General features: G+C 62.8%; 64 protein-coding genes (2 of these 64 cut by a window edge). 44 read left to right on the forward strand and 20 right to left on the reverse strand.

Annotation, left to right across the window (positions count from 1 at the left end):
- Positions 1-1,215, reverse strand: partial view of an ABC transporter ATP-binding protein gene (locus ATY76_RS04410; protein ID WP_088673518.1) — the 5' portion only. It extends 576 nt beyond the left edge of the window; the window shows 1,215 of its 1,791 coding nt (coding positions 1-1,215); it begins with the start codon at positions 1,213-1,215; the stop codon falls past the left edge of the window.
- Positions 1,216-1,611: 396 nt separating this feature from the next.
- On the opposite strand from ATY76_RS04410, the gene ATY76_RS04415 reads away from it, so the two are divergent.
- The 3 genes from ATY76_RS04415 to ATY76_RS04425 all read left to right on the forward strand — a co-directional run bounded on the left by ATY76_RS04415 (position 1,612) and on the right by ATY76_RS04425 (position 3,391).
- A complete protein-coding gene (locus ATY76_RS04415; RefSeq protein WP_088673519.1) occupies positions 1,612-2,112 on the forward strand; it encodes a GFA family protein in 501 nt (166 codons plus the stop codon).
- A gap of 55 nt (positions 2,113-2,167) precedes the next feature.
- Positions 2,168-2,680 carry a hypothetical protein gene (locus tag ATY76_RS04420; protein WP_190233582.1) on the forward strand — a complete coding sequence of 171 codons (513 nt, stop codon included), beginning with the start codon at positions 2,168-2,170 and terminating at the stop codon, positions 2,678-2,680.
- Positions 2,681-2,860: 180 nt separating this feature from the next.
- Positions 2,861-3,391, forward strand: a complete 531-nt coding sequence (locus ATY76_RS04425; RefSeq protein ID WP_088673520.1) for a dihydrofolate reductase family protein — start codon at positions 2,861-2,863, stop codon at positions 3,389-3,391.
- Between the two features lie 66 nt (positions 3,392-3,457).
- Here the strand turns inward: ATY76_RS04425 and ATY76_RS04430 are convergent, their stop codons facing one another.
- Complete coding sequence (locus ATY76_RS04430; RefSeq protein ID WP_088673521.1) at positions 3,458-3,841, reverse strand: VOC family protein; 384 nt, start codon at positions 3,839-3,841, stop codon at positions 3,458-3,460.
- 136 nt (positions 3,842-3,977) lie between these two features.
- Here ATY76_RS04430 and ATY76_RS04435 point away from each other — a divergent pair, with 136 nt between their 5' ends.
- On the forward strand, positions 3,978-4,169 hold the full coding sequence (locus ATY76_RS04435; protein ID WP_088673522.1) for a hypothetical protein: 192 nt from the start codon (positions 3,978-3,980) through the stop codon (positions 4,167-4,169).
- A 16-nt stretch (positions 4,170-4,185) separates the two neighbouring features.
- Here ATY76_RS04435 and ATY76_RS04440 read toward each other — a convergent pair whose 3' ends face one another.
- Positions 4,186-4,725, reverse strand: a complete 540-nt coding sequence (locus ATY76_RS04440) for a DUF2087 domain-containing protein (RefSeq protein ID WP_088673523.1) — start codon at positions 4,723-4,725, stop codon at positions 4,186-4,188.
- 397 nt (positions 4,726-5,122) lie between these two features.
- Between ATY76_RS04440 and ATY76_RS04445 the strand changes: the two genes are divergently transcribed.
- Together ATY76_RS04445 and ATY76_RS04450 are read left to right on the forward strand one after the other, a co-directional pair.
- Positions 5,123-5,584, forward strand: a complete 462-nt coding sequence (locus ATY76_RS04445) for a DUF2231 domain-containing protein (RefSeq protein WP_088673524.1) — start codon at positions 5,123-5,125, stop codon at positions 5,582-5,584.
- Positions 5,584-6,099 carry a DUF488 domain-containing protein gene (locus tag ATY76_RS04450; RefSeq protein WP_088673525.1) on the forward strand — a complete coding sequence of 172 codons (516 nt, stop codon included), beginning with the start codon at positions 5,584-5,586 and terminating at the stop codon, positions 6,097-6,099. Before ATY76_RS04445 ends, ATY76_RS04450 begins: the two co-directional genes overlap by 1 nt.
- 57 nt (positions 6,100-6,156) lie before the next feature.
- Here the strand turns inward: ATY76_RS04450 and ATY76_RS04455 are convergent, their stop codons facing one another.
- Positions 6,157-6,933: a phosphodiester glycosidase family protein gene (locus tag ATY76_RS04455; RefSeq protein ID WP_088673526.1), complete on the reverse strand. Its 777-nt coding sequence runs from the start codon at positions 6,931-6,933 to the stop codon at positions 6,157-6,159.
- Between the two features lie 343 nt (positions 6,934-7,276).
- Here ATY76_RS04455 and ATY76_RS04460 point away from each other — a divergent pair, with 343 nt between their 5' ends.
- Positions 7,277-7,660: a VOC family protein gene (locus ATY76_RS04460; protein WP_088673527.1), complete on the forward strand. Its 384-nt coding sequence runs from the start codon at positions 7,277-7,279 to the stop codon at positions 7,658-7,660.
- Between the two features lie 36 nt (positions 7,661-7,696).
- Here the strand turns inward: ATY76_RS04460 and ATY76_RS04465 are convergent, their stop codons facing one another.
- On the reverse strand, positions 7,697-8,011 hold the full coding sequence (locus ATY76_RS04465) for a hypothetical protein (RefSeq protein ID WP_245309680.1): 315 nt from the start codon (positions 8,009-8,011) through the stop codon (positions 7,697-7,699).
- Positions 8,012-8,200: 189 nt separating this feature from the next.
- Positions 8,201-9,376: an MFS transporter gene (locus ATY76_RS04470; protein ID WP_088673529.1), complete on the reverse strand. Its 1,176-nt coding sequence runs from the start codon at positions 9,374-9,376 to the stop codon at positions 8,201-8,203.
- 190 nt (positions 9,377-9,566) lie between these two features.
- Here ATY76_RS04470 and ATY76_RS04475 point away from each other — a divergent pair, with 190 nt between their 5' ends.
- The 4 genes from ATY76_RS04475 (at position 9,567) to ATY76_RS04485 (ending at position 12,094) form a co-directional block, all read left to right on the forward strand.
- On the forward strand, positions 9,567-9,950 hold the full coding sequence (locus tag ATY76_RS04475) for a hypothetical protein (protein ID WP_088673530.1): 384 nt from the start codon (positions 9,567-9,569) through the stop codon (positions 9,948-9,950).
- 27 nt (positions 9,951-9,977) lie between these two features.
- A complete protein-coding gene (locus tag ATY76_RS04480) occupies positions 9,978-10,388 on the forward strand; it encodes a hypothetical protein (protein ID WP_245309681.1) in 411 nt (136 codons plus the stop codon).
- Between the two features lie 8 nt (positions 10,389-10,396).
- Positions 10,397-10,573, forward strand: coding sequence for a hypothetical protein (locus ATY76_RS34050; protein WP_245309682.1), 177 nt, complete (start codon positions 10,397-10,399; stop codon positions 10,571-10,573).
- A 144-nt stretch (positions 10,574-10,717) separates the two neighbouring features.
- Positions 10,718-12,094, forward strand: coding sequence for a TIGR02594 family protein (locus ATY76_RS04485; protein ID WP_088673531.1), 1,377 nt, complete (start codon positions 10,718-10,720; stop codon positions 12,092-12,094).
- An 85-nt stretch (positions 12,095-12,179) separates the two neighbouring features.
- On the opposite strand, the gene ATY76_RS33605 is transcribed toward ATY76_RS04485, so the two are convergent.
- Together ATY76_RS33605 and ATY76_RS04490 are read right to left on the reverse strand one after the other, a co-directional pair.
- Positions 12,180-12,353, reverse strand: coding sequence for a hypothetical protein (locus ATY76_RS33605; protein ID WP_190233583.1), 174 nt, complete (start codon positions 12,351-12,353; stop codon positions 12,180-12,182).
- A gap of 251 nt (positions 12,354-12,604) precedes the next feature.
- A complete protein-coding gene (locus ATY76_RS04490) occupies positions 12,605-13,090 on the reverse strand; it encodes an Lrp/AsnC family transcriptional regulator (protein WP_088673532.1) in 486 nt (161 codons plus the stop codon).
- A gap of 105 nt (positions 13,091-13,195) precedes the next feature.
- Between ATY76_RS04490 and ATY76_RS04495 the strand changes: the two genes are divergently transcribed.
- The gene (locus tag ATY76_RS04495) at positions 13,196-13,723 is read left to right on the forward strand and encodes an alpha/beta hydrolase (protein ID WP_088673533.1); all 528 of its coding nucleotides are present in this window, start codon (positions 13,196-13,198) and stop codon (positions 13,721-13,723) included.
- Positions 13,724-13,793: 70 nt separating this feature from the next.
- Complete coding sequence (locus tag ATY76_RS04500; RefSeq protein ID WP_245309683.1) at positions 13,794-14,180, forward strand: 2'-5' RNA ligase family protein; 387 nt, start codon at positions 13,794-13,796, stop codon at positions 14,178-14,180.
- 345 nt (positions 14,181-14,525) lie between these two features.
- On the opposite strand, the gene ATY76_RS04505 is transcribed toward ATY76_RS04500, so the two are convergent.
- Complete coding sequence (locus ATY76_RS04505; RefSeq protein WP_088673534.1) at positions 14,526-15,059, reverse strand: AAA family ATPase; 534 nt, start codon at positions 15,057-15,059, stop codon at positions 14,526-14,528.
- Positions 15,060-15,230: 171 nt separating this feature from the next.
- On the opposite strand from ATY76_RS04505, the gene ATY76_RS04510 reads away from it, so the two are divergent.
- The gene (locus tag ATY76_RS04510) at positions 15,231-15,482 is read left to right on the forward strand and encodes a hypothetical protein (protein WP_088673535.1); all 252 of its coding nucleotides are present in this window, start codon (positions 15,231-15,233) and stop codon (positions 15,480-15,482) included.
- A 303-nt stretch (positions 15,483-15,785) separates the two neighbouring features.
- Here the strand turns inward: ATY76_RS04510 and ATY76_RS04515 are convergent, their stop codons facing one another.
- Positions 15,786-16,625, reverse strand: a complete 840-nt coding sequence (locus tag ATY76_RS04515; RefSeq protein WP_088673536.1) for an SDR family oxidoreductase — start codon at positions 16,623-16,625, stop codon at positions 15,786-15,788.
- A gap of 153 nt (positions 16,626-16,778) precedes the next feature.
- Here ATY76_RS04515 and ATY76_RS04520 point away from each other — a divergent pair, with 153 nt between their 5' ends.
- The gene (locus ATY76_RS04520) at positions 16,779-17,156 is read left to right on the forward strand and encodes a helix-turn-helix domain-containing protein (RefSeq protein WP_088673537.1); all 378 of its coding nucleotides are present in this window, start codon (positions 16,779-16,781) and stop codon (positions 17,154-17,156) included.
- Between the two features lie 49 nt (positions 17,157-17,205).
- Here ATY76_RS04520 and ATY76_RS04525 read toward each other — a convergent pair whose 3' ends face one another.
- Positions 17,206-18,066, reverse strand: a complete 861-nt coding sequence (locus tag ATY76_RS04525; RefSeq protein ID WP_088673538.1) for an NAD(P)H-binding protein — start codon at positions 18,064-18,066, stop codon at positions 17,206-17,208.
- A 91-nt stretch (positions 18,067-18,157) separates the two neighbouring features.
- On the opposite strand from ATY76_RS04525, the gene ATY76_RS04530 reads away from it, so the two are divergent.
- Entirely contained in the window at positions 18,158-18,490 is a 333-nt protein-coding gene (locus ATY76_RS04530; protein WP_088673539.1) for a helix-turn-helix domain-containing protein, read from the forward strand.
- A gap of 36 nt (positions 18,491-18,526) precedes the next feature.
- Here the strand turns inward: ATY76_RS04530 and ATY76_RS04535 are convergent, their stop codons facing one another.
- The 3 genes from ATY76_RS04535 to ATY76_RS04545 form a co-directional block, all read right to left on the reverse strand.
- Positions 18,527-19,339 (reverse strand): hypothetical protein, encoded by an 813-nt coding sequence (locus tag ATY76_RS04535; protein WP_088673540.1) that lies wholly within the window; start codon positions 19,337-19,339, stop codon positions 18,527-18,529.
- Positions 19,340-20,093: 754 nt separating this feature from the next.
- The gene (locus tag ATY76_RS04540) at positions 20,094-20,297 is read right to left on the reverse strand and encodes a hypothetical protein (protein ID WP_088673767.1); all 204 of its coding nucleotides are present in this window, start codon (positions 20,295-20,297) and stop codon (positions 20,094-20,096) included.
- A gap of 186 nt (positions 20,298-20,483) precedes the next feature.
- Positions 20,484-21,125 (reverse strand): dihydrofolate reductase family protein, encoded by a 642-nt coding sequence (locus ATY76_RS04545; RefSeq protein WP_088673541.1) that lies wholly within the window; start codon positions 21,123-21,125, stop codon positions 20,484-20,486.
- 89 nt (positions 21,126-21,214) lie between these two features.
- Here ATY76_RS04545 and ATY76_RS04550 point away from each other — a divergent pair, with 89 nt between their 5' ends.
- The 4 genes from ATY76_RS04550 (at position 21,215) to ATY76_RS04570 (ending at position 25,269) form a co-directional block, all read left to right on the forward strand.
- Positions 21,215-21,736 carry a helix-turn-helix domain-containing protein gene (locus tag ATY76_RS04550; protein ID WP_088673542.1) on the forward strand — a complete coding sequence of 174 codons (522 nt, stop codon included), beginning with the start codon at positions 21,215-21,217 and terminating at the stop codon, positions 21,734-21,736.
- Between the two features lie 540 nt (positions 21,737-22,276).
- A complete protein-coding gene (locus ATY76_RS04560; RefSeq protein ID WP_088673544.1) occupies positions 22,277-22,948 on the forward strand; it encodes a response regulator transcription factor in 672 nt (223 codons plus the stop codon).
- On the forward strand, positions 22,948-24,294 hold the full coding sequence (locus ATY76_RS04565; protein WP_088673545.1) for a HAMP domain-containing sensor histidine kinase: 1,347 nt from the start codon (positions 22,948-22,950) through the stop codon (positions 24,292-24,294). The genes ATY76_RS04560 and ATY76_RS04565 overlap by 1 nt, the downstream gene beginning before the upstream one ends.
- A gap of 105 nt (positions 24,295-24,399) precedes the next feature.
- Positions 24,400-25,269 (forward strand): DUF3313 domain-containing protein, encoded by an 870-nt coding sequence (locus tag ATY76_RS04570; protein ID WP_088673546.1) that lies wholly within the window; start codon positions 24,400-24,402, stop codon positions 25,267-25,269.
- A 156-nt stretch (positions 25,270-25,425) separates the two neighbouring features.
- Here ATY76_RS04570 and ATY76_RS04575 read toward each other — a convergent pair whose 3' ends face one another.
- Entirely contained in the window at positions 25,426-25,923 is a 498-nt protein-coding gene (locus tag ATY76_RS04575) for a BA14K family protein (protein ID WP_088673547.1), read from the reverse strand.
- A gap of 207 nt (positions 25,924-26,130) precedes the next feature.
- Here ATY76_RS04575 and ATY76_RS33610 point away from each other — a divergent pair, with 207 nt between their 5' ends.
- Together ATY76_RS33610 and ATY76_RS04590 are read left to right on the forward strand one after the other, a co-directional pair.
- Positions 26,131-27,087, forward strand: a complete 957-nt coding sequence (locus tag ATY76_RS33610; protein WP_190233584.1) for a hypothetical protein — start codon at positions 26,131-26,133, stop codon at positions 27,085-27,087.
- A 159-nt stretch (positions 27,088-27,246) separates the two neighbouring features.
- Positions 27,247-28,305 (forward strand): calcium-binding protein, encoded by a 1,059-nt coding sequence (locus ATY76_RS04590; protein ID WP_088673550.1) that lies wholly within the window; start codon positions 27,247-27,249, stop codon positions 28,303-28,305.
- A 40-nt stretch (positions 28,306-28,345) separates the two neighbouring features.
- Here the strand turns inward: ATY76_RS04590 and ATY76_RS04595 are convergent, their stop codons facing one another.
- Positions 28,346-29,479, reverse strand: a complete 1,134-nt coding sequence (locus ATY76_RS04595; RefSeq protein WP_088673768.1) for an acyltransferase — start codon at positions 29,477-29,479, stop codon at positions 28,346-28,348.
- A gap of 172 nt (positions 29,480-29,651) precedes the next feature.
- Between ATY76_RS04595 and ATY76_RS04600 the strand changes: the two genes are divergently transcribed.
- Together ATY76_RS04600 and ATY76_RS04605 are read left to right on the forward strand one after the other, a co-directional pair.
- Positions 29,652-30,185: a terminase small subunit gene (locus tag ATY76_RS04600; RefSeq protein ID WP_088673551.1), complete on the forward strand. Its 534-nt coding sequence runs from the start codon at positions 29,652-29,654 to the stop codon at positions 30,183-30,185.
- 234 nt (positions 30,186-30,419) lie between these two features.
- Complete coding sequence (locus ATY76_RS04605) at positions 30,420-31,676, forward strand: terminase (RefSeq protein ID WP_245309685.1); 1,257 nt, start codon at positions 30,420-30,422, stop codon at positions 31,674-31,676.
- An 83-nt stretch (positions 31,677-31,759) separates the two neighbouring features.
- Here ATY76_RS04605 and ATY76_RS04610 read toward each other — a convergent pair whose 3' ends face one another.
- The gene (locus ATY76_RS04610; RefSeq protein ID WP_141104984.1) at positions 31,760-33,172 is read right to left on the reverse strand and encodes an RDD family protein; all 1,413 of its coding nucleotides are present in this window, start codon (positions 33,170-33,172) and stop codon (positions 31,760-31,762) included.
- 469 nt (positions 33,173-33,641) lie between these two features.
- Between ATY76_RS04610 and ATY76_RS04615 the strand changes: the two genes are divergently transcribed.
- The 8 genes from ATY76_RS04615 (at position 33,642) to ATY76_RS04650 (ending at position 40,911) form a co-directional block, all read left to right on the forward strand.
- Positions 33,642-33,854: a hypothetical protein gene (locus ATY76_RS04615; protein WP_088673553.1), complete on the forward strand. Its 213-nt coding sequence runs from the start codon at positions 33,642-33,644 to the stop codon at positions 33,852-33,854.
- Positions 33,855-34,170: 316 nt separating this feature from the next.
- A complete protein-coding gene (locus ATY76_RS04620) occupies positions 34,171-35,859 on the forward strand; it encodes a portal protein (protein ID WP_088673554.1) in 1,689 nt (562 codons plus the stop codon).
- Positions 35,859-36,200: a hypothetical protein gene (locus ATY76_RS04625; RefSeq protein WP_088673555.1), complete on the forward strand. Its 342-nt coding sequence runs from the start codon at positions 35,859-35,861 to the stop codon at positions 36,198-36,200. The genes ATY76_RS04620 and ATY76_RS04625 overlap by 1 nt, the downstream gene beginning before the upstream one ends.
- Positions 36,184-36,897: a hypothetical protein gene (locus ATY76_RS04630; protein WP_245309687.1), complete on the forward strand. Its 714-nt coding sequence runs from the start codon at positions 36,184-36,186 to the stop codon at positions 36,895-36,897. Before ATY76_RS04625 ends, ATY76_RS04630 begins: the two co-directional genes overlap by 17 nt.
- A gap of 6 nt (positions 36,898-36,903) precedes the next feature.
- The gene (locus ATY76_RS04635; RefSeq protein ID WP_088673557.1) at positions 36,904-37,923 is read left to right on the forward strand and encodes a major capsid protein; all 1,020 of its coding nucleotides are present in this window, start codon (positions 36,904-36,906) and stop codon (positions 37,921-37,923) included.
- Positions 37,924-38,004: 81 nt separating this feature from the next.
- On the forward strand, positions 38,005-38,409 hold the full coding sequence (locus ATY76_RS04640) for a Bbp16 family capsid cement protein (protein ID WP_088673558.1): 405 nt from the start codon (positions 38,005-38,007) through the stop codon (positions 38,407-38,409).
- A 6-nt stretch (positions 38,410-38,415) separates the two neighbouring features.
- Entirely contained in the window at positions 38,416-38,850 is a 435-nt protein-coding gene (locus ATY76_RS04645) for a hypothetical protein (RefSeq protein WP_088673559.1), read from the forward strand.
- Between the two features lie 441 nt (positions 38,851-39,291).
- Entirely contained in the window at positions 39,292-40,911 is a 1,620-nt protein-coding gene (locus ATY76_RS04650; protein ID WP_088673769.1) for a hypothetical protein, read from the forward strand.
- 118 nt (positions 40,912-41,029) lie between these two features.
- On the opposite strand, the gene ATY76_RS04655 is transcribed toward ATY76_RS04650, so the two are convergent.
- The 3 genes from ATY76_RS04655 to ATY76_RS04665 form a co-directional block, all read right to left on the reverse strand.
- A complete protein-coding gene (locus ATY76_RS04655; RefSeq protein ID WP_088673560.1) occupies positions 41,030-41,245 on the reverse strand; it encodes a hypothetical protein in 216 nt (71 codons plus the stop codon).
- Positions 41,246-41,431: 186 nt separating this feature from the next.
- Positions 41,432-41,608, reverse strand: coding sequence for a hypothetical protein (locus ATY76_RS04660; RefSeq protein ID WP_190233585.1), 177 nt, complete (start codon positions 41,606-41,608; stop codon positions 41,432-41,434).
- A 159-nt stretch (positions 41,609-41,767) separates the two neighbouring features.
- A complete protein-coding gene (locus ATY76_RS04665; protein ID WP_088673562.1) occupies positions 41,768-42,604 on the reverse strand; it encodes an alpha/beta hydrolase in 837 nt (278 codons plus the stop codon).
- Positions 42,605-43,026: 422 nt separating this feature from the next.
- On the opposite strand from ATY76_RS04665, the gene ATY76_RS04670 reads away from it, so the two are divergent.
- The 12 genes from ATY76_RS04670 to ATY76_RS04715 form a co-directional block, all read left to right on the forward strand.
- Complete coding sequence (locus tag ATY76_RS04670; protein WP_245309691.1) at positions 43,027-43,431, forward strand: hypothetical protein; 405 nt, start codon at positions 43,027-43,029, stop codon at positions 43,429-43,431.
- A 68-nt stretch (positions 43,432-43,499) separates the two neighbouring features.
- Positions 43,500-43,649 carry a hypothetical protein gene (locus ATY76_RS34055; protein WP_245309699.1) on the forward strand — a complete coding sequence of 50 codons (150 nt, stop codon included), beginning with the start codon at positions 43,500-43,502 and terminating at the stop codon, positions 43,647-43,649.
- On the forward strand, positions 43,642-45,720 hold the full coding sequence (locus ATY76_RS04675) for a hypothetical protein (RefSeq protein WP_088673563.1): 2,079 nt from the start codon (positions 43,642-43,644) through the stop codon (positions 45,718-45,720). Before ATY76_RS34055 ends, ATY76_RS04675 begins: the two co-directional genes overlap by 8 nt.
- A complete protein-coding gene (locus ATY76_RS04680) occupies positions 45,710-46,177 on the forward strand; it encodes a hypothetical protein (RefSeq protein ID WP_088673564.1) in 468 nt (155 codons plus the stop codon). The genes ATY76_RS04675 and ATY76_RS04680 overlap by 11 nt, the downstream gene beginning before the upstream one ends.
- A complete protein-coding gene (locus ATY76_RS04685; protein WP_088673565.1) occupies positions 46,170-46,697 on the forward strand; it encodes a hypothetical protein in 528 nt (175 codons plus the stop codon). The genes ATY76_RS04680 and ATY76_RS04685 overlap by 8 nt, the downstream gene beginning before the upstream one ends.
- Positions 46,698-46,706: 9 nt before the next feature.
- Positions 46,707-48,944: a hypothetical protein gene (locus ATY76_RS04690; RefSeq protein WP_088673566.1), complete on the forward strand. Its 2,238-nt coding sequence runs from the start codon at positions 46,707-46,709 to the stop codon at positions 48,942-48,944.
- A gap of 54 nt (positions 48,945-48,998) precedes the next feature.
- Positions 48,999-51,272, forward strand: coding sequence for a hypothetical protein (locus ATY76_RS04695; RefSeq protein WP_088673567.1), 2,274 nt, complete (start codon positions 48,999-49,001; stop codon positions 51,270-51,272).
- Positions 51,273-51,354: 82 nt separating this feature from the next.
- Positions 51,355-51,522, forward strand: a complete 168-nt coding sequence (locus ATY76_RS33615) for a hypothetical protein (RefSeq protein WP_190233586.1) — start codon at positions 51,355-51,357, stop codon at positions 51,520-51,522.
- Between the two features lie 6 nt (positions 51,523-51,528).
- The gene (locus ATY76_RS04700) at positions 51,529-52,980 is read left to right on the forward strand and encodes a hypothetical protein (RefSeq protein WP_088673568.1); all 1,452 of its coding nucleotides are present in this window, start codon (positions 51,529-51,531) and stop codon (positions 52,978-52,980) included.
- A gap of 214 nt (positions 52,981-53,194) precedes the next feature.
- Positions 53,195-53,449, forward strand: a complete 255-nt coding sequence (locus ATY76_RS04705) for a hypothetical protein (protein ID WP_088673569.1) — start codon at positions 53,195-53,197, stop codon at positions 53,447-53,449.
- 41 nt (positions 53,450-53,490) lie between these two features.
- Positions 53,491-53,694, forward strand: coding sequence for a hypothetical protein (locus ATY76_RS04710; protein WP_088673570.1), 204 nt, complete (start codon positions 53,491-53,493; stop codon positions 53,692-53,694).
- A protein-coding gene (locus ATY76_RS04715) for a hypothetical protein (RefSeq protein ID WP_088673770.1) crosses the window boundary here: on the forward strand, positions 53,691-53,852 show its 5' end (the start). It continues 234 nt past the right edge of the window; the window shows 162 of its 396 coding nt (coding positions 1-162); its start codon is at positions 53,691-53,693; its stop codon lies beyond the right edge, outside the window. Before ATY76_RS04710 ends, ATY76_RS04715 begins: the two co-directional genes overlap by 4 nt.

Raw genomic sequence — 53,852 nt, forward strand, 5'->3', positions numbered from 1 at the left:
GCCCGCGTTCACGTCGTAGAGGCGCTGGATGAGCTTGACGAAGGTCGTCTTGCCCGAGCCCGAATGGCCGACGAGGCCGACGCGCTCGCCCGGCTTGATGATGACCGAGAAGTCCTCATAAAGCGGCGTGGGATGTGCGCCATACTGGAAGGTGACGCGATCGAAGACGATCTCGCCGGCGCCGATCTCGATCGGCATGGCGTTCGGCCTGTCCTCGATGCCGAGCGGCATCCTGTCGAGCAGCACCAGCTCTTCCATGTCGTTGACGGCGCGCTGCAGGTTGCGGATGTCCTGGCCGACATTGCGCAGATAGCCCTGCAGCACGAAGAACATCGCCAGCACGAAGGTGATGTCGCCTGGCGTCGCCAGGCCCTGCCGCCACATGACGAGGCCGGTTCCGAGAATGCCTGCCTGCATCGACACCATCATGAAGCCCTGGATGGTGCCGCTCGTCGTGCCGCGCTTCCATGTGCGGCGCGTGCGGCTGTCCCATTTGGAAAGCACGTGATTGAGTCTCGTCTCCTCGCGCTTCTCGGCGCCGAAGGCCTTGACCACGGAATTGCAGCTGATGGCATCGGCGAGCGCGCCGCCGAGCTTGGTGTCCCAGGCATTGGCAAGCCGTGCGGCCGGCGACACGAAGCCCATGGAGAGCGCCACCGTCACGCCGATATAGACCAGCGATCCCAGGGCCACGAACAGGCCCATGACAGGCCAGTAGCTGCCGAGCACGATGCTGGCGCCGACCAGCATGACGACGGACGGCAGGAGCGCGACCAGCAGCAGGTCGTTCAGCGAATCCAGCGCCCACATGCCGCGGGTGATCTTGCGCACCGTGGAGCCGGCAAAGCTGTTGGCGTGCCAGTCGGTCGAGAAGCGCTGCACCTTGTGGAAGCCGTTATTGACCACATCGGCCATGATGCGCAGCGTCAGCCGGATGATGCCGTTGAAGATGAACCAGCGCAGCGTGACGCTGGTGAAGCCGAGCACCACGACGACGGCGAAGGCGCTGAGGGCGCCATCGGCCGCATTGCCGCCGGCGATGGCATCGACGATGCGGCCGGAGAAGACCGGCACCATGACTTCGGCGAGCGTGCTGGCGACGACGAGCACGATGATGGCGCCGACCAACGCCTTCCGGTGGTGCCAGTGATGGAAAACAAAGCCGAGCACCTGGCGATAGGCATCGGCGCGGAAATCGAGCTTCTTGCGAGTCATTTTATTCAGCCCCGGGCACGTGTCGGCGCCGGTCCTCAAAATCGAGAGTTAAAAGACACAGCCCACGCGGGAGACGAAGTGATCCCGTCAGATCAATCGGGCTGTGAAGGAAGAATAAACCGCACGGGCGCGCTCAAGGCGGGCCGCGAATGGGAATGACCTACTGTCGGAGCATTCCACGGGGGGAGGTTTCGATGATCGATACTGTCATTCAACGCCTCCCTTTTGTTCGATCTGGAGCGGTGGACATCTTGTAGCCGAGCATTTCGCCATTGCCAAGCAGGAAATTACAACCTGACGGAAAGTGATGCGGAAACGACACAATTTAGCGTCTGGACGATCAAAATACGACAACCTAAAAGATTAGGCCTGCCGGGCCTATCGGGGAGGAGAAGCATGAAACGCATCGAGATGGAGTTAAGCGGCGGCTGCCAGTGCGGCGCCGTGCGCTACCGCGCAACCGCCATGCACGACAATTCGCATCTCTGCCATTGCCGCATGTGCCAGAAAGCCTCGGGCGGCATTTTTGCCGCGCTCGTCGCCGCTCCCGACGATGCGCTGAGCTGGACACGCGGCAAGCCGAGCGTCTGGAAGAGCTCGGAGCTTGTCGAGCGCGGCTTCTGCGCCAATTGCGGCACGCCGCTGTTTTTCCACCACGTCGAAAACGGCCGCACCAACCTGATGATCGGCTCGCTCGACGACCTGCACGCCTTCCCGCCGCATGCCAATACCTGCACCGAGAACATGGTGGCATGGTTCGATACGATCACGGACATCGAAAATACCGGCGCGACCGAAACCAACGGCGCCGACTGGGCGGCGGCGATCAAGAAGAGCAGCAACCAGCACCCCGATTGCGATACTGCCGAATGGGCAGTGAGGGGGCGGGATCGCTGAGGTTGTTTCGGCGGCTGCCAGATTTACGACCTAATATGAACCGAACGGACCTATAATGAGTGCGCGCCTAACGACGGCCATTAGGATCGGAGAAGCCGCTAAGGCTATTCTTAGAAAAACTCAGAGCTTTCCGGCCGCAGAATTCGAAAAACATGCAGACCTGAGCGAACGCGAACACGTCGGTGTTGAACCGATGCTTCTGGCACTTTCGATGGAGCTGGCGCTCAAAGCTTGGTTCGTTTTCGACTATGACGATCCAGAAGTTGCCAAATCACACAACCTCATAAAGCTGTTTGATAGGCTAAAGCCCGAAAGCCGAGAGAAACTCGACGCTGAGTTCAGAAGGTCAGTGGCGCCATATCATCCCAGCGGTTTCTACGTGGACTACAGTATTCGTCACGTTCTCGAGCAGCACCAAGATGCCTTCATCGACTGGCGCTACCTCCATGAGACAAAGAAATCGATGATGTTCGATCAGAGTGCTTTTGAGGCAACGCTCGAAATGGTGCTCCGTGAGTTCGAGAAGAGATATCGCATTGAGCCGGTGAAGCCGCTTTGGCCATCCTGAACGCGTTTCGGATCGGACAAAAGTCTTGAGCGGTCGCTTCGCCTGCTGCTTGGCAGCAAAGCGCATATTTCGACGCTCCTTCAAAACCAATTGCAAAACAAAAGCAGTCGCGCTAGCTTAGCTCCATCGCATAACTGACAAGCTCCCCACGGATGTGCCCTCCAGGGAAAGGAAGTGGCTATGGCCAAGCTCGTGTTCGGAATGAACCAGTCGCTGGACGGCTACGTCGATCATATGGCGTTTGGGCCGAGCCCGGTGCTTTTTCGCCATTTCATCGAGTCGGCGCAGCAGCAGGCGGGCAGTGTCTATGGCCGCACGATGTATGAGATCATGCGCTACTGGGACGACGAGCATCCGGAATGGGGTGCGCCGGAGCGGGAATATGCGGCGGCGTGGCGGAGCCAGACGAAATGGGTCGTTTCGCGCTCGCTGACCTCGGTCGGGCCGAACGCCATTCTCGTTCAAGGCGATCTCGAGGGTGCGATGCGGGCCTTGAAGGCCGAAAGGGACGGGGAGATCGAAGTGGCCGGCCCGCAGCTGGCGTATAGCCTCACCCAACTCGGGCTGATCGACGAATATATCATCTATCTGCATCCCGTCGTGCTCGGCCACGGCACGCCGTATTTCGCCGGACCCCGGCCGCCGCTGCGGCTTCTCAGCCATGACCGGATCGACGAGAATGTGATCCGGCTGGTTTACGCTCCGGCCTGATACCGCGCGGAGGCTATTGCCGCGCGGGGGCTATTGCTGCGCGGGGGGGCTATTGCCGTGCGGGGGCTATTGCCGCGCGGGCTGGAAGAGCTCGACGAGATTGCCCGAGGGATCGACGATCAGGATCTGCGCGCCGCCCGGCCCGGTGACCACATCGTTGCGGAAGCGCACGCCGCTTGCGCGCAGGCGCGCCACCTCGGCTGAGAGATCATCCACGATCAGATGAATGCGGTTCCAGCCGCCGGGCGCCGGCTGCTCGCCATCGGGCATCGGCCGACCGGCCGAACTCGCCGGACCGCTGAGGAGCAGACGCAAGGCGCCGCGCCTGACATCGGCGAAAGCGGGCGCATGTTTGGAGATCAGGGAGAAGCCGAGATGGGTGACGTACCATTCCACCGACGCCTCGACGTTCTCGACCATGTAGCGCACATTGACTGTCTCGTCGGCCATGGCTGCCTCGCAAGGTTGGACGGAAGGGGAGTTTATCAAATCCGGCTCCGGTTGGAAAATCGCCCAGGCACAGAACGCAAGCCTGCGGCCGGGGTGCGTGGATCATCCCGGCCGTTTTTCTGAGGGTGCCGGGAGCATGACTGTCCGGCTGCGCGCGGCGCGCTACATTGCGGGCATGGACATGATCTATGCCTTGCTCATCATCGCCGCCGCCGTCACCATCATCTTTCTCGCCGGCCGGTGGAACACCTCCGATGCCGACCATTATATAGGTTTCGGCAATCTGCGGTCGCGCCGCAGGCAGGATGCGGACGACGAACAGGAATGAGCGGCGGGCCTGGCCGTCAGCGGGATGAGCGCAGACGGAGGATTGCGGCCGCGTTCGGCGGCATCGGCCGCTCGATGCGCCTGTAGACGCTTCCATTGCGCGTTCTGTTCATCAGCCGGAGTTCGCAGAGCTCGCGCCGCAGCAGGGCATGATCTCCAAACAGGTGCCTTTCCTTGAGAAGCACGTTGATTTCCTTTTCCGGCATGTCTCGCGCCGCCGGCATTTGCGACCAGAGAAGCCAGAGCGCCGTTATCTGGTCCATGCGCCTCGCAGGCCAGCGGGTCAGGCGAAACTGATCGTCGAAGCTGCGTTGCACCCGGTCGATCAGCTTGCGGTCGATCTCCGGCCCGGCGGCGGGCGACGGCAAGGCTTCTTCGTTCCCGGCATCGGCCGTGGCGCGCAGGCTCTGAAAATTGCCGTGGCCGGCGGCTTTTGCCAGCATGTTGAGGAAATGCAGATGCGAGGGGAGCCCTTCATGCGCGGAGAGCTGCGCCCGGAGCGATTTGGCGAATGCGGAGGTGTCGCTCACATTGAGCGGAATGCGTGTTCTGGACATGACCTATCCTTTGGTCGTGCCGCTCCAAACGGATTATCGGTGATCGCCCTTCCGACATGGCACGGGATCGGTGTCCATATCGTCTTACCTGTCAGGTTTAGCGTGTTCCGGAGAACGGCGATGCCTGGGTGAACTGCAGACCCGTCACTGCGATTAGCACCGGGACGTCGATATTTCAACTGCGGTTCAGGCGGCGGTGGTCAGGAAACGGCCGATCTTCGTCGGCAGCTTCCATCCGGATCGAAACCTGCCCTGGCGGTCGCGATGGCTTTTCACGCCGATCGCCGCTCCCTTGCCTGGCTTCAGATTATCTCGGCGTGGAACGGAACAGATGAGGCCTCCTGGATGTTAGGGGGCGGCAACTGCCGGCGCGTTGTGTGGCATGGAGAGAGACAGGATGAACCCGAAAAGTACGTTCAGCATAGCAGGCCATCCGATCCATCCGATGCTGATCCCCTTTCCGGTCGCAGCCTTCGCCGGAACGCTCGTCGTCGACATCGTCTACGCCCGCTCGGGTGACCCGGCCTGGGCGGCGGCGACGAACTGGATGCTCGGCGCCGGACTTGTCATGGCGGCATTCGCCGCAATCGCCGGCTTCATCGACTTTTTCGGCGACAGCCGCATTCGCGGCCTGCGCGATGCCTGGTTTCACATGATCGGCAACCTGGTTCTCGTTCTGACCGAGGCCGTCAATCTCTGGCGGCGGTTGGCCGAGGGGCCGGATTTCATCGTGCCCACCGGACTGGTGCTGTCCCTGGTCGCCACGGCGATCCTCCTGTTCAATGGCTGGAAGGGCTGGGAGATGGTCTATCGGCATCGCGTCGGTGTCAGCGAGGAGCCAGGGAAGCCGACGCGCTGATGCGGACGGCCGCTTCGCCGCCAGGTCCGGAAAGCCGTGATGTTCCGCCCGTTTTCACGATCGGGCACTCGACCCGGACGATCGCCGAATTCGTCAATCTCCTGCGTTGCGGAGCGGTCGAACTCGTGATCGACGTGCGCCGGATGCCGCGCTCGCGCGCCAATCCTCAATATAATGAGGACGTGCTCGGCAGCGAACTTGCGCCTTACCAGATTGCCTATGCCAGGATTGCCGAACTCGGCGGCTTGCGCAAAAAATCCGGCATTCCCGAGGAGGCAAACGGCTTCTGGACCAATCGCAGCTTTCACAATTATGCCGATTATGCCTTATCGCCGGAGTTCCGGGCAGGGCTGTTGCAGCTGCTGGCGATTTCGGCGAAACGGCGCACTGCCATCATGTGTGCCGAGTCCGTCTGGTGGCGGTGCCACCGCCGGATCATCGCCGATTACCTCATCGATGCCGGCCGGCCCGTCTTCCATCTCATGGGACGGACGAAGCGCAGCCCGCAAAAATGACCGACGGAGCAATGCCGGCCGAAGACGGCCTGCGCTATCCGCCTGGAGGCTGAGGCGTTACTCGACCAGGCCGAGGATCGGCCCGTAGCCGCCGTGCCAGGAGCGGTCGTTGCGGCCAAGCGCGGGATCGTAGAGCCCGACGCCGCGGCCGCCATCGAGAAAGAGCGCGTCCTGGCATTGCAGCTGATCGCGGAACAGCCGGGCGAAATCGTGGAAATTCACCCAGTCCTCGCTGATTGCAAAGCGCACCGCGCCGTCGGCGCAGATGCCGACGCCGTTGCGGCGGGTGCGGTCGGTGGAGCCGGGGATGAAGATCGTGTTCAGCTTGCCTGAGATGACCAGCATCGGGCCGGACTGGGTGGCGAAACGCGCGGCCGGGCGGCGCTTCAGGAATTGATCGGTGGGCAGGATCGTGGCGCCGGCTTCATCGAGGTAGAAGACGCCGTTCGGCTTCTTGTAGAAATTCGGCACGGGGCCGGCGGAGCCGTCGTTCTTTGCCTTGTTGGCGGGTTTCATTTCCTTGCCGTTTTCGACGTAAAGCCCGAGCGGCGAGAAATCCTGCCGGTACATGCCGGCATTGACGGCAAAGACGAGCTTGCGCCCCTCGGCCTGAAGGGCTTCGGCGAGGCTGGAGAAATAGCGGTACGGCTCGCCATCGGCGCCCTTCCAGAACAGGCGAAGGTCGGCTTTGCCGGGGTCCACCGTGCAGACGATGTAATCGGCGCCTTCGAAGCTCTGCGGCTGGCAGGGGTCTGCCTGCGCGGATCGCAGGGAGCCGGCTGCGGCCGCCAGCAATACGAAGACGGCGAGGAGGGCGTGCTTGAGAGGGGGCATCGGCGGGCTTTCTTTCAGATCGGCGGTGAATGCTATCCGTGGGACTGCAATATGCGGTCGGTGGGGCAGGGGCAATGACGGGGTGATGTGGAGCGTGAGTTCAGACCCCTCCCCAACCCCTCCCCACAAGGGGGAGGGACTAACTTGAGGCACCCGCTGTCGCGGACACTCACCTCTTTGCGGATGAGACGATGAAGCCGAACGATCGGGTGCGGCCGGGTTAGCCCCTCCCCCTTGTGGGGAGGGGTTGGGGAGGGGTTTGTAAAATGACAAAATGTTCTTGTTGTGTTCTTGATTGCGCACTATAAAATCTCAACTTGCTGCAACTGGGAGAGGGAAAATCATGAGTGTTTACGCAACGGTCGGCGCGATCGATTCCATCAGGTCGAATGCTTTTTACGATGCCGTCCTGGCGACGATCGGCTGGCGTCAGCATCAGGAATTTCCGGGCTGGCGGGCCTATTCCGAAGGCGGGACGGGCGAAGGGTTCGTTCTCTGGGTCTGCACGCCGTTCGACGGTGCGCCGGCGAGCGCCGGCAATGGCGCGATGATCGGCTTCATGGCGAAATCGCGCGCCGATGTGCATTCCTTCTACGAGGCCGCCATGGCGAATGGCGGGACGGACGAAGGCGGGCCTGATCCGCGTCCGCAATACGGGCCGGACTGGTACGCCGCCTATATGCGCGACCCGGCCGGGAACAAGATTGCCATCGTGTTCAATGGGTGAGGGGTGCGCGATACCTGGGGTGGGCGCCGGCTGCTCCTATTTCAGAAACCCTTGATCATGCCCCTGCTTCAGAGCCTCGCAGCCGCCAAGGTCTTGAACCGCGGTGGATGCCCATTCCCGTACCTGCCGGTCGCTCAACGCGAGCTTGGAGTCTCCGCCTTGAGCGAGGCGCTTCAAGCTTGCGTCCTCCAGCCAGGCTATCGATTTCTCGACGTCCGCGTAAATCTCGGTTCCGGGGCCGCAGCCGTGCTTTTCGAGATGTCCCAGAAAATATGGCCGCATCTGCTGCCGGGGCGCTCCGCAATATTTCTCCGCAAGCGCAAACATCATCAGCGCATATTCCATGCCCATGAAGCGCGTTTCGATCTGTTCGCCCGGGGTGAAACTGGTTCTGCAGAAATTCTGCGCATGAGCGGCAGCGGGCAGGAGCAGCAAGGACGCCGATAGCATGGCGCTGATCTTTCGGAACAAAGGCATCTCCCCCCGGCGATTTGTCTTCACGTTAAAGCTGCAAATTCCGGAGGTTTTGTGACCTGCCGCTCACGCATTCGGCCGTCCGAGTTCGGGCTCACCCATGGCGGTCGCGGGGGCGGTGGCGAGCGCCTTGTTGACCAGGAGGGCGGCGAGCATCAGGGGAACGACGGCCCAGTAGGAGAAGCGGATGCCGAAATGTTCGGCGATGAAGCCGAGCAGCGGCGGGCCGGCGAAGAAGACGACGAAGGTCGTCTGGCCGAGCGCTGCGACATTGACCGAGGCCGGGCGATCCGTCCGGCGGGCGGCGGCCGAGATGGCGAGCGGATAGACCGAGGAGCAGCCGATGCCGGTGAGGCAGAAGCCGATCAGCGCCACGAGGGGACTGGGCGCCATCGCCACGAGAACGAGGCCGGCGGTGGCGATCGCCAGCAGGGCGATGGCGACCGGGCGCGGATTGAAGCGATCGACGAGCGGGTCCATGCCGAGCCGGCCGATGGCGATGGCGAGCGAGAACAGCGTCACGCTCAGCCCGCCGACGAAGGGCTGGGTGGCAAAGACGTCGCGCATATAGATCGTCGACCAGTCGACGCTGGCGCCTTCGGCGAGAAGCGGTGCCGCGGCAATCAGGCAAAGCGGCATGAGGCCGATTGTGGGAAGCGAGACATGCGAGGCCTCGCCCGGATGGGCGTCCGACCGCCGGGGCGCATTGACGATGCCGGAGAAAACGATGGCGCCCGAGATCAGCACGGTGGCGAGCACGATGAGGTTGTGCAGCTCGATCGAGACGCCGGCCTGGCGCATGCCGGCGGCAACGAAGGCGGTGAGGCAGAAGCCGAGGCTCCACATGCCGTGCGCCCGGCTCATGATGCGATAGCCGAGCAGCGCCTCGTGGCGGTCGGTCTCGATATTGGCGTTGATCTCGAAGGCGCCGGTAAAAATGCCGGCGAGGAAGAACAGCGGCGCGGCCGACGGCGCCGACGGCATCCACGGGATCGCCGCAAACAGCACCGCCGCCCCGAAGACGGTGACGAAGGCCGTGCTGCGCGCGCCAAGCCTTTCGATCAGCCGCCCGGAGAAGGTCAGGCCGAAGAGCACGCCTGATGACATGGCGACGAGCAGGACACCGAGCTCGCCTTCGCTCAATCCGAATTTCACCTGCAGGTCGGGCAGGCGCGACAGCAGCGCGCCCAGCGACACGGCGACGGCGAACTGGATGAAGAAGATGCGGTAATGCGGCTTCATGTCAGGGCTTTGCTCCGGCCTTGGCTGGTTTGATCCGTTTCCGGTGAATGGCAGGGTATTCCGGCATCAAAAGTCCGGCGCGAAAACCGATGCCTTGTTGCTTTCCCATTCAGCATTCGTGCAGATTAAAGTTGTGTCCGGCTCCTCTTGATGTAGAGGACTCGTGTCTTTCAATCCAGGGTGAAAGTTGATGTCTATTTCGTTCAAGCAGTTGGCCGCCGTTGCGGTGATCGGTCTTGCTGTCGTGCCGGGCATCGCTCAGGCAGAATCCTTTTCGAAGCTCGCCGGGCAGAATTACGCGGTCGGCAAGCTCACCAAGAGCAAGGCCGGCGCCTATGGCTGGGTCGTCTCCAACGGCAGCAAGCAGTTCTTCTGCCGGATGGATGCGAGCCTTGCCTATGTCAGCAAGAAGGAGATGGTCTCGTTTACGACAAGCGGGCGGATGATCAAGGTGGACCGCGCCACGTTCGAAGCGAGGATCGGCGGTCCCGACCCGTCGATACCGCAATGGAGCGATCTCCAGGCCGGCCGCGTCAAGCCGGCCGATGTCGGCAGCTGCACGCCTGTTCGCTGATCAGGCGGCTGCGTGTACGGAGACAACATGTCCGATCTGCTAGACGTCCAGAGGAGGCTGCAGGCCGAGGCCGATGAGGGCGTTCGGGCGCTGCGGCTCGACGAATTGCTCGGCGATCTCGGGCAAGCGATCCGGGTTGGAAGCTCGGCGATGGGGCTCATGGTCCGCCGCGACATCGATATCACCGTGGTTTGCCCCGCGATCGACCCCGTGGCGTTCGAGGCGTTTACCGCGATCGGCGCTCGGCTGATGCGGATGACCGAACGCGTCGTCGCCGTGCGCTTCCGCAACGACAGCGGCAGATGGAACAGGGAGCCGGAGAAATATCCCGATGGCTTTACCTCTGGCTGTCCGTGCAAATGCCGGATCAGACGATGTGGACTATCGACATCTGGCTGGTCGATCAGCCCGACCGGCAGCCCGACATTGCGCATTTGAAGACCCTGTTGCCGCGCCTGACCGATGCGGATCGGGAAGCGATCCTGGAGATCAAGCGCGTATTGGCCGAGCGCCCGCAAGGCGCAGCAACGGTTTCCAGCACGCTGGTTTACGAAGCGGTCATGGATCACGGCATTCGCGGCGTGGCCGAATTCGAGACGTGGCATCAGAACCGTCCCGCGTGACCGCATATCCTTGCCGCGTGTTCTGCAAGCGACGCCAGTCAAGACAATTGAAGGTTAATCATTAGTGGTTATTGCACCTTAAAAGTGCGGGTGATAATTTTACTTCGGGGCTGACTGTATTCTTAAAGAATTGAGGGGATCGATATGCATAAGGTCATCGATAGCCCATGGGAATTGGGCCAATATGCCAATCAACTGAAAGCATCCGGCGTCGAAACGATCATTCGTTACTATAATCACAGCAATTCCAACAGGCTGCCGCAGAAGCGGATCGAGAAGGCCGAATATGACGACATTCTCGAGGCGGGGCTGTCGCTGGCCGTGGTATTCCAGCAGCGCGGCGGCGCGGGCGGCGCCATCGGCGATCTCGATGCCGAGTCCGGGGCGCGCGACAGCGAGCGGGCTCTCGCACTGGCCGAGACCTATGGGCAGCCGGAAAATTCGGCGATCTACTTCTCCGTCGATCACGATTACTACAAGGCGGCCGACATCGCCTCGATCAAGGCCTATTTCAAGAGCGTTTCGAGGCGGCTGAGCGGCAAGTATCGCGTCGGCGTCTATGGGTCCGGGACGGTGGGCCGCGCGGTGCGCGATGCGGGCTACGTGGATTTCATCTGGCTGGCGGCGGCGACCGGCTGGTCGGGCACGCGGGCGATGCTGACCACCGATCAATGGGCGCTCTACCAGATCCATCCGCCGCTCAACTATCGAGGGATCGGCTATGACGGCAACATCGTCGGCGGGAGATGGAAGGATTTCGGCCAGTTCCGCGCCGACGCGGAGAGCAGCGCCTTCCTGCTCGGCGCCTCCCGGGAACTGGCGGCCGCGGTCGAGCGGCATTCGGAGCTCGCCGAGGTCAGCGCCGCCGGCGGGCTCAACCTGCGCCGGGGACCGGGCGAGAGCTTCGCCGTCGAAAGGGCGCTTCCGCTCGGCACGCCGGTGACCATCCTGGAGCGCCACGGCGAATGGGCCAAGGTCGATCTCGACGGCGACGGCACGGTCGACGGCTATATGCATGCGAGCTTTCTGAAGGTGTTGTCCGGCGGCTTCCCGATCGAAGGCGCGGTCGGCACGACGCCTTATACGGTCGCCCGGGCGGAGTTGGCGAGGGGCATCGCCGAGGTGCCCGGCCGCGGCAACAATCCGCGCATCGTCATGTATCACAAATCCACCAACCATTGGTCGGGAACGGATGACAGCGTCGCCTGGTGCTCCTCCTTCGTCAATTTCTGCGTCGAGCAGGCCGGCATGATCGGCACCGACCGGCAGGATGCGCGAAGCTGGAAGAACTGGGGAGAGAATGTGACCGACGATCCGAGGGAAGGCGACATCGCCGTCTTCGCCCGCGGCGCGATGAGCGGCTCGGATGGGCATGTGGGCTTCTTCGTCGCCGACGAGGGCGGGCCGACGGTGAAGATCCTCGGCGGCAATCAGAGCGACAGCGTTTGCTACCAGAACTATCCGAAGGACGGCGATCTCGGCAGCACGCATTACAAGCTGCTCGGCATCCGCAGGGGATGAGCGGATTATCCGAGCGGGGAGGTGCCGGTTGCGGCAGTCCGGCGTGACGGGCTGCCGCGCCGGCGTCACGGCGAAAGGACGATACCTACCAGGCGGTGCGGGCAGCGCCGAGCGCGGTGGTGTGCGGCGAGGAGACGTGGGCAACCTGGGCCTTCAGCGACACCGCGCAGTTGCCCGGGAATGTCAGCTTGTGCAGTACCAAGTGCTTCAGCAACGCTTCCGCATCGCGCTCCTCGGTAAGCGGAAATGTCACAGTCATGCGAGTTCCTCCTGCGACCAACTGAGCATCCGCCTAAAGTTAAAATCCAGTTTCTGTTGCGGCGCAACAAGAAAATTTTAATGATAAAATTAAAATCGATTAGTTTTGAGGGCGGGATTTTTAGATCGTTTTAAATCGGGGACTAAAGCACGTCGCGACCTTTCAGATCGCCTCCCGTGCTTTAGATTTTTGTTTTTACGCGTGTCGTTATCGCAAAACCGCGCACACTTTTGCGCGACACGCTTTAAGCCTCACGCCACCCCAAGTTTTGCAATCAACGCGCGGCCGAGCGGCTTTGGACGCTCGCTGCGCAGGACGATCGCCGTCGTCACCGAGCCGTACCGGGCGACGGAATCGACGATGGTCTCCAGACCGGCGGGCGAGGGCACGACGACCTTGAGGTGAAAACAATCCTCGCCCGTCAGCCGCAGCACCTCGATGATCTCAGGCATTTCTGCAAACTGCTTCAGGCAGGGCTTGATGTGTTCGTGCGTCGTGCGCAGGCGGATGACGGCCATCATGCCCAGGCCGAGGGAGGCGGGATCGACAACCGCTCTGTAGCCGGTGACGATGCCGCGCTCTTCGAGCCGCTTCAGCCGCTCCGAAGCGGCCGGCTGGGAGAGACCGACCTTCCGGCCAAGCTCCGAGACGCTGATGCGGCCGTCGTCCTGCAGGATCTCGATCATGGCTATATCGGTCGGATCGAGCCCGGCGCGATAATCGGTCGGTTTTGCCATCTGCTTTCAATCCATCGGTTTTCGCTGTTGTTTTCCGATGAATGCCAATTCTCCCGGCAGCTGTAAACGGGCAGTATGCGCCGACAGCAGCAAAGGAGTGAAGCGGTGAGCAAATACATCCATCTGCCGGGCATCGGCAATTCCGGAGCCGATCATTGGCAGAGCCTGTGGGAGGCGGCCGATTCTTCTATCGCCCGCTTTTTGCCGGCAAGCTGGGACGAGCCGGAGCTTTCCGACTGGATGGCGGCCCTGGACCGGGCCGTGCGGTCCACAGCGGAACCACCGGTTCTCGTGGCTCACAGCCTTGCCTGCCTGCTGGTCGCGCACTGGCAGAAGATTTCGGATGCGCCGATCCGTGGTGCCTTTCTGGTCGCCGTGCCCGATCCTTCCTCCGCGGCCTTTCCGGCGGAGGCGGCGAGTTTTGCCGGCGTGCCACGGGAGCGCTTCCGTTTCCCGTCGCTGATCGTGGCGAGCACCGACGATCCCTACGGCTCGCTCGTCCATGCCGAGGCGAGGGCGGCCGAATGGGGAAGCGACCTTAAAATCATCGGCGCGGCAGGGCATATCAACGGGCAGAGCGGGCTCGGCGATTGGCCCGAAGGGCTGGCATTGCTGCGGGCTTTTGCGGGGTGAGGATTTCAATCGAGCGGAAGGCGATTTGCTTTTATAGTCCCGCGGTCGATAACTGGAACAGCCGTCCTGGATGCCGTATGGAATTTGTCTGAAATGCACGAATGGGAGCGCCGCGCCGGTCACTGAGCTGTGGGACGAGGTCGAGGTATTCGAAACGGTGCCGTCGATGCGGGCGCTCGCCTATCCGCCGCATGTGACGCTTGCCGTGTATCAGGAGGCCGAGCCGGCGCTTTTGAAGGATATGCTCGGCAGCATATCGGATGGGCGAGCCGCCATTACGCTCGTCTTTTCGAGCATCGGCGTCTTCGAAAACGACACGTTGGTTCTGTGGGCAAGGCCTCAGCCCAGCGATGTTCTGCTTCGATTGCATGCGGACGTACACCGCAAATCGAGCCCACGGCCTGCCATCACCACTACCGGCCGGGAAACTGGGCGCCGCATTGCACGATCGCGATGAACATACCAAGGGCAGCATCCGCCGCGGCCATGCGATGGGCCGCGGACAGGCGGATCGATTTCTCCGTGACTTTCGATGTTCTCGACTACGTGCGATTTCCGCCGGTTGAGATTCTAGGCGAGAAGCGCCTGGTGGAGGCATAGCCGCTTTTGCCGCGTTGTCCACTGGCAGACCGGTGGCTCGCACGCCTGCGTTTGCCAAGGTGGGGTGGCCAGCCCCGTCCTTCGAGGCCCCTGCGGGGCACCTCAGGATGAGGCTGGAGAAAGGGCGGCGCGCTTGGCTCGCTGGGAAGCGTTGCGGCACAACGTTGCCGCTTCGCCGCGCGGCACACGGGCCCGCGCCGGCCTACTTCAGCCGGAAGCGGCCGCTTTCCATGGCCTTGGCGATTGCGTCGCAGGTCTCGTCGGTGCTCAGGCCTGTGACCGGCAGCGCGTGGGGTTCCAATGCGCCGAGATTGGCGAATTGGCGGTGGAGGTCGGAGATTGGTGCGGGGTCGGTCAGGGTTTGGCCGCCGCGGTCGCGGCAGCGTTTGATGGCTTCGCCGAGGTCGGGGCGGAGGACGATGTAGTGCAGACGGGCTTCGATCTCCCGGAAGGCATCCAGGAACCACGGGCCGATGATGCCGTCCAGCAGGACGAAGTAGCCGCCTTTGGCATAGCGGGCCGCCGCGCCTGCCAGCACATCCATCACCGTTGCATTCTGGGACTGGGCATCGGGCTGCCACGGCGGGATGGAGCCTGTCTTGATGAAGCTCCAGAAATCGTCGGAATGCAGGTGGACCTTCGGGCTGCCGCGCAGCCGTGCGATGCGGCTTGCGGCGGTGGTTTTGCCTGAGCCGGGCGGGCCCGTCAGGATGAGGATTTCGTTGGGGCGGAACATCTGGCGTGGTCGGTCGGGTCTCTGTCAGGGCAGGGCTTGGTCGTTCCTATTCCAAGCCGACATGTCTTGCCGATGCAAGTGGTGTCGATATTGCGCTTCCGTCCCGTGCCCGCCGTTGCAAGCGCTTCGTCGCGTTCCTACCTCTCGATAAGCTGATGCAGCGGAGGGGCGATGGGCGACCAAGATGCGAAGACTGGGAAACGACGGTCTCGTCGCGATTACGGATCTTTCTTCAGGGCGGTTGCTGAGGCGGCTTTCGACGTCGATGACGAAATCGGCATTCTGGTGGCGGCCGCCTGCATCCTCATCCTGGTGATCAGCTTCACATCCAGCACACTATGCGGGCTGGCAGTCTGGGGCTGGAGAGTTGGCCGGATCTGGCTCGTTCGGGCGCGGCGAGGCAAGGCGCTTGTTCGATGGTGATGTAAGGGGTCTGTTTCTGCCCCTCATCCGGCTGCCGCCACCTTCTCCCCGCTTGCGGGGAGAAGGGACAAGTCGCGACCTCTCCGTCTCTCTTCAGCCTCTCGCAGGGCATGTTCCCTCTCCCCGTCGGAACGGGGAGAGGGTTAGGGTGAGGGGCGGTTATCGGCACAAACCGGACGCCTCGGCCTTGTGCCGAGGATCTTCTGCACCGGAGGCAGATGCTCGGGACAAGCCGGAGCATGACGACGCGCGTTTGTCGCCAGCCAAGACGGTGGCGATCGGCGCGCAGGCTTGTGCTTGCGACTATGCCTTCAACGCCGCGGCGTAATCGGCGGCGTAGGTCTTCAGCGAGCGCGGGGGCTTGCCGGTCAGGGTTTCGACGTCGCCGGTGGTGACGGCGGTCCAGCCCTGGCGGACGGGATAGAAGATCGAGGCGAGGAAACTCGCATAATCGGCCGGCACGCCGGCGCCGGTCAGGATGGTGATGAAGGCCTCGTCGGTGATAGCGTTATAGGCGATCGGCTTGCCGGTGGCCTCGGAGAGGATGGCGGCCGCCTGCTCGTAGGACAGGGCTTCCGGGCCGGTCAGGTTGAAGGCCTTGCCGTCGAAGGCGGACGAGGTGAGGGCGGCGACGGAGCTTGCGGCGATGTCGCGGGCATCGATGAAGCTCGACTTGCCGTCGGCGGCCGGAAGCGCGATCTGGCCGTGGTCGATGCCCGGCTTCCAGAAGGTGTGGAAATTATCGGAGAACCAGTTCGGGCGCAGGATGACGTAAGGCGTGCCTGACTTTTCGAGCGCGATCTCGACCTGGCGATAAGGGATGGAATCATCGGCATCGACGCCGATCACGCTCTGGAAGACGACCTTCACCTTGCGGGCAGCCGCCGCCTCGATGACCGGCAGCAGCATGCCCTTGGCATCGACATAACCCGAGGCCAGCAGCACATGGGCGCGGTCGACGCCTTCGAAGGCCGGGCCGAAGGTTTCGGGCCTGGCATAATCGAAGACGACGCCTTCGGCGCCGGCGACCGCCTTGCCCGAGCGGGAGGCGGCCTTGACGGCTTCGCCCTTGGCGAGAAGCCCTTCCACCACATGCCTGCCGACGGTGCCCGTCGCGCCGAGAACGAGAATCTTGTTGCTCATGCCACTCTCCTTGGTATCTATTGGAAACTATCTAACGATTGGATAGATACAGGCAAATCAGGATTAGAAAAGAGAGCACTTTTTCGTAACCTGGTTTCGTCGGGGAAACCTACGCTTCCCCTGGGGAAATCTAAACCAGCAAAGAGAGAGCAGATGACGGCGATCGAACAGGCCTATGACGTTTTTGAGGATCGCTGCCCGACCCGGCTGGTGCTGGACCGGCTGGCGGACAAATGGGCGCTGCTCATTCTCGACCGGCTGAAGAGCGGGCCGGTGCGCTTCAACCATATCCGCCGCGATATCAAGGGCATATCGCAGAAAGTTCTGGCGCAGACGCTGCGCAAGCTGGAGCGGAACGGGCTGATCTCGCGGACGATCTTTCCCACCGTGCCGGTCACCGTCGAATATGCGCTGACGCCGCTCGGGCGCACGCTGACCGACACGGTGTCGGCGCTGACACACTGGGCAGAAAAGAACATGGACGCGATCTTTGCCGCGCAGCGCGCCTATGACGAGGCCTATGCGGATTAGGGCATGATGCCGGCGCCTGGCGGTGATTTCCGGCACCATGCTCTTCCGGTCAGCTCAGAATATCGGCCAGCCACTGCTCAACGCTGCGCGGCGCCATTGCGAGCCGGCGCTGTGCGCTCGTTTCTTCTGCAATGACGTTGTCCGGCGCCTGGGCGAGCGCCTGATAGAGGCCGACGACGGTGGCGGCGGCACCGAGGCCGAACAGCGGCGTGAGGAGATCTCCAAAGCCTTCCGGCGACAGCGCTTCGAAGGCGACCGGGCGGCCGAGATGGCGGGAGAAGCCCTGCGCCAGCGCCGCGCCATCGAGGCCGGGACGTTGCCCGACGCCGACGATGCCGCTCACCGAATGATCGACAAGCAGCCGTTCAGCGACTTCGGCGACATCCAGATGGGAACTCCACGACACGGCAAAATCGGCGCCGAAGGGGTAGCGCAATATGCCTTCGGCTTTCACCGCCTCGAATATCGGCGGAAGCAGGAGATTTTCGAGATAAAGCCGCGGCGCGACAATCGCATGGGAAACACCGCTTTCGCGAACACCGCGGGTCAGGATCGCGATGGCGCTGTCGTCAGGCGCCTGCAAGACCGATCCGGGGCTGTCGATGATCGCTCCGCTGGTCGAGATCACCACGCGACCGGGTCTGGCACGGTTGACGGCTTCGACGATGCTTTTCGCCTGCCGGACGCGCTCGGGCTCGGCCGTCACCGGCAGGTGAACGAATACACCATCAGCATGGCGATAGGCGGAAACCAGGGATTCGACGGAGGCGTTATCGACCGCGACGGTGGGTTTTCCGTCCAGCGCGGCGGTGTTGCGCACCGCGCCTACAGCAGCTTTGCCCGAGGCCAGCAAGCGTCTGAAGAGCGGCCCGCCCTGCGCGCCGGCGGCGCCATGGATGACGTAAGACATGCCATTTCCTTTCATTAGTGCAGAGATTGCATTAATGTTGGTGCAATAATGAGGTCAGTTACGTCAAATGCACTATTGGAGGAAAATCGGCATGGGCGAAAATAAATTGCCGGAATGCGGTGTCGAGCGCTTCCTGTTGCTGCTCGACGGCCCGTGGGCAACGCTGCTCGTGCGCGAGCTGCTGCACGGACCGAGACGGTTTACCGAGCTGCGGGAAACACTGGCGGGGATCAGCGCCCATACGCTGACGCACCGATTGCGCAGATTCGAAGCGCATGGGCTGGTGACGCGCACGGCCTATGCCGAGACGCCGCCGCGCGTGGTCTATGAGCTGACGGACCTGGGAAGATCGCTGAGCGACGTGCTGAATGCGATGAACGCCTGGGGAAAATCCATTCCGGACGACAGGCTGGTGCGGCTTTGAGCGCCCGTCGCGGTCTGCGCGACGCGGCGGGCGGGGTCACTCGACCTGGATATGGATATGGTCGTCGTGGCGGGCGGCGCGGCAGCCCTGGAAGCGGACATGGGCATCGGTGATGCCGAGATCGTTTTTCAGGTGTGGCTCGATGAAGATCTTCTGCAGGTTGAAGCGCGTCACGCCTTCGCTCGTCAGCCAGGCGATGGCGGCGGCGGTGCGCTGCTCCTCGAGGCGATAGGCCGGGAAGAGCGGCTGCAGCGCATCGAAATCCCAGCGGGTGGTGAGCCAGTCGTGGCGGCCGGCGCAGGGCAGTTCGTCGCCGAGGGCGGGCTGTTCGAAGGCGAAATAGCCGATCGGCGAGCGGGTGGCGCCGTTGAGGAAATTGCCGTTCGCATCCTTGTAGTAAAAGGCAAAGTCGAGCTTCTTGCCGTCGGCATGGGAGAGATGCGGCAGCAGCGGGAAGCCTCGTATGAAGGGAAAATTCGCATCGAGCGCGACGGTGATGGTGCCGGGAAAGGCCTGGTCCATATGGGCGGCGAGGGCCTGGGCGAGGTCTCGGACGGCGGGGGTGACGTAGTTACGGTTGAGCGCGCAGTAGATCGGCGAGCGGACCACGAGCCGGTCTGCGGGGTTGGCAAAGCAGGAGAGGGGAACGCGGCCGAAGACCGGGGCGGTGAAGTTTGCGGCCAGGGTGGCGCCGGCATAAAGAAGCAGGAAGAGCGCCAGCCTGGCGGGAAAGCGCCGCGTGCCGAAGGCGCGCGCGGCGGCCAGCGCGAGGAGATAGGCGATGCCGCCGATCTGGGTGAGCAGGGTGAGGATGATGACGATCAGGGCGTGGAGGATAAAGCGGAGCACCGGGCGGCCTTGCGCAAGGGAGGTTGCATTGCCTTAGGTGAGGGTGAGGGATGTGCAAGATGGTGTATCTGCCCTTCGCTTATATTGCCTATAAAGCGAAGGGTTATGGAGGTTGTGCCGTGCGCGCCCTCATCTGCCTGCCGGCATCAACCTGGGTCGAGCCGCGGGTCTCGCCCCGTCCTTTGGACCGTCTCGCCCTTCTTGAAAGCAGCCATTGCGGAAGCGATGCCGGCAGACGAGAGGAGCGGCATCCTCCAACCTCCCTGATGCTGAGGTGCGCAGCCCGCGAGGGCGGAGCCTCGAAGCACGCGCTCCGACGCTGCTTCTCGCACCCATCAGATTTCGGCGCGCCCGCCTCGTCCTTCGAGGCCCCTTCGGGGCACCTCAGGATGAGGCTCTCGTTGGCACCGAGCACCTGCGCGCGCATCTTCAGGGTGGGCTGCTTTGAGCGTTGGTGCGGGCATGGCCGCTATTATGGGCGCGGCGTCCTCCGACCTTCCTCATGCTGAGGTGCGCAGCCCGAAAGGGCGGAGCCTCGAAGCACGCGCTCCAGCGCTGCTTCTTGCGTCTCTCAACCGTCGGCGCGCCCGCCTCGTCCTTCGAGGCCCCTTACAGGGGCACCTCAGGATGAGGCTTCGAGGTCGGGCACCTCAGAATGAGGCATCGAGGTGGGCACCTCTGATTAAGGGGCGCTTGGCGGGCTGCCTTGGTTGAGGCAGTAGGTTTCGGATGAAGCTTGCTGAAGCGGATGGTTTTACCGCTGGTTCATCTGCTGTGACAGTTCGGCCAGAAGCTGCTCCGGCGCAGTGTTGGTCTGGACGAGGTCGACGGCGATGGTGATGGCGCGGCGGCCTTCGACGCTGTCGATGTCGAGCTTGTTTTCGCTGCACCATTGCTGAACGGCGTCAGTGACCAAGTTTATTTCGTGGTCATCGAGAGAAATGAGCGATTGAAGCAATTTCATGCCCTCCGGTAACGGCAAGAGCACGTATGAACTCTCAAGCGGTCCCGCCGAAAATCTGATGGGCCGACTCCACTATCTTACGCCGATTGCGCGAGAACACCACTGGCTCGTCAGAACGGTTCGTTATTGTACCGTCTGCTGAAATTCTTTGGTGGGCTCGGCCGTGCCTGCATGAGAGGACTATTTCGCCAGCACGATGTGGGTGGTCTTTTCGCTCGCCACATGCTCGCGGACGCTGAAGCCGAGGGCGGGCAGATCGATGCCCGCGAACATGGCTTCGCCTTGGCCGAGCACGACGGGGGAGAGGGCGAAGTGCAGCTCGTCGACGAGGCCGGCCTGAAGATATTGGCGCACGGTCGAAACGCCGCCGCCGATCTTGACGTCCTTGCCGCCGGCGGCCGCCCTTGCCTGGTCGAGTGCCTCATGAATGCCCGAGGTGATGAAGTGGAAGGTGGTGCCGCCCTCCATGACGATCGGCTCGCGCGGGTAATGGGTCAGGATATAGGTGGGCGCGTGATAGGGCGGGTTGGCACCCCACCAGCCCTTCCAGGCATCGTCCGGCCACTCGCCGCGGATCGGGCCGAACATGTTGCGCCCGAGGATGAAGGCGCCGAAATTGGCCATGGCGCCTGAGGCATAATCCTCGTCGATGCCGGTCGAGCCATCGTCCTTGCCCATCATGGCGCGGAAGGTACGGGTGTGAAAGAACCATTGGAACATTTCCGGCCCGCGCTTTCCGAGCGGATCATTCAGGCTTTGCTCCGGCCCGGCGCCGAACCCATCCACGGAAACGGAAAACCCCGCAACGCGCACCTTGGACATGCTCTCCTCCATGTGATTGCAATTTGAAACTAGTTGTTTTCTCGCATAAGCGATCCTATAATGCAACTGGTTTTTACAGGAGATACCTCGTGGATATGGAATTGCGGTCCGGCTGCCCGATCAACCTGACGATGGAGGTGGTGGGCGACCGGTGGAGCCTGATCATCATCCGCGACATCATGTTTGGCAACCGCCGGCATTTCCGCGATCTGCTCAACAATTCGCAGGAGGGCATCGCTTCCAATATCCTGGCGGCGCGGCTGAAGCGGCTGCTCTCGCTCGGTTTCATCAGCAAGCGGGACGATCCGAGCCACAGCCAGAAGGCGATCTACAGCCTGACGGAGCCGGCGATCCAGCTCGTGCCCGTCTTCGCGATGATCGGCGCCTGGGGCAGGCGTCACCTGCCGGTGACGGAGGATCTCAGCATTCGCGCGCAGCTTCTGGAAGAGGGCGGGCAGCCGCTCTGGGAGGAGTTCATGGAGGATCTCCGGCAGATCCACATCGTCGATCCGGTCGGCGGGGCGAACGGGACGGTGACCTCGCCGGTGCTGGCGCGGCTGACGGCGGCGTTTCTGGAGGTGCGGGGGAAGATGGCGGTGGGGGCGGCGTGATGTAAGCGAGGGGCGATGGTGGAAGGTGTGCCGTGTGGCCCCCTCATCCGGCTGCCGCCACCTTCTCCCCGCTGGGGAGAAGGGGAGATGCCGCTTCGCCACCGGTCCCATGAAATAGAGTGCCTTTGAACAAACGCGTCGTTTGGCACCGTGCGCAGGCCTTACTTCCGCTTCTCCCCAGCGGGGAGAAGGTGGCCCGAAGGGCCGGATGAGGGGGCGGCACGGCATGCCTTTTCTTCCATCTTAGTTGCCGGAAAAGCCAATTACGATCAACCTTCAGCTGTCGTTTTCCTTGGGTTGCTACCGAACGAACAGAATAATCAGCGGCCCGGCCAGCAGGCTGGTGAGGATGAAGGCGGAGAGGAGGTAGGTCTCCAGGAGGCGGAGGATGGATTTTAAGTGGATCATGTCGAGGTCCTGAATTGTGGTGCCCGATCCTCCGGTGGAACAATTGCAGCAGCATGACCGGCTGCCTTTCAAGTTCCGCAATGTTGCTGCAACCCTTGCGGCCGAAACAGGGGCGCAAGGGTTGGTGGGGCGATGCGGATTCTGCTGATTGAGGATGAGAAGGAGCTGGCCGAAGCGCTGACTGCGGCGCTCGGCAAGCATGGGATCGTGACCGATCACACGGCGCATCTTGCCGATGCCGTGGAGCTGACGCGGCAGAACCCCTATGACGCGATCCTGCTCGACCGGCGCCTGCCCGACGGCGAGGGGCTGCGCTTCATTCCGGAGCTGAGGCGCACCGGCAAGGATACGCCGATCATCGTGCTGACGGCGCTGAACGCGCCGAAGGAGCGGGTGGAGGGGCTCGATCTCGGCGCCGACGACTATCTCGGCAAGCCGTTCCTTGTGGAGGAACTGATGGCGCGGCTACGGGCCGTGCTGCGGCGGCCGCCGAGCCTTTCCGAGCTGAAGATCACCGCCGGGCGGATGGTGATCGACCCCCTGCATTTGAGCGTCACCGTCGGCGATACGCCGTTCGATCTGCCGCGGCGCGAGCTTCTGGTGCTGGCAGCACTTGCCAGGCGCAAGGAGAAGACGGTGCTGCGCTCGACGCTCGAGGCGGCCGTTTACAACTACGAAGAAGAAATCCAGTCGAACGCGCTCGACGCCCATATATCGCGGCTGCGCAAGCGGCTTGCCGATGCGGGTGCGGAGGTTTCGATCCACAATATCCGCGGCGTCGGCTATCTCATGAAGGAAGAATGATGGGCGGGGCAGGAAACACCAATCCGTCGCTCTGGTGGCGGCTCAGCTGGCAGCTCAGCCTGGTCTTCGTCGGCGTGGTGACGGCGGTCACCATCGGGCTCTGCTTCTATGGTGCGACGATCCTCTCTCCGAATGTCGCCCTGGAGGATCATATTACCGCGGCGCTGGCTCCGGCCGCTGCGCTCGATGCCGAAGGACGGCTCGAGATAAGGGATACGCCGGAGCTCGAAGCGCTCAAGCGGCAGTATGACGGGCTCTGGTATGTCGCGGCGACGACGAAGGGGTCTTTCGTCTCCTACGGGAGCGTTCCTCCAGTCTATGCCGAGCTTGCGCGCCTGACCTATCTGTTCGAAGGGGCCGATATCAGGGGATCGGCCGGCACGGACGAGATCGCCTCGGTGGAAAGCGTGGAGACCGCGATCGGCGAGCTCAGGGTTCTGTTCGGCGGCGTGGCCGACAAGGGCTGGCCTGTCATTACACTGATGGGCGCCGTCTATCCGATCTATGTGCCGCTGCTCGCCATTGCCTTGCCCGCGGTTTTTCTCGCCGTTCCGAGGATCGTCGGGCGGGGGCTTGCCAGCGTCAGCGAGGTTGCCCGCAAAGCCTCGGAGATCGAGCCGCGCCGCTATGATGCGCGCCTGCCGCTGGACGGCATTCCAAGGGAGGTCGCGCCGCTGGTGATCGCCTTCAACGAGGCGCTCGGCCGGCTGGAAAACGAATTCCGCAAGCGCCAGCACTTCCTGATGGATGCGGCGCATGAGCTGAGGACGCCGATCGCGATCATGCAGACCCGGATCGACGGGACGGCGGAGGGGCAGGACCGCAGGCGGCTGCTCGACGACGTCGCGCGTCTCGCCGAGACCGCCGAACAGCTGCTCGATTTCGAGCGAAACGACCAGGCGCGCGATCTCCAGGAGACCGTCGATCTCGTCGAGATCGCCCGCGGCGTGGTGGCCGACCTTGCGCCGCTCGCCATCGGCGCCGGCTACCAAATCTCCTTTCAGAGCGAGGTCGAGAGCCTGAAATGCAAGGGCAGCCCTTCGGCGCTGCCGCGGGCCGTCAGCAATCTGGTGCGCAACGCCATCGACCATGGCGGCAACAGAGGCATGATCACGGTCTCAGTCTCGAATATGGGCGGCGGGCGGATCAGCGTGGCCGACGAGGGGCCGGGCATTCCGGCCGAGCACCGGGAACTGGTGTTCGAGCCTTTCTACCGCGTCACGCCGAAGAGCACCGGAGCGGGGCTGGGCCTCAGCCTCGTCAAGCAGATCGTCTTGAACCATGGCGGCGAGGTTCGCATCGCAAGTGCCGCGGCCGGCACCGAGGTGGCGATCCAGCTCGGATGACGCCGGTTGTTTGCGGCAGCCGATGCTGCCGGAAACGATGTAATGCTGCCGCAATTCTTCGCCGCCAATTTCGCCTGACATTATCGGCGACGGAGGCCAGAGAGAGTGCGCAGAAATCCTTTTATTTCATCTTTTTCAAAGGCTTCGAAAGCGGTGTCGCTCGCGTTGCCGCTGGCGCTCGCCGCGGCTGCGGCCGGGTGCAGTTCGGTGCCGCTTAAGGAGAGCGGGACGCTTTCCACCTATTCCAATCTCGGCGCGCCGAAGGGCAAGCTTTCGAAATCGCGCGTCTATGTCGATGGCCTCAGTCTCGCCCCGATCAAGACGGTGGCGATCGAGCCGACACGCTTCGGCTTCGCGGCAGCGAGCCGCATCAAATCGCCTGCCGACCGGGCGATGGTCGCCAATGCGCTCGACCGGGCGCTCTGCATTTCCCTGAGCGACAGATACCAGATGGTGGCAGGAGGCGGGAGCGCGGACCTGACGATCCGCTCGATGGTCACCGACATCGTGCCGACCAACAAGACGATGGCGGGCGTTTCCACGGTCGTCACCGTCGGCACGGGCTTCGCGCTGCCGGTCGGCGTGCCGCGCCTGCCGGTCGGGCTTGGCGGGCTGGCGGTGGAGGCCGAGGCGGTCGACAAATCAGGCGCGCAGCGGGCGGCGATGGTCTGGGCGCGCGGGGCGAACTCGCTGCAGAACAATCCGCGTGTTTCCGAGGTGGGCGACGCCTACGGCCTCGCCTCGAAATTCAGCAGCGAATTCTCGCGCATGCTGATTGCAGGCAAGGAGCCGAAGGGGCTGGACCTCTCGCTTCCCTCCCGGCAGCGGATGAAATCCTGGCTGGGCGGCAAACCGAAATACGTCGCCTGCGATGCCTTCGGCCGCGAGCCCGGGCTGGTCGGCGCCGTCGCCGCAAAATACGGCGCGCCGCCGCAATGGACGGAGAAAAAGCCGAAGCCGGCCGCCGCTTATTGACCGAATGCTCTGCCCCACCCCGAGGCTGGGCTGCCGGGACGGACGGGGCCGGGGACGGAAAAGCCGTGCTCCGTCCGTCTTATGGATATCAAATGAATGGCAGCAATAAGCCCCGCACTTTCATGCGGGGCTTGCTGCAGGGCCGGCGGACTGGATTTACCGGCACTGGCGGCGTGGGCCGTAGTTCGGCTGGTAGGTGTTGTCATAGGCGCGATACGACCGGTAACGGGCGTAGCAATATTCGGCATGCGAACTGTAGCCGCGCGAGCTGTAGGCGCGGGGCTGCGAGGCGATAATGCCGCCGATGAGGGCGCCGGCTGCCAGGCCCCCGATGATGGCGCCGGTATTGTCGTGGTGGCGATAGCGACGGTTGTAGCGGCCGTAACGATCGTCCCTGTAATAATCGCGGTCGCGATAGTAGCTGCGATCACGATTGTAGTGGCGTCTCGGATACCATCTGCGGCCGTTGTTGAACTGGCCTGGGCAGTTCGTGAAGTTATTGCAGCCGACCTGCATGATCCGGGCATCGCTGCCTCCGGGTGCCGGCTGCGCCGCCTGTTGTACCGGGCTCGGCACAAAGGCAGGGCCTGCCGAAGCCGGCATTCCGGAGAAGGCCGTCGCTATCGACAGGGCAATGATGGCGAATCTTTTCATGTCACTCACCTTGGGTAAACGGATGTATCGAGGGGATAACGCAGCGGAAGGGATTTAGTTTCATTTTCGGAAACAATGAGGCACTGCATGGCGGAATATTCGGCGGAAAGTTCAAATTGAAAGAAGATGCTCAATGAGATCTTTATAGGGCGGCTGCTTCAATAATCCCCGGTGTAACGGCATTTTCTGCCTGTCGGAAGGACTACCATGCGGCTCTCCAGAATTCTCGGCATTCTCTGTCTCTCCACGACTGTGGCGCTGGCGCCTCTCAACATCGTCTTCACCGATCTCTCGCCCGCTTTCGCCAAGGGCGGCAATGGCGGCGGCGGCGGTGGAGGTGGTGGTAACGGCGGCGGCGGTGGTGGTGGTAACGGCGGTGGCGGAGGCGGCGGTAACGGCGGCGGCAGCCACGGCGGTGGAAGCGGCAACAGCGGCAGCCATGGCGGCGGCGGCAGCAAGAGCAGCGGCGGAAAGAGCAGCTCCAGCGGCAAGACCAATAGCGGCAGCGCGAAAAGCTCGGGCAAATCCGCCCAGACCGGCAAGGCCGGCAAGACGAAATCGGCCAAGCAGACGGTCAGCACCAAGGGCGCTGCCAAGAAGACGACTCTTGCCACGGCGCCTGCAGCCAAGCCTTCGAAGAAGCCTGCGGCGGAGCTTGCCAAGCTGAACTCGCTGAAGCGCAACTACCACGCACTGATGAATACCGCAGATCCGAAGATGGCGGCGCTCTCGGCCTATGCCACCGCCTATGCCCAGTACGAACTCGCCAATGGCGTCGCGCCGCCGGCTGACGATCCTGTTCTCGGCGATGCCGCCCTGATGGCAGCGCTGGCTTCGGCCACCAAGACCGGCACGCTCAGCCCCGAGGCTCTCGGCTGGGCAAAGGACACGCTCGGCATCGGCACGGCCGTCGGCACGATCGATCAGATGAGGGACGCGCTGGCGGCAGCGGCTCCGGTAACGGAAGACCCGGTGGCGGAAGAACCGACGACCGAGACGCCTGTTACCGAGACTCCGACTGGCGAGACGGCTGAGGGCACCGAGACGACAGATCCTGCGACGATTGTGGAGACGCCGACCGAGACATCGCAAACGACTGATGCCGCAGATGGCGTGGATGCGACCGAAACGGCCGCCACGAGCAGCGAGACGACGAGTCCGTGACCTTCCGCGTGAGATAGCGGTTTCAATGAGCGGCGTTGCCTCCTGGATGTCAGGGGGCAATGCTTCGGTGCCTTCACCCTTGGCGGTCGGCCGGCGGGCGCGTCAGAGCATGGCCAACCTCATGCACTCGGGCATTTCCTGCCTGGGACGGAGAGAGCGTTGAATTCGAGTGTGCGGCGGACAATCCTGATCTTTGGGTTGACCCTGATTTTATCGACGAGCATTCACGGCCAGACATCGCGCGATAGCGCGCGAGCCGTCAACAACATCGTCCTCAAATCCGACCCAGACAGCAACCAGCGGATCCACGTCGGTGCGGGTGATGACGTCGTATATGGCCGGGGAGGGCAGGACGAAATTCGCGGTGAGGAAGGGGATGACACGCTCTTCGGCAACTGGGATGACGATCTTCTGACCGGCGGACCGGGCGATGATATCTACGGCTATGCCCGCGGCGACGGCAATGACACCATCCTCGAAACCATCGAGGACAGCGGCTTCGACACGCTGCTCTTTTCCGACATAGGCCCTGGCGATATCGGCCTTCGCCAACAGGGCGACGATCTCATCATTGCGATTCCGGTGCGCGCCGAAGATCTGGTCAAAAACGGATCAATCCTGGTGGAGTCCGGGATCCGTGCGGGCAGGAGAGGCAACAGCGTCGAGGGCGCGCTTGAACGGAGTGCAATTGATATAGTCGAGAGTGGGTCGATCCTCATAAAGTCGGCATTCGCCGGTGGTCAGAAGGGGATCGAAAACATTAGCTTCAACGACGGCACGATCTGGTCGAAGCAGGATATCAGCGCGCACATCAGCGTGGTTATGCCCGAGGGCATCGAGGGCTCGGCGCGCTCGGACACCATGGAAGGCACCAGGGGCGACGACCTGATGATCGGACTTGACGGAGGCGACAAGCTTTCGGGATCTTTCGGCGACGACACCTACGTCTATGCCGGCGGCCATGGCTACGATGTTGTCAATGACGGCGTTAACATGTCCAACGAGATCGACACACTTCGCCTGATCGACCTTACCGCCTCCGATGTATCCTTGCTGCGGGACGCGACGAAGCTGCTGGTGATCGTCCTTGCGACGGGCGAGGTCATCACTGTCGAACAGCAGTTCGTGTCTGAAGGCTATTGGGGCATCGAGAAGATCGAATTTTCCGATGGCGTTTCCTGGGACAGGAAGACGATCCTTGAGAAGGCCGTGGATTAGGGCCGCGACCGGAAAGTGGATCGCGGCCGACGCGGCTTCTTTAAGCGGAGGCTCGTGGTTTGGTGAGCGCCTTGCCGATGTTTTGGCCGGGCATTTCGATGAAGGTATAGCCGAGCCAGGCGAGGGCATAGACGATCGGCATCGTGATCAGCAGCGTGAGAGCCCAGCGGACAGGGTTGGTGACATCGACGGCGCCGATGAGATAGGCGACGACCGGCTGCATGATCAGCAGGTGGATGAGATAGGCGCCGAAGGAAAGCTCGCCGAGATTATGGAAGAAGCGGTTGCCGAGCCAACTGCTGACCGGTGCCGCTATCCGGGCCGCGAGCGGCGGCAGGCGCTCTGTGTGAATGAGCGCGAAGAAGGTCAGGACCAGGACGAGCCTGGTGATCTGATGGAGCCAGTCCATCTCGCCGCCGATCGGGGCGATCACGAGATAGCCGGCAAAGCCTGCGAACAAATAGGCGCGCTTCTCATTCGTCCATAGGGCGCCTGCGAGCAGCATGCCGGCTGCGAAGACATGCATCTTGAGCGGCAGGAATGTGGGCATCTGAAACGTGTATCCGACCTTGTGGCACACATACGTCGCCAGTGCGCCGAACGCCGCAACGCCGGTGATGCCTTTGATCCAGCCGACGCGGCCGACGATGATCATGATAAATGGCAGGGCGGCGTAAAACTGCATTTCGAGCCCGATGCTCCAATCCGGAAGCGCCGTCCTGAAAGAATAGGCGCGGCTGAGGCCGAACAGGAAGGAAAAATGCGCGAGATAATTCGACAGGCTGCTGTCGAGATATCGGCTCGCAAGCTGCGGCTGCACGCCGTTATAGGCGTCGATCACCATGCGGGCATCGTAGATGAGCGGGCCTAGCGTCAAAGCGGCGACGAGCATCACGTAATAGAGGGGCGCAATTCGGAAATAGCGGCGAATCCAGAAGGTGGTCCACGTGCTCGTTGCCTCCCATGGCTCCCTGCCGCGCCTGCGCTGATAGTGGAAGACCATCAGGAAGCCCGAGAGCATGATGAAGAGATCCACGCCCAATTCGGGATCGCCGATCAGCGGCACCTTGAAGCCGGTGAGAATATGGGCGTGTCCGATCAGGACCCAGAGGGCGGCGAGACCACGCAAGCCGTCCAAGCATTCGATACGACCACCCGCACGAGAAGGACTCATATTTGCAACCCTTTCGTTCATGGCGGAGGGATAGCAAGGTTTGCGGTCTCGCATCAACAACTTTGCGGCGCTATCCAATGATTGTCTGCAACGAGCCGATGTGGACGCGCTCGATTTTTGCTCCCAACCATCCCGCTTCTATGATCGCGCCTCATCGGGGGCGTGATCATCCATGGCGAGATTGACGGCGAAGCAGCGGCTGTTCGTGGCGGAATATCTGAAGGATTTGAATGCGACGCAGGCGGCGGTGCGGGCGGGCTATAGTGAAAATTTAGCACCCAAGAATAGCTGGCGGTTGATGGCGAACGAGGTGGTTCGCGGCGCGATCGACAAAGCGCTGGCTGCGCAGATGGAGCGAATGGAGATCAGCGCCGAGCGGGTGCTTTCGGCGATCGCGGATATTGCTTTTGGCGATGTGCGCGATGTGTTCGACGAGGAGGGCGCGCTGAAGGCGCCTGCCGAGTGGGACGACAGGACGGCGGCGGCGGTTGCCGGGCTGGAGTTCAATACCTCGGCCAAGGCCAAGGGCGACGTGGTGCATGTGGCGAAGATCAAGCGGGCGGACCGGCTGAAGGCGCTCGATATGCTGGCGCGCCACCACGCGCTCTATCACGACCGGCTGGAGATCAAGGGGCTGGAGGCACTGAGCGAGCGGCTGGCGCGCGCCAAGGCGCGCAAATCAGGCGATGGCGGGGCGGAGGGCTGAGATGGCGGGTGATGCTGGAAGGGTGGGGCGCAAGGCCGATCCGAACGAGGGGATTATCGAATTGGCGAGCGATTGCCAGTTCGATCCGCTCGCCTGGAGCTTCAGCGCCTGGGACTGGGGTATGGGGGCGCTTGAGGGGCATGCCGGGCCGCGGGCCTGGCAGCGGGATATTTTTCGGCCGTTCGCGATCATCTCGCCGATCCCGCCACGCGCTTTCAGCCGCTGCAGATCGCGGTGGCCTCAGGCCACGGCATCGGCAAATCGGCCTGCATGGGCATGCTTTCCAATTGGGCGATGTCCTGCTGGAACGAGGCGATGCTGGTGACGACGGCTAATACCGATACGCAGATGCGCACCAAGACGGCGCCGGAGATCGGCAAATGGTTCCGCTCCTCCATAACAGCGCATTGGTTCGACGTGCAGGCGACCTCGATCCGCGCCCGGGACAAGGCGGCCTCGGACAAGTGGCGGCAGGATTTCGTGCCCTGGTCGGTCAACAATACCGAGGCCTTCGCCGGGCTGCACAATCAGGGCAAGATCATTGTCTTGGAATTCGACGAGGCTTCTAAGATCCATGACAAGGTGTGGGAGGTGGCGGAAGGTGCGCTGACCGACGAGAACACGGTGATCATCTGGATCGTCTTCGGCAATCCGACGCGCAATTCCGGCCGCTTTCGCGAGTGCTTCCGCCGCTATCGTCACCGCTGGGTGACACGCCAGATCGACAGCCGCACGGTGGAGGGCACCAACAAGGCGAAGATCCGCCAATGGCAGGAGGATCACGGCGAAGACAGCGACTTCTTCAAGATCCGCGTTCGCGGACAGTTTCCGAGCCAGTCCGCCATGCAGTTCATCTCCGCAGACGATGTCGACCAGGCGCGGATGCGCCATCTCCGCCGCGAGCAATATGCCTTCGCGCCCGTCATCCTCGGCGTCGATCCGGCCTGGACCGGCGACGACACGCTGGAGATCATGCTGCGCCAGGGGCTCTATTCGAAGAGCCTCGCCTCGTTTTCGAGGAACGACAACGATGTCGAGGTGGCGGCGCTGATCGCGCGGCTGGAGGCAGAGCATCAAGCCGACGCGGTGTTCGTCGACGCCGGCTACGGCACCGGCATCGTCAGCGCCGGCGAGGTAATGGGTCGCTCCTGGCGGCTGATCTGGTTTTCGGGCAAGCCGCTCGATGCCGGCTTTCTCAACAAGCGCGCCGAGATGTGGGGCATGCAAAAGCGCTGGATCAAGGCGGGCGGGGCGATCGACCCTCAGGATGAGGCGCTCTACCAGGATCTGGTCGGGCCGGAGACGGTGGCGCGGCTGGATGGGAAGATCCAGCTGGAGAGCAAGGAAGACATGAAGGCGCGCGGGCTGCCTTCGCCGAACCGGGGGGATGCGCTGGCGCTGACCTTTGCGGAGCCGGTGGTGAGGCGGGAGAGGGGTGTAAGGGCCGGGAGCGGGGTGGATGTGGAGGTGGAGTATAGTCCGCTGGGGTGAGGGGGGGCCGGCCTCGTCCTGCGGGGCGCTTCAGGTTGAGGGCGGAGAGAGGGTGGTGCTGTTTCGACCTTCGATCCGATCCATTAATCGATCGTTCCTATGAGTTCGTTGATAAAAAACTCCTTGTTCGGGACCTCGTCGGCCTGCCGGCCGCGGGTGAACACCAATGTTCGCCAGGCATTGCGACTCTCTATTACGATCGTGATCTCCACGGCTGCGTTGGCCGCTGTGAGGCTTTTGCCGGTTGCGCGAAGCGCGGCGTGGCCCCGCACCGTGACGGGCGCCCAGAGCGATGTCAAAACCACTTCCTTTGCCAAGGCATCGGCGATGGCATGCGCGTAGCTTATGCGGTCCACATCGTCGAAATCCAGCCGCTGGTATCCCAGCAAGGCTTCGGCGAAAAGTGCATCGGAATTGAAATAAAACACGTTGCCGTCGCCGTCCGGGAACTCGCCTTCTTTCCATGTTCGCGCGATGTAGGCGGTCCGGTTGGTGATCGGGTTTTTCCACGGCCGAACGGACTCCAATTCGAGACCGGATCTCACGATGTCGGAATTTAGGTGGGCGGTGATGCCGATCAGGACCGCGACGGCGAGCATGCCGAGGACGGTGCGCAGCCTGGATGATCCGCCGACGACTGGCGCTTCGCCTTGGTCATAGCTCGCAGGTTTTCCGGCCTTGAGCCGGTGGTATTGGCGCGTGAAGGTAAAGGGCCAGAATATAGTCAAACCGAGGGCAAGGCCCGCCAGCAAGACCCGAAACTCGCGCCGGAAGAAAAAGTCAGATCCGTTTTCACCGTCGGGCAGAGTTACTCTAACGCCGACAATCGCCTTGCCGATGGTTGTTCCCGTTACCGTCATGATGCAGCCGAGAACAACGGCAGCTATCGGAACCAGGATCAAGTTGAAGAGTGAAGCAAATTTGCCCATCACCGTGAGATAAAGAGCCGGCGCATATATCGACGTCAGCAAGCCAAATGCAAAGCTTAAGCCCAGCTGGATCAAGAAGAAGTCAACCAATCGCGCCCAAAACCGCGGCCATGGTCCGGCCGGTGATGCGCTCGCGGACATTGCGACGGGATCGACAGGCGCGACAGCGCTGTCGGGCTGATTTTTACCAAGCCGGATGAGTGCTGAATAGCCGACAGTCGCGCTCACGAAGAGGGCGATTTGCCATCGCTTCTCAATCATCAAGCTTACGAAACCATTCGCCGAGGCGATCGGCAGCCATGCCGTCAAGGCGGCAGTTAGCGCCAGATCGATCAGATAGACGGCGGACAGAGCGCAGACTCTCCACCAGAAGCGGGTCGGCGGTGCGATGATCGTGATGATCGCCGAAGCTAAAAGACCCCTGAAAAGCGGGAGGGTCTGCAGCTTCTGAACATCAAGTCCTTGGACGTGGATGACCGCCGAAAAGCCGACAAGTCCGATGACGGTTGCCAATAGCAGGGCAGCGATATTGGCGAGAAGCGGATTTGGAGATGATGTTGCCGTCATTGTCTTGAGGTCGCCGGCTTTCGGCAAAGAGGTTCACGCTGGCGCTTCCGACCGAGCGAACCAGCCAAAAGGTCTCGGAAAATCATACATCCCCACGAAAGATCGATTGGGGGAGTTATGCATATTGAACAATGGCTTGGAAGTGCACCCTGACGGGCCACACACGTAATATTTTCGATTTGAACTTCTGCTCCGCACTGCCATGCCGCTGTCGACTTTTCCTCGCGAGTTATTCACGGCGCGGACGCGCCGTGGCTGGATTCCTGTGACGGGCACAGGAATGAGGAGGGTGGGTGTTCGTCGCGGCAACCATCGGGGACGTAGACATGGATTTAGCCCTCCCGGGTGGAGGGAAGAGCGTTTTGCGGGGCATAGGCGGACACGCACTCTCCCTTGCTGCCTTCCGGCCCTGCCGCGCTCTTCCCTCTTTCGGGACGCTATTTCCCGTGAGCTAGATGGATGATGTCCCATGTGTCTGTTTTCCAAGCCTTCCCAGCCTGATCCGCCGGCGCTTCCGCCGGAGCCGGCGCAGTTGAAGCAGCCGGATGGGGCTGCGGTTCGCACCGCGGTGGCGCGGCGGACGGAGGATCGGGTGCGGTCGCGGCCCGATACGATCCTGACTTCGCCGGGCGGTGTGACGACGACGGCGCTGACGGAGAAGAAGACGCTGCTTGGGCAGTAAGGCGAGCGGGTAGGCGCTCGCGCGCAAGGTTTGCGTGGGCCTCCGCGTTCTCCTTTGGCGTCATCCTCGGCCTTGTGCCGAGGATCTGCGGCGCCGGCGGCAGATGCTCGGCACAAGGCCGAGCATGACGAAAGAGAGGCTGGCCGGCCTTTTCACAGTGAAGAGCGCAGATCCTGTCCGCGTGGATTTACCAGCGTCGGCGCTGCCGTGCGGATGCACCAACGCAACCGGGTTGCGTGAATGGATACCAATGCAAGCCGTGCCTGGATGAATGGCACCAACGCAGCTTCGCTGCGCGGATGGAGATGACATAAGCATGAGCGACAACGCACCTGATCATGAGAGCCAGATTACCTATCACCGGCGGCGGATGGAGGAGCTGAAGCGGGTCCGGCAGCCGTGGGAGAATGTGTGGCGGCAGCTTTCGGACTATATCGAGCCGACGCGGCTGAGGCTGACCGACAAGGATGAGGGTGCGGTGAGCCGCGCCAAGATCATCGACAGCACCGGGACCTTCGCGCACCGGACGCTGAAATCCGGCATGCATTCCGGCATCACCTCGCCGGCGCGGCCGTGGTTCCGGCTGACGACCTATGATCCGGATCTCAAGGATTTCGCACCTGTGAAGGAATATCTGGCGGCCGTCGAGCAGCGGCTGCGCGAGGTGTTCCAATCTTCCAATGTCTACAACGCGTTTCACACCGGTTACGGCGATCTCGGGCAATTCGGGCAGTCGGTCGGCATTCTTTCCGAGGATTCCGACAAGGTGGTGCGGATGCAGCAGTTGCTGCATGGCAGCTTCTGGATCTCGCGCGACGAGAACGGCCGGGTGACGACGCTTTACCGGCGGTTCCGCTGGTCGGTGCAGCGCATCGTTTCGCGCTTCGGCTACGACAATGTCAGCCAGACGGTGAAGAATTTCTACGACAACGGCCGCTATGACGAGATGCTGACGATCTGCCATGCCATCGAGCCCAGGCTTTCGCGCGATCCCGACCGGATCGACAAGCGCAACAAGCCGTTCCTTTCCAATTATTGGGAGGAGCAGGCGGGCGACAAGCGGCTGCTGGAGGAAAGCGGTTTCGACGAGAACCCGCTGATCGGGCCGGCCTGGGAGATTGCCGGCGACGACAATTATGCGACTTCGCCCGGGCAGATCGCGCTCGGCGATATTTCCATGCTGCAGCTGGAACAGCAGCGCAAGCTGGAGGCGATCGACAAGCTGGTGCGCCCGCCGATGACCGGGCCGACCTCGATGCGTAACAATCCGGCTTCGCTGCTGCCCGGCAAGATCACCTATGTCGACGATCCCAACGGGCGGGGCTTCCGGCCGGCGATGGAGATCCAGCTCAGGCTTTCCGAGCTTGCGAGCGATATCCGCGAGACGCAGGAGCGCATCCGCCAGGCCTTCTATGCCGATCTCTTCCTGATGCTGTCGCAGATGGAGGGCATCCAGCCGCGCAACCAGTTCGAGATCGCCGAACGCAAGGAGGAGAAGCTCTTGGCGCTCGGGCCGGTGCTGGAGAACATCTACGGCGCGCAGCTGGAGCCGACGATCGACCGGACCTACCAGATCCTCAACCGGCGGCGCGAGCTGCCGCCGCCGCCCAAGGAATTGCAGAACCAGGAGCTGAAGATCGAATATATCTCGATCCTCGCCCAGGCGCAGAAGGCGGTGGCGACGGGCAGCATCGAGCGCGGCTTCGCCTTCCTCGGCCAGGTCTCGGCCGTCAAGCCCGAAGTGCTCGACAAGGTCGATGCCGACGAGGCGGTCGATCTCTATTTCGATTATCTCGGCGTGCCGCCCTCGGTGGTGGTGCCCGACGACGAGGTGGCGCAGCTGCGCGACGCGCGGGCGCAAAAGCAGCAGATGGCCGAAAACGCCGAGATGGCCGCCAAGATGGCGCCGGCGGCGAAATCCGGCGCGGATGCGGCCGCCGTGCTTGCGAGCGCCGGTGAGAACCCGAACGGGGCGGCGCTTCTGCAGCAGCTGGGGCTCGGCTGATGGGCGGGCTCGACGAACATCTCAATCCTGCCGAGCGCCAGAAGCGCGAGGCGCTTGCCGCAGCCTTCCGCGAGGTCTTCTCGCTGCCTTCGGGCAAGCGCGTGCTGTTCTGGATGCTGGAGCAATGCGCGATCTACCGCGAAGCCTTTGCCGGCGAGGCGGTGAGCACGACGCATTACACGCTCGGCCTGCAAGGGGCCGGGCGCAAGCTGATCGCCAAGCTCGACGAGATCGATCCGCGCTTCTACCCCAGCCTGCTGCTCGAGATCGCCACCATCAAAGCCATAGACCGCGAGGTCGCCACCAACATGAGGAGTGAAGACGATGATGTCGACGCATGAGCGCATCGGCCGGCCAACCATATGCTGGAGCGCCGAAGGCGCGAGCGGCGGTGCGGAGCCGGAGAATATTCTCTTCCCCGACGACGCGCCGCAGGGTGCCGAGGGAATCCATGAACCGGCTCATGACCGTCAGGCCGATTCGGTCAAATCCGATGAGGAGACGGCGCCTGGGAAGGCTGGGGATGGCGGCGAGACCACGCCCGACGAGGCCGACACGGTGCCGGAGGATGGCAAGTACACGCTTGCCATGCCAGAGGGCATCGCCGTCGACGAGGAGCTGCTCACAGCGCTCGGCCCCGACTTTCGCGAGCTCGGGCTGACCAATGGCGAAGCGCAGAAGCTTGCCGACCGTTTCATCGCCATCCAGGCGGCGCGCGCCGAGACGCGCGGCAAAGCATGGGGCGAGACGGTTTCGAAATGGGCCGACGACGCGAAAACCGATCCGGAGATCGGCGGGCGCAGGTGGGACGGGACCGTGCGCGACAGCCGCCGCTTCGTCAACACGATGGGGACGCCTGCTTTGCGCGAATATCTGGAGGCGAGTGGTGGCGGCAACCATCCGGAGCTTATTCGTATTTTTGCGAAGGCCGGGGCGTTGATCAAGGAAGACGACCCGGCCACCGGCGGCGCCGGAGGAGCGGGCAGACCCGTCGATCCAGCGCATGTTCTGTTTCCGAACGATGCACCGAAAGGCTAAAGAGACATGGCAACAATCGGCAATAGCTTCCCTCAACTGATCGACATGCATAAGGGCTCGACGGAGGGCTCGGTTGGCGAACTGTTGTCCCAGCAGAACCCCATTCTGGACGACGCGGTCGCGACCGAATGCAACATGGGCGCCTCCCACCGCCACATGATCCGCACCGGCCTGCCGTCCGTCGCCTGGGGCCGCCTCTACCAGGGCGTTCCGCAGTCCAAGGCGACCATGCAGCAGGTCGACGACACCACAGGCTTCGTCGAGGCCATGTCCGGCGTCGACGTGCGCCTGTTGAAACTCGCGCCCGATCCGGCCAAGGAGCGGCTGACCTCGGCGGCACCCTTCATGGAGGCGATGAACCAGGAGGTGGCGACCGGCATCTTCTACCACAATACCGAGACGACGCCGGAGAAGTTCAAAGGCTTGTCCGCCCGCTACAGCAGCTATTCCGACACGCGCGGCACCATCGCCAACCAGGTCGTGAACGGCGGCGGCACCGGCAGCGACAACACCTCGATCTGGTTCGTCACCTGGGGCGACCACGCCACCTCGCTGCTCTATCCCAAGGGCACCAAGGCCGGCGTCAGCCACGAGGACAAGGGCGAGCAGCGCGTGCTCGACGAAAGCGGCCAGCCCTATTTCCGCAAGGAAGACTACTGGTGCTGGCATGTCGGCATGTTCGTGAAGGACTGGCGCTACAACGCCCGCGTCGCCAATATCGACGTCTCCAACATGCTTGCCGGCAGCGTCGATCTCTGGGCGCTGATGCGCAAGGCCTATTACCGCCTGCAGTCGCGCCGCCGCGACGGCGTCGCCAGCCGCATCGCGATCTACATGAACCGCGACGTGCTCGAAATCCTCGACGTGCAGTCGAGCGACCGAAGCCTGCTGGCGGCCAACCCGAACTATACCGGGCTGACGCACATGACCGTCGAGGGCAAGGAAGTCCGCGCCTATCGCGGCATTCCGATCCGCGAGACCGACGCCATCCTCAACACCGAGGCGGCAGTTCCGGCCGCGGTGTAACGGCGGCCTGATCGGCTTAGGCCCGTCGCCGATGGCGGCGGGCAAACCTCCCAAGACATAGAGATCCGAGAGGCATTTCAGATGATTTTCGACAAGCAGAGCCTGCTTTCCGACGCGCAGGCGATCACCGCCGATGCGGCCAGCACCAATGTGATCAATCTCGGCCCGATCGCCACCGGCACGGTGCGCAACATCGGCAAGGGCAAGAAGATCCCGCTTTCGATCCAGGTGGTCGAGGCGTTCAACAACCTGACCTCGCTCGAGGTGAAGGTCCAGGTCGACGACAACGAGGCCTTCGCCACGCCGAAGCAGGTCGGCACGACCGGCGCGCTTGCGCTCGCCGACCTCGCGCTCGGCAAGCGGCTCAACATCGACGTGATCCCGCGTGACGCCGACGAGCGCTTCTTCCGCCTGTTCTACGACGTGACGGGCACGGCGCCGACATCAGGCAAGATCACCGCCGGCGTGGTCGCGGCCTCGGAGTAACCGGCCATGGTGACGGTGATCGCAAATGAAAGGGGCTATTTCGACGGGGAGCTGCGCGACATCGGCGCCGCCTTCGTCGTGCCCGACGCGCTCTGGAACGACGAGGAGAGGCGGCCGAAATGGGCAAGGCTTGCCCCGCAGGGGGCAGGCGGCGCCAGGGTCGTCAGGCCGAAAGGCGGTGAGGCCGATGGTGCGGCCGAAATCCCTGAGGACTGGCAGGGCCTGAACGCGGCCGAACGCAAGGCGCTGGCGAAGGCGATCTCCGGAGAGCCGGCGCCGAATGTCAAGGAGGCGGACGGCGTGATCTCGGCCGAGGTCGAGCGGCGTGCGGCGGCGGCAGAGTCGGGCGGCGATGCGCCGACAGAGGCTGCCGTGCCGGGGAATGGTCTGCAGGAGGCGCTCGGTCTGCAGCAGCCCGATTGGGTTGTGTCTGCCGGGTGAAAGACTGACGGGGAGGGCGCAAGCCCTCCCTCTGACCGGTGGCCCCGGCCGTCGGGTCTTCGTTCGTTCTGCTCGGCTTGTGCTCCAAGCATCTGCTTCCGCTCGAAAGGGCAGCAGATCCTCGGCACAAGGCCGAGGATGACGCCGAGAGAACATTGGGAGGGCGCGTGCCCTTCCTTCTGCACTCCAAAGAAGAAACATTCCATGGCCGAGATTTTCAATGAGCAGCGTGTGGTCGGCGTGCATGTCGTTCCCGATGGGACGGTGCTGCACAATGGGCAGCGCGTGGTGGGTATTCGTGAGGCCGAGAGCGGCGTACTGTTTACCGGGGGCCGGCGGGTGCTCGGCGTCAGCGTGCTCTCCGGCAGCGAAGTCATCTACAACGAGCAGGTCGTCATCGGAGTGGTGATCATTCCGGACGGGCGCACGCTCTATAACGGGATGCCGGTCGTGCCGGTCAGCGGCAGCGGGCATCCGCCCTGGGTGGCAGACCCGAACCGCTACATGCCGGCGGCAACCCGGGTGGAGTGGCCGGGCGGCTTCACGCAGACCTATGCGGCTGGCCTCAATTATCAGGCTTCGGAACTTTACTTCGGGTCTCCCGACTATCCCACGAACAGCTTCCTGATCCCCTTCGTCGGCTTCGGTGTCCAGCAGGGCAACAACTCGCCGCAGGAGACCATCAATCCGAATGCGGATGTGCTGATCGACGAAGTGTTCTTCCTGCATCCTGACGGCAACGAATATCCGGTGCTGTTCGGCGGGCTTGCCGCAGCGACGGCGACGGCGGCAACCGGCATCGTCTGGGGGCAGGCGATGCTGCCGGCAGCTTTGCCAAGGCGGTCTATCTTTGGCATCCGCACGGTCTGGCACGGCACGGTCGGCAACACTTATATCGGCGGCTACCGCGTTCAGCGTCATCGCGGCGAGAAATATTGGGCGGCGGGCGACCTGGCATCCGTGCGGGCGCTGGCGGCGGCCGATGCGCCGAGCACGTCGGACCGGGATCCGGACAGTTTCTACAATACGGTCGGCGATGTCAGCAACTCGCAGCCGCTGGCCTATGGCCCGGCGCTGATCTTCGCCAAGGGATGGGACGGACGGCCGGTGCCGCTCGTGCTTTCCGACAGCCTCGTCGAGCGCCAGGAGATCGCCGCATCGGCGGATGCGCGCGGCAATATGGGCGTCTGGCGCCGCTGGCTCGACGTGCCCGATCCGGTCTGGGGCGAAACCATGCCGCTGATCATGGGCGTGCCGGGCGCGAAATCGCAGCTGGAGCTGACGGGCTCGGGCAGCACGATCGCGACACTGCGCTGGGGACTGATCGACATCGTCAAGAACACCTATAATGGCGGCCTCAATCCCTGGACCTTCGTCTTCGATCAATCCGGGCGCAACGACAACAATGCCACGGCAAGCACCTGGGCGAATTTCAAGTTCGGCCTCATCGACCGCGTGAAGACCAGATATGGCGCCGGTACGCACGTGGTCGGTTTGACCCTCTGGCCCACCATGACGTCAACGGATGGCGGCCGAACGGCGGCTGCCTACAGCGTCCCCATTCTCTGGAACGGTGTGAGCGGCACCCTCAAGGCCGTCAACGACGCCATCAAGGCGTCCTCCCGCTATGCAAGGGTTATCGACGTGTTCGGTGCCTTCACGACCGATGCAGATCCATCCAAGGCACCGGCATCCGAGATGTTTCCGCTCGGCAAGGTGATCGGTCATCCGGGAAATCAGGACGGGGTGACGACCTGGGACACGATCAAGATGCCGTCGGGGATACCGCGCGGCGCGGTGGTCATCTTCGAATATCAACCGGGTCTCTGGGCCGGGCGGACCGTCCTCAGCGAGGTCGTCAACGGCGACGGCACATCGAACTACAAGGTGCTGGAGATATTCGCGACCAACGTGCAGGACAACGCCACCCTCTATGGCAAGGCCATGAACCTTGACTCCGGCACCGGCACCACAACGCACGTTCATCCGTTGCTCTACACCATCCTCAGGACAGTGAGCCGCATCCCCCAGTCGGAGAAGATGAAATTCTATCCGGCGTGAGCCAGGAGGCGCTAGAACAGGACGATTTAGGCCCGGTCGGCCCGAATCGTCCTGTTCTACATTAAGAGTTAGAGCGTGATGTCGTCCGAAAACCGTTTACACTTTTCGGCATCATGCTCTAGGCGTGCCGTCCGCCGGCCATCAGGCGAAGCTGATGTTCGTCGTGGACGCCCTGGCGATAAAGCTCGATGATGAGGGCGCCGATCTTTTCGGCTTTCTCGCTCCCCCTGTCGATATCAAGCTCAATGCAGAGAGCTTCATGAACGCGCCGGCAAACGTCGAGATCCGCGGAGGCGAGCGGTTCGTCGCGTGTGCTGAACAGCTTGTCTGACATCGGCTGGCCCTTTTCGATGTCGGTGAATCGCTGTTGAGAAAGATAATTTCGCGACGTTTCTTCTGCAAGATGGACGAAGGCCCGAATCTCGCAACAGTGAAAACGCTTGAAATGAAGGACGCGAGCGATGGAGACGGACCGGCGGGACGCCGGCGCGTCGATCTCGCGGCCGCAGAGCGTGGGGATCTATTTCGCCTCGGGAGACTTGCCGCCTTCGCGCGACAGGCGCAATTCTTTCAGCCTTCGCGTCTTCTCCCGGCGGGCCCGCTGCTCCGCCTCGATGGTTTCCTTGGCGGCTCGCTCGGTATTTTCGAAACGATCCTGCCGATAAGCCTTTGATGAGGGTTCACGTTCTCTTTTCATGGGCGTGAAACGCGAACCGGCGGAAACGGTTTCATGGAAAATGCCGAAAGCGGCCGGCGATTTGCCGATCTTTTGGGCGGAAGCGGGCTTTGGCGGCGGGAACCGCCGAGTTTAAGCCGTGAAGCCGGGCGCCTTGCCGGCGCCCGGATTTTGCGATGATCAGCCCTTGATGAAGGCCAGCAGATCGGCGTTGATGACCTCGGCGTTGATGGTGCACATGCCGTGCGAGAATTTCTCGTAGACCTTCAGCGTGGCGTTTTGCAGGAGCTTGGACGAGAGCAGGGCGGAATCGGCGATCGGGACGATCTGGTCGTCGTCGCCGTGCATGACGAAGGTCGGCGCGGTGATGATCTTCAGGTCCTCGGTGAAATCGGTTTCCGAAAAGGCCTTGATGCCGTCGTAATGGGCCTTGGCGCCGCCCATCATGCCTTGGCGCCACCAATTGTCGATCACCGGTTCCGACACTTTTGCGCCGGGACGATTGAAGCCGTAGAAGGGGCCGGCCGGGAGATCGCGGTAGAATTGCGCGCGGTCGGCGGCGAGCTGGCTGCGCAGGCCGTCGAAGACTTCGATCGGCAGGCCGCCCGGATTGGCTTCGGTCTTGACCATGAGCGGCGGCACGGCGCCGATGATCGCCAGCTTGGCGACGCGGCCCTGGGGCTGGCCGTGACGGGCGACATAATGCGTCGCCTCGCCGCCGCCGGTGGAGTGGCCGACATGGATGGCGTTGCGCAGATCGAGATGCTCGACGACGGCGGCAGCGTCCGCCGCGTAATGATCCATATCGTGGCCGTCTCCGACCTGGGTGGAGCGGCCGTGGCCGCGGCGGTCATGGGCGACGACGCGATAGCCCTTGTGCAGGAAGAACAGCATCTGGGCGTCCCAATCGTCGGAGCTCAGCGGCCAGCCGTGATGGAACATGATCGGCTGGGCGCTCTTTGACCCCCAATCCTTATAGAAGATCTCGACGCCGTCCTTGGTGGTAACTGTGCTCATGGCATGGGCTCCCTTGGTTGGTTGGATTGATGCAGGCGGAAGTCTGCGCCGTCACCGGCGCAATCGGGCAAGATCATGGGCGCGGGTGAAAGATTGCGCCGGATGCTGATGTACGTATCTAATCCGGCTTTCTACCGAATTGATATGACAGATTTCCATAAGCGACCGCGCAGATAAGTAAAGCTACGGAGATCACAATCAGGGCGTTCTTGGGGTGGGGTCTTGCCGCGCGCCCGCCTCGTCCTTCGAGGCCCCTTGCGGGGCACCTCAGGATGAGGCTTCGAGGTATCTGCGGAGCCGCCCCAGGTGAGACTTTGAGCCTCCTGCGGGGCACCTTGGGATGAGGCTCTCGTGGCCTTAAACGTGTTTACGGCGCCAACCATCTGCGCACTAACGTCAGCCAACCCAAGGGGCTGACCGACATGACATCCATTATTTCCATCTGCAATCTGGCGCTCGCTTCGATCGGCAAGGACAGCATCAACGCGCTGAGCGAGCCGACGGTGGAGGCGCGGGCCTGCAACCGTTTCTTTGCGCCGGCGCGCGATGCGCTGCTGCAGGCCTATCCCTGGCGCTTTGCCGGCAGGACGCGTTCGCTGGCCGAAATCGTAAATGATCGGCCGGGGGAGTGGGCCTATGCCTATGACCGGCCGGTGGACTGCCTGGCGATCCGCGGCGTTCGTTCGGCGCTCGACGTGACCGGCGAGACTTCTGTAGGCGGCGTCTTTTCCGGGGGCGCGTCCACGGCGGGCGGGCATGCCTATGATGCCGAGGGCGGCGCTATTGCAATATTTCGCCGGCCTATCTCAATTTCACCGAACGGCTGACCGATCCGACGAAATATACGCCGCTCTTCGTCGATGCGCTCTCCTGGCATCTCGCCGTCAGGCTCGCCATGCCGCTGACGCGCGATCCGCAGGTGCGCGCCGATGCGTTCCAGCTTGCCAACAGCACGCAGGCGCTGGCCCAGACGGCGGACGCCAACGAGGGCTGGGACGGCACCGACGACCGGGACGGGCTGACGGGAGGGCGGGCGAATGGCTGATTTGCGCGCCTACCAGCCGTCCTTCGGCGGCGGCGAACTGTCGCCGGCGCTCTGGGCGCGTGTCGACCAGGTGAAATATGGCAGCGGTCTGAAGACGGCGCTCAACCTCTTCATCAATCCGCATGGCGGGGCATCGAACCGCTCCGGGCTTGCCTTCATCCGCGAGGTGAAGGCGAGCGCCAACGAGGCGCGGCTGATCCCTTTCCAGTTCAACACCGAGCAATCCTATGTGCTGGAATTCGGCCATCTCTATTTCCGGGTGTTCCGGGACGGCGGGCTCGTTCTATCAGGGGCTACGCCTTACGAGGTGACGACGCCCTACGCGCATAATGCGCTCGACGAACTGGTGTTCGTGCAGGAGGCGGATGTGATGTATATCTGCCATCCCGACTATCCCGTGCGTAAACTGGCGCGCCATGCTGACAACAACTGGACGCTCGACCTCGTGACCTTCGCGCCGAAGATCGCGGCGCCCGTGGGCGTCGGGATTACGACAATCGGCGGGGGAAGCACGCCCTATGGCTATCGCGTCTCGGCCGTCGACAATGAAAGCGGCGAGGAAAGCCTGCCGTCGGCGGCTGTCTTCGCCAACAACGACCTGACGGTGACTGGCCGCAAGAACCGCGTCAGCTGGTCGGCGGTGGCGGGCGCCTCGCGCTATATCGTCTACAAGAACGACAACGGCGTCTATGGCTATATCGGCGGCACGGCCGGTCTTTCCTTCGACGACGAGAACATTGCGGCCGATCTTGCCGATACGCCGCAGACGGCGCGCAACCCGTTCAACAGCGCCGGCAATTACCCCCGCTGCGCGACCTTCATCGAGCAGCGGCTGGCCTTCGCCTCGACGAAGAACGATCCGCAGGCGGTGTGGCTTTCGCAATCGGCCAATTACGAGAATTTCGGCTATTCCTCGCCTTCCAAGGCGAGCGACGCCGTGACCTTCCGCATCCGCGCCCGGCAGGTGAACGAGATCCGCTCGATGCTGGCGCTGCGCGGGCTGATGCTTTTGACGTCGGGAGCGGAATGGATCGTCAGCGGCGGCTCGCAATCCGATGCGATTTCTCCCTCTTCGATCAAGATTGACAACCAGGGCTATCGCGGGGCGGCCCGGGTGCAGCCGATCGTCGTCGGCAATACGGTGCTCTTTGCGCAGGAGCGGGGCGGCGTCATCCGCGACTTCAGCTATGTCTATGCGGAGGACGGCTTCGTCGGCAAAGACCTGACAATCCTCGCCCGCCACCTCTTCGAGAACCGGCGAATCAAGGCCTGGGCCTATGCCCAGGCGCCTTATTCGATCGCCTGGGTGGTGCTCGACAACGGCGCGCTGGTCTCGCTTACCTATCTCAAGGAGCACGACGTCTGGGCCTGGACGCGGCATGAAAGCGGGCCTGACAATGACGCGGTTTTCGAGGATGTCACCGTCATTGCCGAGGGCAATGAGGATGTGCCTTACTTTCTCGTCAAGCGCACAATCGGCGGCCAGGCCCGGCGCTATATCGAGCGGCTGCACAGCCGCGTCTTCCAATCGGTCAGCGACGCCTTCTTCGTCGATTGCGGCCTGACCTATAGCGACGCGCCGGCGACCGTGATCGGTGGTCTGGCCCATCTCGAAGGGCAGAAGGTGGTGGCGCTTGCCGACGGCAATGTCGTGCGCAACCTGACGGTCAGCGGCGGCGCGGTGACGCTCGATGTCGCCGCCTCCAAGGTGCATGTCGGCCTGCCGATCGTTTCGGCGCTGCAGACGCTCGATATCGATCTCGGCAATGTCGGCGGGCTCGGCACCGTGCAGGGGCGGCAGAAATCGGTGAGCAACGTGACGCTGAGGGTGGAGCAGACGCGCGGCATCTTCATCGGCCCGCGCGACGGCGCGCGCGGCGACGAGCATCTGGTGGAATACAAGCAGCGCTCGACCGAGGATTGGGATGATCCGATCGAGCCGATCACCGGCGATATCTCGCTGACGCCGCAATGGGACTGGGACACGGGCGGCAACATGTGGATCAAGCAGTTCGATCCGCTGCCGATGACCATTCTCGCCATCATGCCGGATATCAGCCTTGGCCGGTGAGATCCGTGTCGTGCCCTTCCGCCCCCTCGACCTGCGTGGGGTCGCCCGGCGCATGCGCAGGGCCGACCGCGACGAGGTGTGGAAAGCCTCCGGCATGACACCGGTGGAGGCGCTCAGCTATTCGCTGCGCAAATCATCGGCCGCCTGGACGGTTTCGATCGACGGGCGGGCCGAGGCGATCTTCGGCGTCGGCGCCATCAGCATCCTTGCCGGCGTCGGGGCGCCGTGGCTGCTCGGAACCGACACCATCGAACGCCATGCAGCCGGTTTCCTCCGAGGCTCGGTCGAGTGGAGGGATCAACTGTTGCGGCACTATCCCATTCTGAGAAACCTCGTCGACGTCGACAACCGCGTCTCGCTGCGCTGGCTGCGTTGGCTGGGTTTTTCGATCTTCGATCCTATCAGCCTGCGGGGTCATGAATTCCGCCCATTCGAATTGAGGTCCAGCGATGTGTGATATCGGTCTTGCCCTGACGCTCGGCTCGACACCGGTCGGTGCCGCCGGCAGCGTGCAGCAGGGGCAGGCTGCGAAAGCGGCCGGCAAATACAACCAGCAGGTCGCCGAGATGAACGCCGAGCTTTCCGAGCGGCGCGCCCAGGACGCGCTGGAGCGCGGGGCGCAGGAGGAGCAGCGCAAGCGGCAGGAAGTGGCGCGGATCATGGGCGCGCAGACCGCCGCGATGGCGGCGAACGGGCTCGACATCAGCTTCGGCTCGCCGCTCGACACGCTGGTGGATACCGCCACCCTCGGCGAGCTGGACGCCCTGACAATCCGAACCAACGCCTATCGCGAGGCCTATGACTTCCGAGTCGATGCCGTCAATCAGCGGGCGGGCGGCACGCTGGAGCGGATGAAGGGGGATGCGACAGCAAAGGGCAGCTATCTCGAGGCTGCCGGCACGATCCTGACTGGGGCTGGCAAATATTACGAGAAGCGCTACCCCACCACCGCCACGACAGCCACCAACAAGAAATGAGGCCGAGCCATGGTCACCGTTCCCGAATATCAGAGTAATGTCGCGACGCGGCCTATCTTTCAGAGCAAGCTCGACGTCAAGGCCGATGCCACCAACTTCGGCAAAGCTGTCGGCGAGGGCATGGTGAAGCTGTCGGAGGGAATGGAGAAACTGGAGACGTCGATCTCCAACGTTAAAGCCGCCAAAGCAGAACGCGCAAAACAGCAAGGTACGGCGAAAGGGGCCGGTGCGACCGAACAGAAGGCACCTGATCCCAACGCGCTCGATAACGTCATGCGCGCCAAGGATCGCGAGAACCAGCTTGCGGCCTGGGACCGCAACGCCCGATACGGCGAGGGCGGGTTCATGACGCTCACCGGCCAGGCGGCAGTCGATGGCCGGGCCGATTACGAGCGGCGGCTGATGGAAAAGCGCAAGGAAATCGGCGCCGGCCTGACGGGCGAGGCGGCGGATCTCTATGGCCGTGCAGCCGATGCCAGGATCAATGCTTCGCTGCAGAGCGCCGTCGTCTATTCCGGCCAGCAGCGCAAAGTCTGGTTTCAGCAGAATGCCGCCCAGCGCGTCGACAACTTCGCCAGGGATGCGGTGGTGAATTTCACCCGGCCCGACCTGGTGACGAAGAACGTCGCGGCCGGCCTTCTGGAACTGCAGGAGCAGGGGCGGCTGGAAGGCTGGAGCGGCGACACCATGATGGCGCGCGGCAGCGCGTTCGTCTCCGGCGTCCACAGGGATATCACGCTGCGGCTGGCCGAGGACGATCCGATCGCCGCCGACCGCTACCGGAACGACCATGCCGGGCAGATGACCGGCGCCGACAGCGACATGCTGACGGAGGCGCTCGAAGGCGAGATCAGCAACGAGCACTCCAAGCGCGAGGCGGGCGCGATCCTGACCAGGGGCAGGCAGGTTCCTGGACCGGCGGCCGATGCCGTCGGCGATCTCGTGGATGCCGGAGAGCCGGCCGGCCGCACGGTGGCGGATGCCGGGCCGACCCGGTTTCGCCAGGCGCTTGCGGCGCGGGTTGCCGGCGGCGGCGCGGAAGCCGTCGACAGGCTGGACGAAAGCTTCGCCACGAACCTTGCGGCGATGATCGAGGATGCACCGCCCGCCATCCGCGACGGGCTTCAGATCATCGGCAGCGCGAAGGGGGCGGCGAATGCCGTCGATCTCGGCTGGAACGGGCGGCCGCTGAAATCCGGGGCCGCGCCGAGGGGGGTGTTCGACTACATCCATGACAATGCCGCTCGCTACGGCATGTATTTTCCGCTGATCGACGATCCCGAGCAGGCCGCGCCGTTTTCGACGCGCGGCGGCACGGTGGCGCCGCGCGGCAACAAGATTTCGCCGCGTGCGCTCGGTCCCTCCGCCGACGATATCGACAGGAGCCTTGCCGATATCCGCGACGAGAAGGTCCGCCAGCTCACGCAACGGCGCATCCAGACGACGCTGGAGACGCAGGCGAGGGCCGAGGACGCACGGAACAAGCAGGCCAAGGCTGAACTCTGGCGGGCGATCGACGAAGGCAAGACGCCCGACGACGTGCCGCGGGAGATCCGCCAGGTGGCTGGCATGGAGGCGGTCTCGGCAGCGTGGAACTACATGCAGACGGCCGCGAAAGGTCGGGCGGGGCAGGTGGACGAGGTGCTGCTTTACGATATGCGCAGATATGCTGCGATGGATCCGGATGGATTTGCCGGAGTCGATCTCAGCGATTACCGTGGCCGGCTGGGTGGGGAAGCATTCCGCCAACTGTCGGAGCTGCAGAACGGCGCGCTGAGTGGGCAGGCGGCGATGAAACGCGAGGGCCTGCAGCTGGCCGACGCCTTCGCGCAATCGCAAAGGCAGCTCGAATCCATCGGCATTACTGCAAATGGCAGGTTCGGCGCCGAGCGGCAGGCCGCGATCCAGCAGGTTGCGCGGTTTCAGAACGCGCTCGCTTCCGAGATCGCGGCCTTCAAGAAAGAAAACAACGGCAGGACGCCGAACGAGTTCGATATTGCATCGATCCGCAACAAGCTGCTGCTGCCGCTCGTGCTGCGCGAGCCGGAACCGGTGAAGGAAACCCCCGTGCTTGAGCTGGCCGATTGGGCGGATCTCCCGCCCGACGCCCGGCAAGCGCTGGCATCCGAACTTTCGCGCGATCTCGGCAGGGAGCCGAACGAGGCGGAGGCGATGGGCTATTACAAGGGGATCGCCTCGCTTCTGGCGCTGGCTACCGGGGCTGATGGCGGCGTCCGCCATTCATGATGCCAACCGTCTCGATTCTAAGCTTGTCTCCCAACAATATTTGGAGACAAGCTATTGGAAACGCTGCCGGAAACGAAGATTCAAAAGACCGGGCGATTAGGGGCCAACCTTGCAGCCGGTGATGTCGCCTCGCGCGCCGCTAACGAGGACCCCAAGCAGCCGGCGAATGATCTCCGAAACGCGGAGACACCAGGCGGTCCGGTTCCGATGCCTGAGGTCTTGATACCAAAGACCGGGCGGTTAGGCGGCAACGCAGCCGCGGCCGAGGCTAATCCGCGTTTCCTTGACGACAGTCCCGAACAGCCGGCAAGCGATCCTCGAAACTTGGCGACCCCAGGCGGCACGATGCCGCTGCCGGACACGAATATACGAAAAACCGGGCGGCTCGGGGGCGATGCTGCAGCGGCCGATATTGTCCTCCGTTCTTCAGACGAAGACCCCGATCAGGTGGCGAGTGACCTTCGCCTCGCTGAGGATTATGCGGGGGTAATGGGCGGTCCGGCGCCGCCGCTAGCGCTGGTGAAGCAATACCGCGATAGTTTTCAGCAGACGCTGCAAGAGGCGAAAAACGCGAAGATTCTCTCCGAGGCGCCGGTTCTCGCCAATTGGCTGCTTTCACCCGAAAACACTGCTTTGGCTGGCGATGACGTGGCGACGCTCGCCTATTTTGAACGGCTCGGCGAGCCGACGGCGATAACGGCGGATGCTGACCGCCCCCGTGGTGATGCGCCGCCGGCTGCCCAGCCCAATGGAAACGCGCCGGCTCCAATCAAAAAGACTGCGCTACAGGTGCTGGCGGAAGAGATCGCCGGGGCTAGGGATAAGAACAAGGATGAGATCGCGGCACTGGAAGACCAGATAGACCGGCAGCGAGTGCCGGATAGGGATATTTGGAAAATGGTGCTTAAGGATGTGCGGAACGGCACCGCAACGCGCGAAGACGCTCTCTCTATACTTACCCCGGGGGGCTCCTCTTTTGTTCTGGAGGTTAAGGAGGCGGCGAAGGCCATACCGGGTGCTGCTTTCGGATCGTTAGGTAAGGCCGTCGAGGGCGTTGGTCAGTTGGCCCAGCCATTGGCAGGACGCTCGGATACAAGCGCCCGCGACGCTCTCATCAGAGATATCGCCGATGCCAAGAAGATCGGCAACGATTCGAAATTGGTCGAAGCGCTTAACTTACGGATAAGTCAGCAGAGTGACCTTCCCCGCGCCATTGCGCGCGGGGCAGTCCGCGACATAATAGATGGCACCGCGACGCCGGAGGAGGTCATATTACAACTTACCCCTTCCGAAGCTCTGAACGACTTCATCAGAGCCGTGCCGGCGACGCTGCAGAAAACTGGCGAGGAATGGCAGGATAAAGGCGCAAATCTCTATCGTCCCACGCCGGGAATGGAAGACGGCATTGGTTGGAAAACCGGCACAGCCATTGGTTCTGCTTTGCCTGGTGCCGTTATCGGAGCGGCTACGGGCGGGACGGGGGCGATACTTTACGGCGCAGCGGAGGGCGCGGGTGAAGCTGCTTCGGGGGCCCGCAAGGCTGGTCTTGACGAGGCCATGCAGACGCAGCGTCTCGGCTGGGTCAGCAGCAGCGATCTTGACGCGGCGATCGCCGCCGGCGGCGACATGAAAATCCCAACAGCGACGTATGCCGCAAAAATTGCTGGTTCCGAACACGACGCTTTCTTTACGGAGAATGCACGGCTGCATTCTGCCGATATCTCGGCGAAGCAGGCTTCCGATCCTGAACGGCGTGCGGAGGAAGCGCAGAAAGATGGGGAGGATGCCCGCGTCGATCAGCAGGCGCATGAGGCAATCGAGGGCACGGCGAAGGATGCTGAAACCGCCCGCGTCAATCGCAAGGCCCGTCGCTTCGTGAAGGAAGCGCCTGGAGATGGCGAGGCCGTGAATGCGGACGAGCAGGCGCGGCGTGCCGTCGAGGGAGTGGAAAGCGATGCGAAACCGCATGTGGCAAGCGGACGGCGCAGCGCTCCGCGAGGAAGCCGCCGCAGCGCGCCGTCGAGCGAGCGGAAAACGACGCCGAAATCGGCCGTGGTAATCGAGAGGCGGAGCGCGCCGGGAGAAGACCCAGCAAGGATCTCAAAGCCAGCGGTGCCGACCAGCCGCCGCAGCGCGCCGCAGAGCAAGCAGAAAACGGTGACGAAACCGCGCGCGGTATCGGAAACGCGAAACGATTCCAAGATCGCCGATGCAGGTGAGCGGTCTCAGCGCAAAGTCAAGCGACTGACGAAAGATACGAAAATCGTCCGCACCAAACGCAAGACACTGCGCCCCGCGAATAAGCTGCGATCGGCTACGGAGGAATAAATTCTCGACTGGTCTGCTATCCGCCATCCGCTGGCGGCCCGCCGATCTTCGATCCGATTCAAATGATGACAGGATACTTCGAGTGCTGACCGCGTACACCGGCGGCAAGGGCAAAGGGCAGGGCGCGGTCGGTGACATCCGTGAGAACACGCGGAACTGCGCCGAGACAATTTCCCTCGCGAAATATCACCCCGGCCAGATGGGGAAACAACCATCGGCGTTTATGGTCTTCTTGAAACCAAGCGAGTGACGGCACATGACGATTTCAAGCACGAACAGCCGGTCCGGTCCCTATCCCGGCAATGCAGTGACCACAGTATTCGACTATGATTTCTTCATCGCCGACGAGAGGCATCTGCTCGTCATCAAGCGGCGCGCCAATGGCGATGAGGAGATCCTGACGCTCGACGCCGACTACAGCGTCTCCGGCGTCGGCAATCCCGAGGGCGGCTCGATCGATACCGCGGCGGGCGGCGCTCCGACTGCCGTAGAAACGATCACCCTGCTGCTCAACGTGCCCTTTACCCAGGAAACGGAACTTGAGAACCAGGGGCCGTTTTCGGCAAAGACGATCGAAACCGCGCTCGATGTCGCCGCTCAGCGCGACCTGCAACTGAGCGAGCGGCTGGACCGGGCGATCGTCGTCTCCCCGACCTCGACGCCGACAGAGATCGCCGAGCTGATCAACGGCGTGTTGCGGCTGGCCTCGATCATCGAGGCGGTGACGGAGCTGGCGGGCGTGGCGCAGAGCATTCCGCCGGCGGCTGATGTTGCCGCAGAGATCGCGACCGTTGCGACGGTTGCGGCTGAGGTGGCCGCCGTTGCTGCGATCGCGGCCCAGACCGTCGCGGTTGCCGGCGTTACGGGGGATGTCGAGACTGTTGCGGCCAATATCGAGGACGTCAGGAATTTCGCCGATGTCTATCTCGGCGCTTCCACGGTCAGCCCCATTCTCAGGGCCGACGGATCGGCGCTGCAGGTGGGCGATCTCTATTTCAACAGCGCGGATCAGGCCATGCGCGTCTATGGCGGCGCCGGCTGGGTGCCGACCGACGGAACCGTGACGGCCGCGAAGATCTCCGATCTGCAAGCCGACAAGGACGCCATCGCAGCCAAGCTCGTCATGCCCGATTTCGTTCGCGGGCTGGTTCCGAACCCGAATGCCGGCGTGCCGCTCACCAGCCTCGATATCAGCGCCGGCGATGCGCGCTTCGGCGGGAAATACATCTCCTTTGCCGGGATCCTGACCAAGAGGCTGAACGCCGCCTGGTCCGCCGGCTCGAACGGCGGCTTTCTCGACACCGGCGCCGTTGCGGCAAGCAAGACCTACCATATCTATGTGCTGCGCAAGCTTGCCGACATCACGGTGGGCGACTTTATCGCGTCGCTGTCGAATGTTTCATCGGGCGTGACGGTGCCGGCGGGCTGGGAGATTCTGCCGAGCAGCCGGATCGGGTCTTTTTTGACGAATGGCAGTTCAGAAATTGTTGGTTTCAAGCAGTATGGGAGTCGAGTGAAGTTCAACACTCCCATTCAGGAGAGGACAAGCTGTTTCTTCAGGCCCAGGCGACCGCCAATTCCTCGGTTAATCTCCGTTGCGACACCGAGGAGACGGCAGGAGCTGCTGGTGATGCTAATCTCTACATCAACATCGGCTCCAGCACCACAAGGCTTCAGATTGGAGCCAAGGTTCGCACTACGGTTGTAGGCCTCATGTGGATGCGATTCGACATAACTGTTGGCACCGGGGAGTGCGTCGTTAGCACTCAAGGCTGGGATGATTACACAGTACCAAGGCCGACCTGATGCAAATTGCTGACGCAGCTTGCAAGAGAGTGGGAAAGTCATAGCGAATTTTACGCAAATTCGATCTGCCTTCCCGTTCGTAACTTCGTCACGGCAAAATAAATCGAGTAACCTTCATGGATGAGCAAGTCAGAGCGGAGATCGAAAAGCTCCAGGAAAGGGTGATTGGGCTGAAGGAGCGCGTCGTCAATCTGGAGGCGCAGCAGCCCCACATCAATGCCGCCTTGGTGCGGATCGAGGGTAGTGTCGAGAAGCTAACGAACAGGATCGGAAAGGCTATTTGGGCTGTTCTGACCCCAGTCATCGTTCTCGCAGTTGGTGCTACCTTCAAGATCGTCGTGTCGGGTGCTTCCGCACACCTCGCTCCGTAATTCGGTCTTCAATTCTCGCCGGCTCCAAGGAGGCATTTGACATGACAAGCGTCATCATTCGCATTGCCCTGCGCTATTTCGCTGCCGTTTTGGTGGCTAAGGGCATCTTCTCGCCGGAGATGGGCGGCCTGATTTCGAGCGACCCAGATCTTGCGATGATGGTCGAAATCTCCGCCGGCGCATTTATCGGTCTTTCTGCCGAAGTTTGGTATTACCTTGCCAACCGGTTCGGGTGGGCGCGATGAGCTGGTTCGCCAAATTTCTTTTCGGTGGCGTCATGGAGGCCTTTACAGCGCCGCTGTTGTCCGCCTGGAAGGCGAAGCTCGATGCCGAGACCGATGAGAAGCGCCTTGCAGCCGAGCAGGCGATAAAAGGCATCGAGGCGGCGCGCGATATCGCTGTT

Source organism: Rhizobium sp. R339 (genome assembly GCF_002211395.1).
Taxonomy (GTDB): domain Bacteria; phylum Pseudomonadota; class Alphaproteobacteria; order Rhizobiales; family Rhizobiaceae; genus Rhizobium.

Excerpts from the sequence above, each read along its gene's own strand:
- ATY76_RS04415 (WP_088673519.1), top strand. The coding sequence starts at position 1,612 with ATGAAACGCATCGAGATGGAGTTAAGCGGCGGCTGCCAGTGCGGCGCC.
- ATY76_RS04420 (WP_190233582.1), top strand. The coding sequence starts at position 2,168 with ATGAGTGCGCGCCTAACGACGGCCATTAGGATCGGAGAAGCCGCTAAG.
- ATY76_RS04425 (WP_088673520.1), top strand. The coding sequence starts at position 2,861 with ATGGCCAAGCTCGTGTTCGGAATGAACCAGTCGCTGGACGGCTACGTC.
- ATY76_RS04430 (WP_088673521.1), bottom strand. The coding sequence starts at position 3,841 with ATGGCCGACGAGACAGTCAATGTGCGCTACATGGTCGAGAACGTCGAG.
- ATY76_RS04435 (WP_088673522.1), top strand. The coding sequence starts at position 3,978 with ATGACTGTCCGGCTGCGCGCGGCGCGCTACATTGCGGGCATGGACATG.
- ATY76_RS04440 (WP_088673523.1), bottom strand. The coding sequence starts at position 4,725 with ATGTCCAGAACACGCATTCCGCTCAATGTGAGCGACACCTCCGCATTC.
- ATY76_RS04445 (WP_088673524.1), top strand. The coding sequence starts at position 5,123 with ATGAACCCGAAAAGTACGTTCAGCATAGCAGGCCATCCGATCCATCCG.
- ATY76_RS04450 (WP_088673525.1), top strand. The coding sequence starts at position 5,584 with ATGCGGACGGCCGCTTCGCCGCCAGGTCCGGAAAGCCGTGATGTTCCG.
- ATY76_RS04455 (WP_088673526.1), bottom strand. The coding sequence starts at position 6,933 with ATGCCCCCTCTCAAGCACGCCCTCCTCGCCGTCTTCGTATTGCTGGCG.
- ATY76_RS04460 (WP_088673527.1), top strand. The coding sequence starts at position 7,277 with ATGAGTGTTTACGCAACGGTCGGCGCGATCGATTCCATCAGGTCGAAT.
- ATY76_RS04465 (WP_245309680.1), bottom strand. The coding sequence starts at position 8,011 with ATGGGCATGGAATATGCGCTGATGATGTTTGCGCTTGCGGAGAAATAT.
- ATY76_RS04470 (WP_088673529.1), bottom strand. The coding sequence starts at position 9,376 with ATGAAGCCGCATTACCGCATCTTCTTCATCCAGTTCGCCGTCGCCGTG.
- ATY76_RS04475 (WP_088673530.1), top strand. The coding sequence starts at position 9,567 with ATGTCTATTTCGTTCAAGCAGTTGGCCGCCGTTGCGGTGATCGGTCTT.
- ATY76_RS04480 (WP_245309681.1), top strand. The coding sequence starts at position 9,978 with ATGTCCGATCTGCTAGACGTCCAGAGGAGGCTGCAGGCCGAGGCCGAT.
- ATY76_RS04485 (WP_088673531.1), top strand. The coding sequence starts at position 10,718 with ATGCATAAGGTCATCGATAGCCCATGGGAATTGGGCCAATATGCCAAT.
- ATY76_RS33605 (WP_190233583.1), bottom strand. The coding sequence starts at position 12,353 with ATGACTGTGACATTTCCGCTTACCGAGGAGCGCGATGCGGAAGCGTTG.
- ATY76_RS04490 (WP_088673532.1), bottom strand. The coding sequence starts at position 13,090 with ATGGCAAAACCGACCGATTATCGCGCCGGGCTCGATCCGACCGATATA.
- ATY76_RS04500 (WP_245309683.1), top strand. The coding sequence starts at position 13,794 with ATGCCGTATGGAATTTGTCTGAAATGCACGAATGGGAGCGCCGCGCCG.
- ATY76_RS04505 (WP_088673534.1), bottom strand. The coding sequence starts at position 15,059 with ATGTTCCGCCCCAACGAAATCCTCATCCTGACGGGCCCGCCCGGCTCA.
- ATY76_RS04510 (WP_088673535.1), top strand. The coding sequence starts at position 15,231 with ATGGGCGACCAAGATGCGAAGACTGGGAAACGACGGTCTCGTCGCGAT.
- ATY76_RS04515 (WP_088673536.1), bottom strand. The coding sequence starts at position 16,625 with ATGAGCAACAAGATTCTCGTTCTCGGCGCGACGGGCACCGTCGGCAGG.
- ATY76_RS04520 (WP_088673537.1), top strand. The coding sequence starts at position 16,779 with ATGACGGCGATCGAACAGGCCTATGACGTTTTTGAGGATCGCTGCCCG.
- ATY76_RS04525 (WP_088673538.1), bottom strand. The coding sequence starts at position 18,066 with ATGTCTTACGTCATCCATGGCGCCGCCGGCGCGCAGGGCGGGCCGCTC.
- ATY76_RS04530 (WP_088673539.1), top strand. The coding sequence starts at position 18,158 with ATGGGCGAAAATAAATTGCCGGAATGCGGTGTCGAGCGCTTCCTGTTG.
- ATY76_RS04545 (WP_088673541.1), bottom strand. The coding sequence starts at position 21,125 with ATGTCCAAGGTGCGCGTTGCGGGGTTTTCCGTTTCCGTGGATGGGTTC.
- ATY76_RS04560 (WP_088673544.1), top strand. The coding sequence starts at position 22,277 with ATGCGGATTCTGCTGATTGAGGATGAGAAGGAGCTGGCCGAAGCGCTG.
- ATY76_RS04565 (WP_088673545.1), top strand. The coding sequence starts at position 22,948 with ATGGGCGGGGCAGGAAACACCAATCCGTCGCTCTGGTGGCGGCTCAGC.
- ATY76_RS04575 (WP_088673547.1), bottom strand. The coding sequence starts at position 25,923 with ATGAAAAGATTCGCCATCATTGCCCTGTCGATAGCGACGGCCTTCTCC.
- ATY76_RS33610 (WP_190233584.1), top strand. The coding sequence starts at position 26,131 with ATGCGGCTCTCCAGAATTCTCGGCATTCTCTGTCTCTCCACGACTGTG.
- ATY76_RS04595 (WP_088673768.1), bottom strand. The coding sequence starts at position 29,479 with ATGAGTCCTTCTCGTGCGGGTGGTCGTATCGAATGCTTGGACGGCTTG.
- ATY76_RS04600 (WP_088673551.1), top strand. The coding sequence starts at position 29,652 with ATGGCGAGATTGACGGCGAAGCAGCGGCTGTTCGTGGCGGAATATCTG.
- ATY76_RS04610 (WP_141104984.1), bottom strand. The coding sequence starts at position 33,172 with ATGACGGCAACATCATCTCCAAATCCGCTTCTCGCCAATATCGCTGCC.
- ATY76_RS04615 (WP_088673553.1), top strand. The coding sequence starts at position 33,642 with ATGTGTCTGTTTTCCAAGCCTTCCCAGCCTGATCCGCCGGCGCTTCCG.
- ATY76_RS04620 (WP_088673554.1), top strand. The coding sequence starts at position 34,171 with ATGAGCGACAACGCACCTGATCATGAGAGCCAGATTACCTATCACCGG.
- ATY76_RS04625 (WP_088673555.1), top strand. The coding sequence starts at position 35,859 with ATGGGCGGGCTCGACGAACATCTCAATCCTGCCGAGCGCCAGAAGCGC.
- ATY76_RS04630 (WP_245309687.1), top strand. The coding sequence starts at position 36,184 with ATGATGTCGACGCATGAGCGCATCGGCCGGCCAACCATATGCTGGAGC.
- ATY76_RS04635 (WP_088673557.1), top strand. The coding sequence starts at position 36,904 with ATGGCAACAATCGGCAATAGCTTCCCTCAACTGATCGACATGCATAAG.
- ATY76_RS04640 (WP_088673558.1), top strand. The coding sequence starts at position 38,005 with ATGATTTTCGACAAGCAGAGCCTGCTTTCCGACGCGCAGGCGATCACC.
- ATY76_RS04645 (WP_088673559.1), top strand. The coding sequence starts at position 38,416 with ATGGTGACGGTGATCGCAAATGAAAGGGGCTATTTCGACGGGGAGCTG.
- ATY76_RS04650 (WP_088673769.1), top strand. The coding sequence starts at position 39,292 with ATGCCGGTCGTGCCGGTCAGCGGCAGCGGGCATCCGCCCTGGGTGGCA.
- ATY76_RS04655 (WP_088673560.1), bottom strand. The coding sequence starts at position 41,245 with ATGTCAGACAAGCTGTTCAGCACACGCGACGAACCGCTCGCCTCCGCG.
- ATY76_RS04660 (WP_190233585.1), bottom strand. The coding sequence starts at position 41,608 with ATGAAAAGAGAACGTGAACCCTCATCAAAGGCTTATCGGCAGGATCGT.
- ATY76_RS04665 (WP_088673562.1), bottom strand. The coding sequence starts at position 42,604 with ATGAGCACAGTTACCACCAAGGACGGCGTCGAGATCTTCTATAAGGAT.
- ATY76_RS04670 (WP_245309691.1), top strand. The coding sequence starts at position 43,027 with ATGACATCCATTATTTCCATCTGCAATCTGGCGCTCGCTTCGATCGGC.
- ATY76_RS34055 (WP_245309699.1), top strand. The coding sequence starts at position 43,500 with ATGCCGCTGACGCGCGATCCGCAGGTGCGCGCCGATGCGTTCCAGCTT.
- ATY76_RS04675 (WP_088673563.1), top strand. The coding sequence starts at position 43,642 with ATGGCTGATTTGCGCGCCTACCAGCCGTCCTTCGGCGGCGGCGAACTG.
- ATY76_RS04685 (WP_088673565.1), top strand. The coding sequence starts at position 46,170 with ATGTGTGATATCGGTCTTGCCCTGACGCTCGGCTCGACACCGGTCGGT.
- ATY76_RS04690 (WP_088673566.1), top strand. The coding sequence starts at position 46,707 with ATGGTCACCGTTCCCGAATATCAGAGTAATGTCGCGACGCGGCCTATC.
- ATY76_RS04700 (WP_088673568.1), top strand. The coding sequence starts at position 51,529 with ATGACGATTTCAAGCACGAACAGCCGGTCCGGTCCCTATCCCGGCAAT.
- ATY76_RS04705 (WP_088673569.1), top strand. The coding sequence starts at position 53,195 with ATGGATGAGCAAGTCAGAGCGGAGATCGAAAAGCTCCAGGAAAGGGTG.
- ATY76_RS04710 (WP_088673570.1), top strand. The coding sequence starts at position 53,491 with ATGACAAGCGTCATCATTCGCATTGCCCTGCGCTATTTCGCTGCCGTT.